Source organism: Bradyrhizobium sp. 141 (assembly GCF_023074055.1).
In the GTDB taxonomy this organism is placed as follows: Bacteria; Pseudomonadota; Alphaproteobacteria; order Rhizobiales; family Xanthobacteraceae; genus Bradyrhizobium.
This window is the reverse complement of sequence record NZ_JADPKR010000020.1, coordinates 1-57671: the sequence shown is the minus strand read 5'-3', so window position 1 is coordinate 57671 and position 57671 is coordinate 1. Positions and strand designations below refer to the sequence as shown.

The following is a 57671-nucleotide window of genomic DNA, read 5'->3' as shown; positions in this document are numbered from 1 at the left end:
TCCCGGCGCATGCGGTCCATCGACATCACCACCACGGCGGTGTCGTCGAGATCGGGGTAATGCGCGTTGTTGTACTGGAAGGCCCAGCCGCCCGGACGCACGTCAGGCCGTTTCACCGCCCAGTCGCCCTTCACCTCGAGCTCTTGCCGCGGGATCAGCCAGTCGAGGCCCTGCTTGGCCGCCGGCACCGCCTTGTCACCGCCGGCTTCCAGCAGTGCATGCGCGGTCAGCGTCGTGTCCCACACCGGCGAGACGCAGGGCTGGCAATAGGCCTCGTCGCCTTTGATGACGAGCAGCTTGTCGATGCCGAGGCGGGTGATCGCACGCGGCGGGAAGTTCTCGTCCTTGCCGAGCGCGTCGTACATCATGACGATGTTGGCCATCGGCGGATAGATCGCGCCCATGCCGTCCTCGCCGTTGAGCCGCTCCTCGGTGAAGGCGAGCGCCGCATCGATCGCGCGCTTGCGCAGGCTCTTGGGAAACAGCGGCTCGACCACGCGCAAAATACCGTCGAGCGCGCGGAACAGCACGAACCAGGCCATGCTCTGGTGCGGCGCCTTGGCGGTCATGCCGATCGAGCGCGGATCCTGCAGGAACAGCTCGTCGATACCGACCCCTTTCGGATTCTTCGCGCGCGGCTTCAGCGCTGCGAGCACCATCAACGGCACCATGGTGGTGCGCGCCCAATAGGAGATCTTGTTGAGGTGGAACGGCGACCAGAACGGCAGCAGCACGATCTCGATCGGCAGCACCGGCACCGCGCGCCAGGTCACGACGCCGTACATCGCAAGCAGGAAGCGCGTGAAGACGTTGCTGTTGATGGCGCCGCCGCGCGCATGGATGGCCTCGCGCGCACGCACCATGTGCGGGGCGTCGACGGAGTCGCCGATCATCTTCAACGCGAAGTAGGCCTTCACGCTCGCGCTCATGTCGAACTCGCCGTCATGCACCAGCGGCCAGCCGCCATGGGCGCCCTGGATGCGGCGAAGATAATTGGCGATCTTGGCTTCGAGCACGGCATCGACCGGCTCGGCGAGATAATGGCGCAGCAGGACGTATTCGGCCGGGATCGTGCAGTCGGCCTCGAGCTCGAAGACCCAATGGCCGTCGGATTGCTGGAGGCCAAGGACGCCCTGCGTCGCCGACGCAATGCTCGATTCCAAGGCGCTTGATTCCAAGGCCTCGCGGCTGGTCGCGTTCACGGAATCCATCTCGCTCGATTGCTCCGATAGTCGATTGAAATTGGCCGGGGATGTTTGCCCGTCAGGGCCGCTTGGCGGCGAGAACCAGATCGGCAGCGCGATCACCGGACCGGACCGATCCCTCGATGGTTGCAGGCAATCCCGTAGCAGTCCAATCACCGGCAAGAAACAGGTTTTTCAGCGCAGTGACCGGCCCCGGGCGCAGGGCGTTCTGGGCCGGCGTCGCCGCAAATGTGGCACGGCGCTCACGCACGATCTGCCACGGAGGCAACTCGCCGGAGACGCCGCCGGCCTTGCAGATGTCGTTCCAGATCGTCTGCGCGAGTTCCTCGCGCGGCATGTCGACCAGACGGTCGCCGTTGCTGATGGTGACGGAAAGCCGGTTCGGGAACGCAAACAGCCACTCCACGACGCCGCCGATCACGCCGAGGATCGGCGCCGAGCCTGGCGGCGGTGTGATGCGGAAATGCGCATTCACGATGGCGCGGAACTCCGTCGGCGTCTTCAGCCCCGGCAGCAGGCCCGCTGCAGCGCGCGGCGGCACCGCCATCACGACGACATCGCCCTCACTGAGCTGGATCACATCCTCGCCGCCGAAATTCAGCGCACTGGCCTTGCCGTCACTGGTCGCAAACGAACGCAGCTCATGGCCGAGCTGAACGGTGTGGCCGCGATCAGCCAGGAATTTCACGGCCGGCTCGATCAGCACGGCGCTGAGGCCGTCGCGCGCGATCAGGGGACGGCAGGCTTGTCCGCCGGCGAGCAGCGTCTCGCGCACGATCGCACCGGCAAGCCCGGCCGAGCCCTCGGGCGGATCGACGTTGAGCGCGGCGAGCAGCAGCGGCTGCACCAGGCGCTGATAGAGCACGCCTTCACAAGGAATGGACTTGCCGACCAATGTCTCTTCCGAGGCCCAGATCAGCGGCGCCAGCTTCAGATAATCGGTGAGCCCGGTGTCGGGCACGCGGCGGCTCTCGTCGAGCACCCAGGTCGGCAGCCGGCCGGTGCCGAGATCGATCTGCCAGCGCTGCCCGGTCTTGATGTCGACGAAGGGAAACTGTGCGCTTTCAGGGCCGACGAGACCGGCCTCGGCGCCGATCGCGCGCGCATAGGCACGCGCATGACTGTTGCCCGACAGCAGCAGATGATTGCCGTTGTCGATGGTGAGATTGGTGGCGCCGTCGAAATAGGAACGGCAGCGGCCACCGGCCTGCTGCGTCGCCTCGTGCACGGCGACCTTGAAGCCGGCATTGACGAGCCGCACGGCGGCGGAGAGGCCGGAAATTCCAGCGCCGATGATGTGAGCTGTGTTTTGCATCAGATGAAAGCGTAGCGGAGCAGGATCAGGATACGTGTGACCTTTGACACACGCACCGGCTGGCGCGGCGCATTGAAACCGCGCGCAATCAGGAGATCCAGAATGGAATGATAGTATTTCGACATGATCCGCGGCGCGCGCACCGCGCGGCGCTTGTTGCGGTTCATGATCTCGTCCGACTTCTCGAAATGCATCTTCGCACGCTGCGTCAGCGGCAGGCAGACCTTTGGCAGCGCGCGCTCGGCGATCACGCGATCCGGATCGTTGGAGGTGATGCCGGCATGCAGCAGCGCCTCGCGCGGCAGATAGAGGCGGCCGAGGCCGGCGTCCTCGTCGATGTCGCGCAGGATGTTGGTGAGCTGAAGCGCGCGGCCCAAATGATAGGCGAGCTGGATCCCGTCCTCTTCCGGCAGGCCAAATACTCGCACCGACAGCCGTCCCACAGCGCTGGCGACGCGATCGCAGTAGAGATCCAGCGTCGCCATGTCGGGCGCGCGGATGTCCTGCGGCACGTCCATCTCCATGCCGTCGACGATCGCCAGGAAATCCTCGCGCTTGAGGCCGAAGGTCTTCACCGAGGCAACGTAGTCCTTCAGCCGCGGCGGCGGATGCCCCTGATAGAGTGCGTCGATGTCGTTGCGCCATTCCTGAAGCGCGGCGAGGCGCTCCTCGCGCGGGCCGTCGGAATCCGCGATGTCGTCGACCTGGCGGCAGAAGCTGTAGATCTGGAACATCGCTTCGCGCTGGTCATGCGGCAGGATGCGCATCGCGGCATAGAACGAGCTGCCGGATGCGGTCGAGCCATAATTGGCGCCGGGCGAGGTCGCCTCAAGCGTCATGTGCAGTCCCCGGTCTGGAAATGGCCTTGCGTCCGATCGCGCGACGGCCGGCTTCGCCGATCATCCCGGCAAGGCTGAAAGTGAGCAGCTCGAACTTGTTCAGGTGCACGCGCTCGCGCAGGGGATCGCGCACCTTCAAGAGGCGCACGATGCGGTCGGCATAGGCCTGGATCACCGAGACGTCGACGCCGAGGCGGAAATCCCGGATCTCCGCAGCTAGCGACCTGCCCTCGTCGAGCAGGGCTTCGTTGCGGACGGCGAGCGCCTGCAGGCAGGCCAGCATCGCCGGCGGCGACTGTGACAGCCCGAGCTGCTCGACGGAGGCGCCGTGTGCTGCCAGCGCATCGCGCGGCAGATAGACGCGGTTGAGCTCGCGGAAATCCTTGCCGCAATCCTGCAGGTGGTTGTTGATCTGGAGGCCAGCGCAGAGCGCATCCGATGCGGCCCAGGTCGAGGTGCTCTCGCCGTGGACGTCGAGCATGAAACGGCCGACCGGCATCGCCGAATAGCGGCAATAGTGAATGACTTCGTCCCAATTCTCGTAGCGCAGCTTGGTCACGTCCATGCGGAACGCGACTAGCACGTCGAGCGCATGGCGCGGCGCCATGCCGCGTTCGGCCAGCGCGCGGCGCAGAGTCACGGCCTCCGCCTGGGTATCGCCCTTGCCGAGCAGTTCCGCCTCGAACAGGTCGAGCAAGCGTAGCTTCTCGTCGGGCGGGAGCGTCGCGTGGTCGGCGATGTCGTCGGCGGTGCGGACGAAATTGTAGTACGCCAGGATCAGCGCGCGATGACGCGGATGAATGATCCAGGACGCGACGGGAAAATTCTCGTCGCGGTCACCCTTGCCGGATCGCAATTCGCTCGCAGAGGTCATCGAGGGCTGGTTTACAATCGTTTGGATAGGAAGGGCTTCTTCGCTCGCGGGCTCATGCCGGCGATCCGCCGCGGCCCCCATATAGGGGAATACGGCCGCAAAACCAATCCTGTCTCTCGATGGCTGCCCTTCCGCGGATCCGGCCCGAAAAGGCGGCCCTGGGGCCGCCTTTTGTGGGCCAGTGGCCGAGCTTACTGGTTGTGGGTCTTCAGGACCTGGTCGCAGGCCTGCGAGATCTTGGCCCGGTTCTCCTTGAGGCAGGCCAGGATGGTGAAATCGCCCTGGTCGATGACCGGACGGCAGAACTTCTGCACGTCGCGCGTGCAGGCCTTCTGCTCGGCGTCCGTGCCACGCCCTTGCTGGGCGAACGCCGCCGTCGAAACAGATGCCGACAGCAGGGTGAGAGCGACGAGAAGCTTACGCATTGTATTCCTTCATTCTGACGGCAGAATCGCACCGGACCCGGACTGCACAGGGCGGACGACCGGAACGGATTGTTCTGATGGCAAGTCGCCGCGGGAGGTGCGGCCTCAGAGAAGGCACAAGCACTGGCAAATGCGGCCAAATTGGCGCCGCGTCCACCAAATCAGGTCTTCCCTGAGCCCTCATTGGCAAATGTAAGAGATTGATACTACGTCATAATTCAGGGACGCTGCGTTTTACTGCATACCTGTTGCAGAGCTGCATCTCTCCGCCCCGTCTTTCGTGCCAGAAACACGCGGAAACAGGGCAAATCGGCCTACCCGCGTCTGGCGCGAGGCGTCGTGAACCGCCATCTCTGGCGGCTCGGCTTTGAACCTGACACTGGCTCGGAGCACTAAACTTTCGATGTGGCGAGACGTTCTCAAGCGTAAGCGGGCGTCGTTCCAAAACGGGATATTTAAGATGACATTCTTTGGGCGATCTGGACTGGCGATCAAGGCGGCTGGCATTGGGGCGGCGCTGCTCTTTTCGGTTTCGACGAGCCACGCTCAGTCGTCTGGCCCGTTTGCCGGTTTCGACGGCGCGTGGACCGCCACCGGCACGGTGTCGCTGTCCGACGGCTCCACCGAGCGCATTCGCTGCAAGGCCGACTACAAGGTCGCCGGCACCGGTCTCAATCTCAAGCAGGCGCTGCACTGCGCGTCCGACAGCTACAAGTTTGACCTCACCAGCGACGTGACGAGCCAGGGCGAGCGCATCTCCGGCAATTGGAGCGAGACCAACCGCAACATCTTCGGCAATCTGCAAGGCACCGCCGGCGGCGGCCAGATCGAGGTGTTCGTCGAGGCCAACGGCTTCGCCGCCAACCTCTCGCTGCGCACCAACGGCACCAAGCAGACGGTGCAGATCTCTTCCAAGGGCGAGATCCGCGGCGTCAACATCACGTTGACGAAGGGCTGATCCCCTTCCCGCGTCGAGAGGGAATACGGCCCCCGGTTCTCGCGAGCCGGGGGCTTTTTGCTGACAATGGACGATTTTCGCAGGCATCTTCCGACGTGCGCATTCAATCTTAAGTTCATCGTCAGGGTCGACGCGTGAGGGGGAAGGCAATCGCAAGGACCCCAAGCAGTCCGAATGTGGCCGTCAACACCTGTATCAGGCCGATGTCGCCGGCATGGTCGATGGCAGCGCCGGTGAGCGGGCCGCCCAGCATTCCGCCGATGCCGCTGCTGAGCGTGAAGGCCGCGCTGCCCGCCAGGAGCGCCGGACCGCCGAAACGATCGCCGAGCTCGGCGAGCGCAACGGTCGTTACGCCATATGCGCATGCGCCCCAGACGAACAGAAATGCAAAAAGCGCGAACGGTTCGTGGCGGACGGCAACGGCCAGCAAGACGGCGCCGCCTGCGGTCGCGGCTGCACACCCTGAGAGCACGAGCCGTCGCGGAAACCGGTCCGCAAGCCAGCCGATCGGGACCTGCAAGACCACGTTGCCGCCATTGAGCACGGCAAGGCCGATGGCCATCGTTTGCTCAGAATATGCGTTCCTCATCCCGAAGGCCGGAAGAAAAGCCAGCGTGGCTTGATCGAACAAGCCGAAGGCCCCGACCGCGACGAGAAGAACCGGCGCGCGCGGCAGGAAACTCGCGACAGAAGCGCGCTGTTCGACTGCGAAGCCGGGAAGCCGGCGCGCGAAGATTGCCGTGATCAGCGCAGCGGTCAGCAGCGCCGAAATGCCTACTGCGAAAGGTAGCCAACCTGAAGAGCCGGTGAGCGCGAGCGCGAACGGCCCTAGCGAAAAACCCGAGGCCAGGACGGCAGCGTAAATTCCAACGATGCGACCGCGATAGACTGGCGCGGCGATCTCGTTCAGCCACGCCTTGTTGACGATGTAGAAGCCTCCGATGGCGAGACCGAGCACAAACCGCGCCGGAAACCAGACCCACAGCATGGGAAAGATCGCCATCAGGACAAGAGCCGCGGCGGCCGTCAGCGCAAAACCGACGGCGGCCCTGCCGCCGCCGACGCGCTGTGCAAATCGCGGCACGCAGAGCGCCGAGCTCAACAGCCCAATAGGCGTCATCGCGGCATTGGCCCCGATCAGAAGATCGCTGAATAGTTCCTTCTTGAGGACCAACGCGAGCAGCGGTGAAGACAGGCCGGCGGCAACTGCGAAGACGCCGACGGTCGCGGTCACGAGCACGACCTTCTCCCAGTCCACGACAGGTTCACCGGCCCCGGTGATAGGAGCTAAACCGGAGAAGACAGGATCCCGCGGGTCGATGCGATCACCGGCAGGATTTGGCTCAAACTGACGCTCTGGCTTGACGCCCATGCAACCCTCCTCGAGCTGCGGCTATCACCCAACGCGTTTCACAATGCCGTCGCTCGCGCCTGTCCGCTGATCAGCAACATCCCAAACGACGTTCTCGCAGCCCTTGGTTGAACAAGGTCGCGCGGCAAAGGTTCGTCAGCCTTGAAACAAATCGGCAGTCCCAAGCGCGCCTCTTTGCGCTTGAGAGCCCGAAAGACGCTCCATGTGAGAGCGCGATGACGACTAGATCGCCGACTTGTCGGTGCCCTGCAGCTTGGCATGCAGGTTGATCAGCCACATCGCCGTCGGCCGCAGGATGAAGAGGTCTGCGACGAGGGCCATCACCATCGAGAAGGCGCTGAGCCAGCCGAACAGCCGCAGCGACGGCAGGTCGGAGAACACGGTGACGACGAGGCCGCAGGCCAGCACCACCGTGGTCAGAATCAGCGCCGGTCCGACCAGCACGGTCGCCCGCTCCACCGCGAGCGCCGAGCCGACGCCCGGCTTGCTCTCCAGCCTGAGGCGGTTGAGGAAGTGGATGGTGGCACTCAAGCCCAGCCCGAATGAGACGGTGAGCGCGACGACGCTGGCGAATTGCAGGCCCTCGCCCATCGCCCACAGCACCGTTCCTGACATCACGACGGGGAAGATGCCCGGCAGGATGCAGGCGAACATCACCACCCAGGAGCGGAAGGCAAGGCCAATGAAGATCGCGACCAGCGCGAATTCGACGGTGAGCCCGCGGTTCAGCTTCTCGATCATGCTGGCCGAGTTGCGCGCGGCGATCGCGGCAAGACCGGTTACCGCGACCTCATAGCCCGGATGCTTTTTGCGGACGGCATCGAGCTCGGAATCGAGCTTGTCCACGATCGGCAGGAGCTGGCTGGAATCCTTGTCCGGCACGCGGCCGGCCACCACGACCGCGTCCTGCTCGGCGTCGATGAAGCGCCGCACCAGGTGCTCGGGGATGACGCTGACATATTCCTTCAGCGTCGCGACGTCGGCGCTGCCGGCCTTTTCCGCAAGCCAGCGGCGCAGGGTCTCAACCGACCAGACATTGCCGACCCCGGCCGCCTTCTCCACGGTCGCATGCACGTCCGCGATGGTCTGGAGCGTCTCCGGCGAATAGAGCGATTCACCCTTCGGGAACTGGATCAGCACGTTGACCGGATTGGCGCCGGTGAGCTTGGCATCAAGCCGATCGCTGGCGGCGACCGCCTGCCGCTTGTCCGGCACCTGGTCGGCGAGCCGGTAGCGCGGCTCCAGATTGGCGTAGATGACGCCGAGGCCGCCGACGAACAGCACCGCGATCAGGCTGAACAGGCCGGGCCGGCCCACCATGCGCACCGCGATCCAGTAGCAGAAATTGCGCAGCGCCTGGACGCCGGCATCCGCGCTCTGGAATTTGACTGCGAACGTCTTCTCGTTGCGCACGAGCAGCACGCCGAACACCGGTACCAGCGACAGCACCGCGACCAGCGCGATGATGGTGGCGGCGAGGCCCGCCTCGCCGAACTTGCGGATCAGGTCGGAGTTGGAGAACTGGAGCGCGATGAAGGAAATGCCGGCGGTGCCGTGCGTCAGCACGCAGGCCGGTCCCACCACCAGGACGGCGTTCTTGAACGCGGTGAACTTGTCCTGGCCCGCGATCAGCCGATCGCGCGCGGCGAAGGTGAGCTGCATCGAGTCCGAGAAACTGATGACCATGATGAGCGGCGTCATCACGTTCAGGAACATGTTGAGATTGAAATTAGCCCAGCCGAGCGCGCCGAGAGCCAGCAGGATCGCGATCATCGGCGGGAATGCCGCCGCCACCATGAAGGAGATCTTGCGGAAGAAGATGATGGCGATGACGCAGCCGGCGAGGATGCCGAGGATGTTGTAGGTGAGGCCGTCGCGCTCGACCGCGTTGCGGATCTCGAGCTGCATCACGGGCACGCCGGAAAGCTGCACGTTGAGCCCGGTGTCGCTGAGATCCTCCTTCATCAGCGCGCGGATGTCGGCGACGGTCTTGGTCAGCTTGCTGGAGGCGACCACTTCCGGATCGAGCGACAGCACGATCAGCGCCAGCGTGCCGTCTTCCGACAACAGCTTGCCGCGGATGATCTCGTTGTTTTTGACGGTCTCGATGAACTTGTCGTAGTCGGCGCCCTCGGGCAGCTCGGCCGGGAACAGTGCTGCCGGCAGCTTGCCCGGCGCCGGCGCCTGGCGCGCCGAGAACAGCGACACCAGCCCGCGCGTGCCTTCGACCAGTTGCATGTCGGTGACGAAGTCACGCAGCTTCTCGAGATTATTCCGCGCCAGGAGGTTCTTGCCTTCGACCACGACGAGGACGTCGAATTCCTCGGCCGGGAACTTCTTCGTCACCTCTTCATATTGGTGGAATTCGCGGCTGTCGGAGCGGAAGAGCTGCGACAGCGAATCGTCGATCTTGATCCGGTGGATGCCGAACACGGCGCCAACGATCAGGACGAGCAGGACGATGCAGGAGACGATCGGCGCCCGGACTGCGATCAGCCCGAGACGCTCCAGCCCGAAGGCGATCGAGGACGTAGGTCCCTGCTCGACCTTGTCGACATGAACCTCATTCTCGCTGTGCTTTTCGAGCATGCCTTATCCAGTTCCTAAATCGGCTCGGTCTTGAGAGCTTATCGCGCCCCGCGAACGGCTTGAAAACGCCATACCAATGGGAGGCTTGCCCTTTGAAAATGCGCGGAAAATCGCCGCGAGGGGTTTAGCAGGTCAACTGGTCTTTTCGCAAGCAGGCGAAGTGTGGCCAAATCGGTCAAGAAGCGGCGATTTTGGGTCGGGGATGGCGGTTATCCGGGCGAGAATGTGCCAATTCGACGCGGCGCGCGGTCCGCGCTCTCGTCCTTGAGCGCCACGCCGCTGACCTGCCGCGCCAGCCCCTCGCGGACCAGCCAGGCGATCTTGAAGGCGGCCTCGTCATAGCTGAGCCCGGCGTGGTGGATGTTGGACACGCAATTGCGCTCGGCATCGGTGCGGCCGGGCTTCGGCGCGAAAGTCAGATAGGCGCCGAGACTGTCGGGCGCCGACAGGCCCGGTCGCTCGCCGATCAGCGTCGCCACCATGCGCGCGCCGAGCACGGCGCCGACCTCGTCGCCGAGCGCAACGCGCGCGCCTGAGGCGACAACGACATGGCCGATCGCGACGTCATCCCCCTCCGCGAGCAGCGGCAGCAGGCGCCTCACCAGGGCGACCGCATGGGCATGGACCGCGGCTGCGGACAGGCCGTCGCCGATCACGAGCGCGAGTTGGCACGGCGCCGCGGCCGCTTGCGCCAGAGCCTCGACCGAGCCGGGTTCAAGCCGTCGTCCCAGATCCGGCCGCCGTAGATAGTCCCTGCGGTCGACCGCCTGGCTTCTGACCTCGGTGACGGCAAGTCCAAGCGCGCCGAGATCGGCGAGCAGACGCGGCGCATCGAAGGCGGCGTGTACGGCATCGCGGGCGCGGGCATGATCAAGCGTGAAATCGAGCAGCGCCTTGGTCGGCACGCTTGCGCCGTTGCGCCCGAGCGCGACGCGCGCGGGCGTGAACGACCGCAGGTCGATGGTTGGGCGAGCCGGAACGGACTTGTCACTCATTCTGCAGGAACGGCGGCCTCGCGCAGCCGGATCGAGTAGTTCGAAGCGTTCTGCCTGCCACTGGAGGCCGCGCGCGCAAAGGTGATGAGATGGTGCGCGATCAGTGTGCATCCGATCAGGCCTTCGAGATCGCCGCGCTTGATGCGCCCCAGCGCGAACTTCCAGAACACGCGCTTGTAGTCGCCGAGCACACCGACCTTCCAGAAGATGTTGCGCAGCATGACGAGGCCACGCCGGATGTTGGGCCAGCTCCTCATCTCGTCCGGCACCGGCGTCTTGAGGCGGTGCACATAGACGTGGTCGCATTGATACTGGAAGCGCGCGTAGACCTTCTCGGGCTCGTAGGCGACGCCCATGGCGTGCTTCCAGGATGCGACGACGTCGTCATAGGGCAACAGGAAGTCGACGTTGGAATCGCGGCCGTCGTCGTCGACCAGGCGCCCCTCGCGCTCGAGCCTATCCCACAGCGGGGTCTTCGGCAGCGCCTGAAGCAGGTTGATCGTGAGCAGCGGAATCCGGGACTCCTCGACGAAGTCGAGCAGCGCCTCCGACGTATTCGGCTTGTCGGTGTCGAGCCCCATGATGATGCCCGAGACGACCTCCATGCCGTAGGAATTGATGGTGCGCACGCCCTCCAGGATCGGGACCATCATGTTGTGGTCCTTCTGCATTGCCTTCAGCGCGTCGGGATCCGGCGTCTCGATGCCGCAGAAAATGGTGATGAAATAGGCCTCGCGCATCTTCTCGAGAATCTCGGGCCTCTTGGCGATGTTGAGCGTCGCCTCGCAGGCGAGCCGCACCACGTAGCCGGTCCGCTTCTGCCATTCGATCAGGTGCGGCAACAGGTCCATCGCCGCCTTGCGGTTGCCGATGAAATTGTCATCGACGAAATAGACCGTGTCGGTCATGCCGCATTCGCGCAGACGGTCGAGCTCGGCGATGATCTGCTGCGGCGACTTGATGCGCGGGTTGCGGCCGTAGAGGCCGGGGATATCGCAGAACTCGCACTGATAGGGACAGCCGCTGGAATACTGGATGCTGCCAAGGAAATATTTCTTCACGTCGGCAAGTTCGTAGGCCGGGATCGGAAACTCCGTCATCGGCACGCGATCCTTGGTCGTCAGCACCATCTGGCCCTCGGGGCGGGAGGTGTCGCGCGACAGGATCTCGATCAGCTGGTCGGTCGCATCGCCGAGCTCGCCGACATGGAGATAGTCGAATGACGGATAATAGTCGGGACAGGCGCTGACGGAGGGACCGCCGAGCGCGACCGGCAGATCGAACTCATGCGCGCGGCGGCAGATGTCGTTCATTTGCTGGCGCTGGATGTGCATGCCGCTGACGAAAACCGCCTCGGCCCATTCGAACTCCTCCCTGGTCGTATGGCGGAGGTTCTCGTCGACGAATTTGACCTGCCAGTCCTTCGGAAGATAGGCGGAGATCAGCAACAGCCCCTGCGGCGGCATGAAGGCACGGACACCATCGGTCAGGGGATAGGAATGCTCGAACGTACCGAACGACGAGGTGTAGCGCGGAAACACACAGAGGATCCGCCGGGACGTTCCGTTACTTTCAGCTCGCATCAAAGCTCCCCCGCCACGCTCGACCGAATGGTGCGGAAATTGCCAGCCAGACATATAGCGTAACGCTGTCGCCGGAATTTCTCAATATTGTGGCACAAGCATAATTCCGGCAGGCGCCGATGGTTTCCTGAAGGGGAGAGTTTGACGCCTCGTACGGCCTCACGCAATCAGCCGCGAGGCAAAATCGGGCAGCAGGCCTGCATCGCCGGCAAGCCGGAAATCGGCGCCTGTAATGCCGGACCGCGCCAGCCAGTCGTCGAATTCCGGCGCGCGGCGCAAACCGAAGACGTCACGGACATAGAGCGCGTCGTGAAAAGACGTCGACTGGTAGTTCAGCATGACGTCGTCGGCACCGGGGACGCCCATGATGAAGGTGACGCCGGCGGCGGCGAGCAGCGTCAGCAGATTATCCATGTCGTCCTGGTCCGCCTCGGCGTGGTTGGTGTAGCAGATGTCGATCCCGAGCGGCAGGCCGAGCAGCTTGCCGCAGAAATGATCCTCCAGTCCCGCCCGGATGATTTCCTTGCCGTCATAGAGATATTCCGGGCCGATGAAGCCGACCACGCTGTTGACCAATAGCGGGGCAAAGGCGCGGGCGACCGCATAGGCGCGCGCCTCGCAGGTCTGCTGGTCGACACCATGATGGGCGCCAGCCGACAGCGCCGAGCCCTGGCCGGTCTCGAAATACATCACGTTCTGCCCGACGGTGCCGCGCCGCAGTGACAGCCCGGCCTCCTGCGCCTCCTTCAGGAGCGCAAGGTCGATGCCGAAGCTGCGGTTGGCGGCCTCGGTGCCGGCGACCGACTGGAAGACGAGATCGACCGGCACGCCCTGCCCGATCAGCGACAGCGTCGTCGTGACATGGGTCAGCACGCAACCTTGCGTGGGGATCTTCAGCCGCGCGATGATCTCGTCGAGCAGCCGCAGCAATTGCGCGATGACGGCCGGATCGTCGCTCGCGGGATTGATGCCGATGCAGGCATCGCCGGCCCCGAGCAGGATGCCATCCAGGATCGAGGCAGTGATGCCCCTGGCATCGTCGAACGGGTGGTTGGGCTGCAGCCGCGTGCTCATCCGGCCCTTCAGGCCGATGGTGTTGCGGAAGGCGGTGGTGACCTCGCATTTGCGCGCCGCCAGGATCAGGTCCTGGTTGCGCATCAGTTTTGAGACCGCAGCCGCCATCTCCGGGGTAATGCCGGGCCCGAGCGTCTTCAGGACCTCCGACGTGGCGGCATCCGACAGCAGCCAGTCGCGGAAGCCGCCGACCGTCAGGGATGCCACCGGCGCGAACGCTCTTGCGTCATGGCTGTCGATGACGAGGCGAGTGACCTCGTCGGCCTCATAGGGGATGACGGCCTCCTGCAGGAATTGGGCGAGCGGAACGTCGGCGAGCGCCATTCGCGCCGCGATCATCTGCTCGGCAGTGTCGACGGCGATCCCGGCCAGCCGGTCGCCGGAGCGCGGCGGCGTCGCCTTGGCAAGGAGATCGCGCAGGTCCGGGAACGTGTAGCTCGTGGCATCGATGGTGTGGCGGTAGACCAAGGGCCTCTCCGGGGTTCCTCGGCGAACGGCCGAGTCCAGCGCGATCCCAAGACTATACCTTTAGATCAAGACGCTGAAATATCTTACCTTTCATTCGACTTAGGGCGAAGGCGCAAACACTGCCCGTTAACGCCGCATCCATCTTCGTTCTGCATAGTTTTGCATCAAATCCAAACGACCGTGCTCACCGGCCGCTCCAGGCCATCTCGGGCCCCTTGAAAGCCATGACATCAGACCGATCTGGGAATGCCGCCGGCCTCGCCGGCCGCTTCACGCTTGCCACCAAGCTTTATGCAATCTTCGCGCTGTTCGCCCTGCTCACGGCGGCGATCGCGGGGCTGTCCGACTACAACAGCCGCCGCAGCGCCGACCTGGCCAGCGCGATCGAGACGGCGAATGCCGCCGCGCTGAATGTCGAGCGGGTCAATTCGCTGGTCTATGCGGTTGTGATGGAGTCGCGCGGCGTCTACATGTCGACCGAGCCCGCCGTCGTGAAGAAATACGGCGAGGGCCTGCTCAAGTTCAACGCGCAGATCCTCGACGTCGTGAAGCGCTGGGAGACCATCGTCAAAGCCGACGATGCCGAGCAGTTTGCGACCTTCAAGAAGCGCATCGAGCAGTTCGTCGAATTCCGCAAGGAGCTGGTGCGCCGCGGCGTCGAGATCAATGCGGCCGCGGGCCGCGAATGGGGCGACAACGACGCCAACCGCGCCGTGCGCTCGGCGCTGAACAAGGATCTCGAGGCGCTGTCCAAGGTCTATGCCGAGCGCGCCAGGCAGATCGCGCAGCAGACCGAGACCAATCGCGAATTGTCCTTCGTGCTCACCTGCCTCGGGGGCGTGGCTCTGGCCCTGGTCGTGATCGGGATCGTCATCATCGCCCGCTCGGTCGCCCGGCCGCTTGCCGCGATCACCGCCACCATCAAGCAGGTCGCCGACGGGACCGAGGGCGTCGTGGTACCGCACTCTGACCGCGCCGACGAGATCGGCGCGCTCGCCCGCGCGATCCAGGTCTTCCAGGCGGCCATGGGCCGCAACCGCAACCTCGCCTCGCAGGTTTCGCAGGACGCCGCCGCACGCGAGGAGCGCGCCCGTCACATCGAACGATCCGTCGAGGCGTTTGGCGAGGCGATCGGCGCGATCATGCGCGGCCTCAGCGACAACGCCTCCGTCATGCGCGAGACCGCGCAGACCATCACCCGCGTCACCGCGGACGCCAGCAGCCGCGCCGGCACGGCGGCGAACGCCACCGAGCAGGCCTCGCATAACGTCACGGCGGTGGCGGGCGCGGCCGAGGAGCTTTCGGCGTCCGTGGTCGAGATCGGCCGCCAGGTGCGCCAGAGCGCCGGCGCGGTCGAGCAGACCGGCCAGCGCACCGAGAAGTCGATCTCCGAGATCGAAAGCCTTGCCGCGGCCACCCAGCGCATCGACGGCGTGCTCAGCCTGATCCAGGCGATCGCCGAGCAGACCAACCTGCTGGCGCTCAACGCCACCATCGAGGCCGCGCGTGCCGGCGATGCCGGCCGCGGCTTTGCCGTCGTCGCCCATGAAGTGAAGGCGCTGGCGGGACAGACCGCGAAGGCGACCGCCGATATCAGCGAGAACGTCGCGATGATCCAGGCCTCGACCCGCAACGCGGTCGACGCCGTCCGCGAGATCGGCGGCGCGGTGCGCGAGATCAACGAGGTCACCTCGGCGATCGCCGGCGCCGTCAGTCAGCAGGACCAGGCCACGCGCGAGATCTCGTCCAACGCGCAATCGGCGGCGCAGGGCAACGAGACCCTGGTCGCCAACATCACCTCGCTCCGCGACGCCATCGGGGAGACCGATACGGCAGCAGCCTCCGTGCTGACGGCAGCGAGCAGCCTGACGGAGACGGCGGACACCCTGTCGCGCGAGGTGGAGAAGTTCTTCCAGAACCTGCGGTCCGGGTCGGTGGACGACCGTATCGCCAAGGCGGGATGACGAAGCCCACCGTTCACGACGGCGGCGGCGGACATGCCAAAAGAAAAACTGAAAAACAACCCCATGCACAGTAGCCGGGGTTAGCGAGATCAATGACTTGGCCGACGGCGCGAAGAGACGCGGGACTTCGCGGCAGAATTCGGCTGCGTTTAAGGTGATCGTCGATGCGCTGCGGCATCACGACGCGCGGAGAAGCGCGGCTAAAGCATGATCCGGAAAAGTGCGCAGCGGTTTTCCGAAAAGATCATGCTCAAACAACAACCTAAAGCGCGATGGCGATTTATCCTAATCGCATCGCGCTTTAGGGCCGACGTGTTTCCTCGATCCGGGAACGCTGTCCTCCTTCGGCATAGCGTTCAGCCAACCGGCCCAGTGGTCCAATCGTCGCCGGACAGCGGCTTGACCGTGACGTCAGGAATGACTCCAAGTTCCATGCTCGGATCGAAGTGGCGCATCGTCCGCTCATTGAGGTCAATGATGCGACCGGGCCTGAGCGGCCCCACGTCGTTGATCTTGACGATGACCTTCTTACCGACGGCCTCGACGAGAGCATATTTCGGTCTCGCTCCAAATTGGATTCCACCAAATTTCTGACGCAAGCTCGTCTTGATGGCAGCCGTCCAAACCGAGGGATCATAACGCTCGCCGGAGGCTGTGCTCGGGCCGCCCTCCTCCTTGCCGGGCTTGAACGGATTATACGTGGATGCTGCGCCAACGATCGCATCCCCAGAGGCGGCATCGACGACGGCGCTTGAATGAACCCTACCTGTTTCGCTTCGAGCGACGGTCACAGAAACGACAAGCGTAATCAGGGCGCCGCAAATCGCGGCGCTCCAGCGGAACACCATTACATCTCCTTTGATTTTCTCGATCGTCCGGTTCACGACGCCGCAACATGGGCAAGCGAACGCGAAAGCGTTTCCGAACTTGCGCCAATCTTGTGCGGATTCCAGCCGACCCTGGCTGCGGAACCGGTGTGGGAACCAGAGCAGTCCCCACACAGTGTTTTAGTTGTCGCCGTCTAAGACAAGGATTGCGTCAGCAGCATGACACCCAGAGCGGGTCTCGGCTCCGGAGTCTTACGTGCTCGGCGGTATAAGCGCATTGCGCAACGCGAGACTGCAGGACATGTTGCATATCGCTGTTCGGCAACAAGGAGGCTTCTCCCCCTACCCCATCACCCCACCCCGCCTGATCAGCTCCTTGCCCACCGCCGCCAGATGCACCTGGTCCGGTCCGTCGCCGATGCGGATGAAGCGGGCGTAGACATAGGCGCGGGCGAGGAAAGTGTCCTGGGAGACGCCGGCGGCGCCGTGGATCTGGATGGCGCGGTCGATGACGCGCGCGGCCATGCTGGGGACCACGATCTTGGCGGCGGCGATCAGGTCGCGCGCCGCCTTGTTGCCTTCGCGGTCCATCTTGTCGGCGGCTTGCAGCGTGAGCAGACGCGCCTGCGCGATCTCGCAGAAGGAATGTGCGATATCCTCGCGCACCGAGCCCTGCTCGGCGAGCGGCTTGCCGAAGGCCGTGCGGGAGACAGCGCGCTGACACATCAATTCAAGTGCGCGCTGGGCGCAGCCGATCAGCCGCATGCAATGATGGATGCGGCCGGGGCCTAGCCGCCCCTGCGCGATCTCGAAGCCGCGGCCCTCGCCAAGCAAGATGTTCTCCGCGGGCACGCGGACGTTCTCGTAGACGATCTCGGGATGGCCGACCGGAGCGTCGTCGTAGCCGTAGGTGAGCATGTCGCGGACAATGCGGACGCCGGGCGCGTTCTTGGGGACCAGGATCATGGATTGCTGGCGATGGCGATCGGGATCGTCGGGCGCAGTCTTGCCCATCACGATCAGAATCTCGCAATCCTCGTTCATCGCGCCTGAGGTGAACCATTTGCGGCCATTGATGACGTAGTCGCCGCCATCGCGTTTGATCTCGCACTGGATGTTGGTGGCGTCGCTGGAGGCGACCTGCGGCTCCGTCATCGAGAAGCCGGAGCGGATGCGCCCTTCCAGCAGCGGCTTCAGCCAACGCTCCTGCTGCGCCTTGGTGCCGTAATTGGCCAGCACCTCCATGTTGCCGACATCGGGCGCCGAGCAATTGAAGACCTCGGGCGCCCAGAGAATGCGGCCCATAATCTCCTTCACGGGCGCATATTCGAGATTGGTCAGACCCGGTCCGTGCTCGCCTGACAAAAACAGGTTCCAGAGCCCCTGCTCCCGCGCCAGCCGCTTCAAGTCCTGCAACACGGGCGGCGTCCTGTAGCGCGCGGCTTCCGGCTTCACCTGCTCGTAATAGATATCCTCGACCGGCTCGACATGTGTCCGCATGAACTGGCGGACGCGCTCCTGCAGCTCCAGCGAACGGGCGGAGTGTCGAAAGTCCATGGTGGTCTCCTGTTCGCTTCGTCGAGAATCAGTGTCGTAGGGTGGGCAAAGCGAAGCGTGCCCACGCTTTTTTTTCCACCGAGAGAGGTGGTGGGCACGGCGCAAGGGCGCCTTTGCCCACCCTACGACTGCCGACTCGCGGAGAGAGCCTCTCGGTTGCCCCTCACGTCCCCTTCAGCAATTCGCTCGCTACCACCCAGTCGTTGCCGTCGAACTGGAGCATATAGCCGTCCTTGATCGGGCGGAAATCCTGCGGCGTGGTGTTGAGCGTGATGCCGGGCATCAGCAGCGACAGCGGCACGTTCTTCAGGTTCGCCGCCTGCGCCATGATGTTCTCGCGCGTGAGATTGTCCTTGCACTGCCTCAGCAGCACCACCAGCGCCTCGGCGACCGTGTAGCCGTAGAGGCCGGCGACGTTGTTGATGTCGGCGTTGGGCAGGCGCTTCTTCATCAAGTCGATATAGGCCGTCATCGCCGGATCGTCCTTCGGCGCCTCGACGAACGGCTTGAGCGCGCCGAGCGACAGCACGCCCTTGCCGGCCTCGAGGCCCGCTGGCACCATCACGGTTGCCTTGTTGGCGCAGCCAGAGGCGAGGAAGCGCGTCGGCTGCCAACCGACCTCGTGGGCCTTGCGGATCGCCTGCGCGCAGGCGCGCGGTGTCACCGAATAGATCATGAAGACGTCGGCCTTGGTGTTCGCCAGCGTCAGCACCTGGGAATCGACGGTGGGATCAGCGACCTCGAAGCTCGAGGCCATCGCGATCGCCTTGTCGGCATCCGGACCGAGCGCCTCCTTGACGCCGCGCAAGTATTCCTTGCCGGCGTCGTCGTTCTGATAGAGCAGCGCGAACCGCGCGTTCGGATTCTTGGCGCGGGCATAGGCGACGTCGATTGCGGCCTCGCTGGTGTAGTTCGGCGCCCAGGGCAGCGCCATCGACCAGGGCATGTTGGCGGGATCGTTCCACTTGGAGGCCGAGCTGATCAGGAAAAGCTGCGGCACCTTGTTGCTGTTGAGATATTTCGCGATCGCCGAGCTCGGCGCCGTGCCCATGGTCGCGAAGATGAAGGCAACGCCGTCGCCTTCGACGAGACGCCGGGCGGCTTCCATGGTCTTCGGCGGCGAGAACGCGTCGTCCAGCGAGATCAGATTGAGCTTGCGGCCATTGATCCCGCCTTTGTCGTTGACCTCGTCGAAATAGGCCGCGATCACCCGGCCCGTGATGCTGAGCGGCGAGGCCGGCCCGCTATAGGGCATGGTGTTGCCGATCTTGATCTCGGTGTCGCTGACGCCGGGACCGTAGGATTTTTGCGCGGCGGCAGGCGTCGACAGGCAGGCGGCAGCCAGTGCTGCGGCCAGGACCAAAGCGGCTTTCATGGTTTCTCCCCGATGATCGTCGCCGCGAGCTGGTCAGGCGGCGTGCTGCTTTTTGTCAGCGCGTCAGATCAGCCGAGTTCCGCAAGATGGTCTTGCGTCGAGTTGCTGGTTGCCCGGCGCGCTAACGCCGCTTTAGGCTGAGGCCAAGGCTGACCCAGCCGGCGCCGGCCATGATCAGGTCGATGCCGAGGAACAGGCCGAGGATGTAGACGCTGTTCACCGGCCAGCGCGCCAGGATTAGCAGCCCGAGCAGCAGCGTGACGACCGCCGACAGCGCCACCCAGACCCACGGGCTTTCGCGCTTCATGTTGAAAGCGAGAAACAGCCTGACTGCGCCGGAGGCCAGCAGCGACGCGCCGAGGAACAGCGTCAGCAGAACCGCGGCAAATAGCGGGTTTGCGAAGGTGAGGAAGCCGGCGATGATGTAGAGCACGCCGAGCAATGCCCAGATCAAGAATTTCCCCCAGCTCTTCATCTGGAATGCGCCGATCACCTCGGTCACGCCGGCAACGATCATCATCGCGCCGACCACGATCACGCTCGCCACTGTTGCCATCACCATGCTGCCGAGCGCGACGAAACCGGCAATGAGGTAAACGACGCCGAGCGCAACGATCCAGCCCCATTTGGCATGTAGCGCCGAGATACCCGAGCCGAGACTGGAATGATGAGGCGCATCTGAAGCACTTGTCATGAGCCACTCCTGCATGCGAAGCCCGCGGGCACACGCCAGGATAGCACGCACCGGGCCGGGACAACAGCCAGCAGAGCAGCCCTCACCTGCTGCACCCTTGACGCAAATCAAGGTCGCGCAGCTTCAGCCGCGCGACCGCTCCATCTCCAATTCGGCCCTGAGATTGTCGAGATCGCGATAAATTGAAGCGACCGCAAGCACGCGACCCTCCTTGCGGTACTTCAGAAGGCAGTCTTTTCCGGAGATACTGCCGTCGATCGCGATGTCGTCGAAGTGCTCGGCGTGGCCGACATAGTTGATCGGCACGTCGTAGTGCTGACTCCAGAAGAACGGCACCGCATCGAAGCGCTCGCGCCTGCCGAGCATGTTACGCGCCGCGGCCTGACCCTGCCGCTCCGCCACCACCCAATGCTCGACGCGAATGGTTTGCCGGGAATGCGGATCGGGCCAGCGGGCAATGTCGCCGGCCGCGAAGATACCGGCCACGCTGGTCTCCAGATATTCGCTCACGCTGACGCCACGATCGGCCGCCAGCCCCGCCCGCTCGGCGAGCGCGAGGCGCGGCTTGACGCCGATGCCGACGACGACCAGGTCAGCTTCGATGACGGCGCCGCTCTTCAGCGTCGCGCGCGTGCCGTCGAGGTTTTCCACCGTATCCTTCAAGTGGAAGATAACACCGTTCTCCTCATGCAGGGACCGGACGAAATCGCCCATCTCACCGCCGAGCACTTTCTGCATCGGCCGCTCTTCCGGCGCGACCACGTGCACCTCGATTTTGCGCGCGCGCAAGGAAGCCGCAACTTCGAGGCCGATGAAGCTGGCGCCGATCACCAGCGCGCGCCTGGCACTCCCCGCGGCCTTGATGATGGCGCGGCTGTCGGCGACGGAGCGCAAGGTGTGAACATGCGGCTGGTCCGCGCCCGGAATCTGCAGTTTGACTGGCTCGGCGCCGGTCGCGAGCAGCAGCCGATCGAATGGGAGCTTGTCGCCATTGCCGAGCGTGACACTGCGCGTCTTCGCATCGATGGCGGAGACGTCGGTGTTGAGCCTGAGATCGATGCCTGCGTTCTGGTAATAGTCCTCATCGCGCAGCGGCAACCAGTCCTCCGGCGCGTTGCCCGCGAGATAATCCTTGGAGAGGTTTGGCCGGTCGACCGGCATCGCGCCGTCATTGCTGAGCATGGTAATGGCGCCGGCAAAGCCCTCGCGCCGGAGCGTCTCGGCGGCGGAGAAGCCAGCGGCGCCGCCGCCGACGATGACGAATTTGTCCGGCGTCGGCGCGCTGCGATGTGCGGCCGGCGGCGTCAGTGCCTCGCGCTTGCGCCGAACGATGATGTTGTCCCGATCGCGCGTCACCTCCCATACCGCCAGCGCGTTCAATGCCGGCGGGCGGGTGGCTTCGCCCGTACGCAAGGAGAAGCAGGCATGATGCCAGGGACAGCGGATGGTGTCGCCCACCACCAGTCCCTCGGCGAGCGGGCCGTGATAATGGCTGCAGGAGGGCTCGATCGCAAAAATTTCGCTGCCGGCCTGCACCAGCAGGACGCCTTCCTCCCCGACGTGACCGAGCAATTTGCCGTCCTTGAACGCGGTCAGCGATACGCCTTTGGTCAAGTCCGGTCCGTTCGGCCTGTTGTTCTCGGTCATGGCGCCGTCTCCTCGAGCTAGCGCGGGTCAATCGTCCGAATTGGCGAGCCCCAATAATTCCTGGCGCGTCAGCGCGTTGTCGCGGAACACACCCAGCATGCGGCTGGTGACGAGATCGGTCCCGGGCTTGTGCGCACCGCGCGTGGTCATGCAGTGATGCGTCGCCTTGATGATGACGCCGACGCCCTCGGGCTTAAGCACGTCGTTGATGGTATTGGCGATCTGCGCGGTCATTTTCTCCTGGATCTGGAGCCGTTTGGCGTAGACGTCGACCACGCGCGCAAGCTTGCTGATGCCGACGACGCGACCTTGCGGAATATAGGCGACCCAGGCGCGGCCGACGATCGGCGCCATGTGGTGCTCGCAATGGCTCTCGAAGCGAACGCCGCGCAGGACGATCATCTCGTCATAGCCTTCGATCTCCTCAAAGGTCTTTTGCAGGATTTCGGTCGGATCCTGCGCGTAGCCGGAAAAATACTCCTCGAAGGCACGTGCGACCCGGTCCGGCGTATCGCGCAGACCGTCGCGCGCGGGATCATCGCCCGCCCAGCGGATCATAGTCCGGATCGCCTGCTCGACCTCCGCCTTGTCAGGCCGTTCAGTCGGCACCTGTGCCACCGCGACACGTTCGAGCTTGCGCACTTGTGACTTCATCAAGATCCTCCCCTGCAACGAGCCCGCAGACAGAAGCGGCCCCACAGCTTGGACGGCTGCAATCGTAAAAGGTTCCCGGGATCAGGAAAAATCGGAAGGACGACAGGCAAGTCAGCCGCGAGACGAGAAACGGGCTTTATGAGGCCGCTTTCCGGACGTCGATCACGGCCTGCGCCCATTCGGCCGGCCGCTCCTGCGGCAAGTTATGACCGGCACCGGCGAAAACGCGGCGCTCGAACGCGCCCTCGAACTTGCGTGCGTGATGAGCGGTGCCGGGATTGACGCCGTCGCTGTCGCCGTCGATCGCGATGGTCGGGACGCGGATCGGCGGCCGCGCGGCGAGCCTTGCCTCGATCGCGACGTAAGCAGGATCGCCCGCGACCAGCGCGTAACGGTGGCGGTAGGAATGGATTACGACATCGACGAAATCAGGATTGTCGAAGGACACCGCGCTGCGCTCGAACGTTGTGTCGTCGAACACCCATGTCGGCGACCACATCGACCAGAGCTGGCGGGTGAAGCCGCGCCGGTTGCGCTCCAGCGCACGGCGGCCACGCTCGTTGTGGAAGAGATATTGATACCAGAGCGCGGCCTCCTCCGGCGGCGAGGCCGGCTCCATGGCGCGGGCGATGTTCTGGATGTTGTAGGAATTACCGGAAACGAGCCCGATTACGCGCTCCGGATAAAGCGCCGATACCACGCAAGCGGCGCGTCCGCCCCAGTCATAGCCGCCGACGACCGCGCGCGTGATGGCCAGCGCGTCCATGAAGGCCAGCAGATCAGCGCCGAGCGCCGCCTGCTCGCCGGAGCGCGGCGTCCCGGGAAAGCGAAACTGCGTCGGCCCATACCCGCGCAGCCAGGGCACCAGCACCCGCGCGCCGGCTTGTGCAATGATCGGCGCGGTTTCGGCATAGGCGTTCACGTCGTAGGGAAAACCGTGGCCCATGATGCAGGGCCAGCCATCCGGCGCGCCGTATTCGCGATAGGCGATGTCGAGGATATCCGTGGCGATCGTTTTTTGTTGCATGGTTGCTCACGGAATTGCGAAGCCGTAGCCCGGATGGAGCGAAAAGCGTAATCCGGGATTTGCGGATGCAGGGGTCCCGGATTGCGCTTCGCTCCATCCGGGCTACGAGAGCCTACCTACTTCTGCGGGCCGGACAGCGAGATGTCGCGCTCGGCGCGGAACACGTTGCTGTAAAGGTTGGCGATCCATTGCCGGCCGATCTCGGTCTTGTTGAGATAACCGATCTCGGTCTGGATGTGGGGTGCGACGCTGTTCCAGTAGAATTGTGGATAGCGGTTCACGATGTCGGCCGGCGAATCGTAGCCGAGCTGGCGATTCATGCCGACCTCTTCGAACTCGTAATACAGCGCGTTGGCCTTGCGCAGATAGTTGGGATCGCCGAGCTGGCCGATGAAGTCGGCCGCGCGCAGGATCGAGGCTTCGTCGTCATATTCCTGCCCCTGGCGGGCCGGAAAGCGCGTGCCCTCGATGGCGCGGGCAACGCGCTCGGGATCGACTCCGGGAATATGCCGCAGCCGCCGCGTCACATAAAGCTTCGAGCGATCGACGTGATACATCATCAGGCTCGCGTCCGATGCACCGCGCGGCAACGAGATCTTGGTGTCGGCCGCATCGATAACAAAGCCGTCGGAATCGTCCTCCTCGAACAGCCCGCGCACATAGCCGATGTCGTGGGCGAGGCAGGCAATCAGGACATGGACGTAGTCCTCAGCCGACAGGTGGGTATGAAGACTCCGGCCGCCGAGGATGGCCTGAGCTGCCAGCGTCACCAGCATCGTATGCTCGATATTGTGATAGAGCGCATCGCTGTTGCCGATGCATTCCATCGCGGTGCGGGTCGCGCTCTCGATGATGTTGGCAGAAGTCTCATCGTACCGGCGACGCATGAACTTACCGAGGAAGCCCTCGAGGGATTCAGCCGCCAGTCTCGGTAAGGTTATCATGGATGCAGCCCCGTCCGCCGCTGGTGTCCCACGCTCTCTCCCGACGTCTCTCTCATTCTCGACGCAAGCCAGCATAGCCCATCTTGGGCCGGCTGACCAAACCCTTGGCAACGCGATTAGGGAAATATGTTACCGTTGTGCTATGCGACATCGCGGTTGCGGCAGCGGCCCGATACACCCTCGCGGCCGGCGACGGGAGCCCGCTTCTATCCCACCAGCAGCACGTCGACGGCGACGCCAAGCTTCTGCTTGGGTGAACCGACGATGATGCCGTCGACGGGCGAGACGTCGGAAAAATCGCGCCCGACCGCAAGCACGATATGGTCGTTGCCAATCAGCAGGTCGTTGGTCGGGTCAAAATCGACCCAGCCAAGCTCAGCCCCGCACCACAGCGACACCCAGGCATGGGTGGCATCGGCGCCTTGCAGGCGCGCCTGGCCCGGCGGCGGAATGGTGCGCAGATATCCGCTGACATAGGCCGCTGGCAGACCGAGCCCGCGCAGCCCTGCGATCATCACATGGGCAAAATCCTGGCAGACGCCGTGACGCTTGTCGAAAACCTCGCCAAGCGGCGTCGAGATCACCGTCGCCTTGGGATCGTAGCGAAACTCGGTGCGAATGCGACGCATGAGATCGACCGCGCCCTCGAGGACGCCCGCACCGGGCGCAAAGCTCAAAGCCGCGTAGGCGCTGACGGGACGCAGCACCGGCACCAGCGGGCTGGCAAAGACATAACCGACCGGCGAGGCCGGCCCGAGGCTCGTCGCCTCGAAGGCGATATCGCGAACGCTCTCCCAGGACGGGCTTGAGGCATCGCGCGCCGGCGGCCGGCGCGACACCGACACGCGCGAGCGCGAGTCGATCCGCAGATTGCGATGCGCGGCCTCGATCACCACGCTCTCGGTGAGCGCGCCGAAGAAATCGCGGCGGACGTTGCGCTCGGCCGGGCGCGGACGGATCTCGACATGGTGCGAGATCAGCTCCTGGCCGCCGCCGCTTCTGGGCTCCAGCCGCAAGGTGCAGCGGGCGAAGCTGACCGGATTCTCGTATTCGTAGGTGGTGACGTGACGGATGTCGTAGATCACGCCAGCCCCGTCAGCTTTTCCGGCCGGCTGGCATTGGGGCCATGCGGGAAGTAGTGCTGCCCGATCGCCTCGGCGAGGCTGAGCAGATCCTGCTCCAGCGCGAACAGCGTCTTGACCTCGAGCCTCTCGGCCTCTGCCGTCGCAAGCATCGCCTGCATCGCCACCGCAAGCCGTTGCGGCTTCTCGATCAGGCCGTGCTCCTTCAGGCTCGGCAGCGCGGCAATGTGCTCGTTCAACGTCGTCACCTGGAACGCCACCGAACGCGGATTGTAGCCGTCGAGCACGGCGAGGTCGCGTACCGGAGCCAGGATCGGCGCCAGCAGATAACGCGAGCGGTAGGTGATCTGGCAATCGACCAGCGTCAGCAGGATGTCGAGATCCTCGTCGCCGGCCTCATCATAGGCGAACTGGCGTGTGAAGCGCGTGGTGTTGATGGCGCGCTCGGTGCGACGGCCGATGTCGAGGAAGCGCCAGCCGGCAGCGCGGTTCATGTTCTCCTGCGCGAGGCCGGCGAAGCTCGCAAGCTCCTGCAAGGTCAGCTCGGCCGCGCTCAGCACGCTGTCATCGCCCTCGACCTCATAAGCGAGGCGCTCCGCCATTTCGGTGATGACCTGCCAGGCATCGGGCGACAGCCGCTCGCGCAAGGAGGTCGCGGTGCGCTGCGCCGCGCGGACCAGCGACAGCGCCGAGCCGAAACGCGCCTCGCTCTGCAAGGCTTCGGCCACGATGCGCCCCGCGGCCTTGCGCGAGGTTTGCGAGATCGCGCCCCAGGCCACCAGCAGGCGCTGGATCCGTTCGGCCGATTGCAGCGAGGCCGCGGTGCCCTTGTTGGGCCCGCTCGGCGAGCCCAAAGCGCGCACCAGCCGCAGCGTCGCCTCGGCGCGTTCGAGATAGCGGCCGAGCCAGAACAGATTGTCGGCGGCGCGGCTCGGCAGCACACCGGCGATACGGCGGATACGCACCTTGTCGGTTGCAGGCAGCAGCGTCGCGGCGGTCGCGACCTGCTTGTCGGAGACCACCCAGACGTCGGCGGCACGGGCGCCGTCGCCCATCGACACCGCGCGGGCATCCGGCTGATCGGCGATGCGGCAGAAGCCGCCGGGCATGATGGCCCAGCCGTCAGGCGTCGCCGCGGCGAACACGCGCAGCACGAAGGGGCGCGGCGTGATCTGGCCCTGCTCCCACACCGGCATGGTCGAAAGCCGCACCACCTCCTGGCCGACATAGTCCATGCCGCGTGTGGTGATGGCGTCGACCAGGCGTTGGCGGTCGCTCGCATCCAGCTCGCTCGCGAGCACCGGGCCGTTGCTGTCGAAGCCGGGCACGCCGCGCCGGTAGGCGCCTTCGATCGCGACCTCATCGAGCCGCGACAGCACCTCCTCGCGCGCGGCGCGCTGGCCGCACCACCAGGTCGCGATGTGCGGCATCTTCAGCTCTTCGCCGAGCAGGCGGCGGCTGAGTGCCGGCAGGAAGCCGAGCAGCGCCCGCGCCTCCAGGACGCCGGAACCCGGCATGTTGGCGATGACGACGCCGTCCTTGCGCAGCACGTCGATCAGGCCGGGGACGCCGAGATGCGAGGAGGCATCGAGCTCGAGCGGATCGAGTGAATTGGAATCGACGCGGCGCAAGAGCACGTCGAGCCGCTTCAGCCCGGCGACGGTGCGGATGTGGATACGGTTGTCGCTGACCGCGAGATCGTCGCCCTCGACCAGGAGGAAGCCGAGATAGCGGGCCAGCGTCGCGTGCTCGAAATAGGTCTCGCTGAAGCTGCCCGGCGTCAGCACGCCGATCCTGGGCTCGTCGCGGTCGGCGCGCGCGCGAAGTGAGTCGCGAAAGGCCTCGAAGAACGGCGCGACGCGCGGCACGTTCATCGACTTGTAGAGGTCGGACAAGGCGCGCGAGAGCACCAAGCGGTTCTCCAGCGCATAGCCCGCGCCCGACGGCGCCTGGGTGCGGTCGCCCAGCACCCACCAGCGGCCGTCAGGCCCGCGGCCGACATCGGCGGCATAGAGAGAGAGATAGCGCCCACCCGGCGGCGGCACGCCGCAGACGGGGCGGAGATATTCGGGGCTGCCGGCGATCGCAGCCGCTGGCAGCGCGCCTTCCGCGACCAGCCGGCCCTCGCCATAGATGTCGCGCAGCACGCGCTCGAGCAGCTCGGCGCGCTGGGTGATGCCGGCGCAAAGCTGCTGCCAGTCGGCCTCGTCGATCAAGAGCGGCAGATGGCTGATCGACCAGGGCCGGTCGGCGCTGTCGCCGGGGGCGCGATAGGTGACGCCGGCCTCGCGGAGGTGGCGGTCGGCCATGCCGAATCGCCGCTCGATCTCGTCGGGCGCGAGTGCGCCGAAGGCATCGAAGAAGCGGCTCCAGACCGCGCGCGGCGCGCCGTCGGGACCCAGGAACTCGTCGGGGATATCGGGCAGACGGCTGTAGTCGCGGACCCATTGCGCGAAGCGGCGCTGGCCTTCACGCTGATCTTGCGCCCTGCCCGCCTTGTCGTCCTCTTCCGCTGCGCCCTCGGCCATGCGCCTCTCCCTGCCCCACCATCATACTCATTGCAGGAGCGGGGTCCGCAAGTCGAGGGTCAGCGGGAACTCATTTGTGCGTTCCTCGGGCGGTGGCTGGACCGGTCCCGGCGTATGGCCGTGGTCCTGGAAGCGCGCCAGCCGCCGCGCCTCGGCCTCGTAGGTGTTGACCGGCTTGGTGTCATAGCTGCGCCCACCGGGATGGGCGACGTGATAGACGCAGCCGCCGAGCGAGCGGCCGTTCCAGCTGTCGATCAGGTCGAAGGTCAGGGGCGCGTGGACGGGAATGGTCGGGTGCAGGCCGGAGGCCGGCTGCCAGGCCTTGAAGCGGACGCCGGCCACGGCCTCGGCCGAGCGACCGGTCGACGTCATCGGCAGGGGGCGGCCGTTGCAGGTGACGATATGGCGGCCCTCGACGAAGCCTTCGGTCTTGACCTGGAGCCGCTCGACGGAGCTGTCGACATAGCGCACGGTGCCGCCGGCCGAGCCCTCCTCGCCCAGCACGTGCCAGGGCTCCAGCGCCTGGCGCAGCTCCAGCGTCACGCCGCCATGATGGACCCGGCCGAAGGCGGGAAAGCGGAATTCGAGCTGGGCCAGATACCATTCCGGCTCGAAGGGGTAGCCGAACTGCTTCAGCTCGGAGAGCACGTCCAGAAAATCGTCCCAGATGAAATGCGGCAGCATGTAACGGTCATGCAGCGCCGTGCCCCAGCGCACGAACTTGCCGGTTTGCGGCTCGCGCCACATCTTGGCGATCAGCGCGCGGATCAAAAGCTGCTGCGCCAGCGACATGCGCGGATCGGGCGGCATTTCGAGCGCGCGGAATTCAACGAGACCGAGCCGCCCCGTGGGCCCTTCCGGCGAATAGAGCTTGTCGATGCAGATCTCGGCGCGATGGGTGTTGCCGGTGATATCGACGAGCAGATGCCGGAACAGCCGGTCGACCAGCCATAGCGGTGTCTGGTAGCCCGGCGGCGGCACATGCGAGAGCGCGATCTCGAGCTCGTAGATGCTGTCGTGGCGGGCTTCGTCGATGCGCGGCGCCTGGCTGGTCGGGCCGATGAACAGGCCGGAGAAGAAATAGGACAGCGACGGATGCCGCTGCCAATACAGCACGAGACTCCTGAGCAGATCCGGCCGGCGCAAAAACGGCGAGTCCTGTGGGCTCGAACCGCCGACCACGACGTGGTTGCCGCCGCCGGTGCCGGTGTGGCGGCCGTCGACCAGGAAGCGGTTGGCGCCGAGGCGAACTTTGCCGGCGTCCTCATAGAGGCCGGAGGTGATGTCGACCGCCTCGCGCCAGCTCTTGGCCGGCTGGATATTGATCTCGATGACACCAGGATCGGGCGTCACCTTGATGACTTCGATGCGTGGATCGAACGGCGGCGGATAGCCCTCGACATGAACGTGAATCTGCATCTCCTCGGCGGTGGCTTCGAGCGCGGCGACCAGCTCGAGATAATCCTCGATGCGCTCGACCGGGGGCATGAAGGCGCAGAGCACGCCGTTGCGGACTTCGACCGACATCGCGGTGCGGACGGGGACGGACGTGTTGAGATGCTCGGGCTCGACCCGCGGTGGCGCTTCCGGACGCGCCGGCAACGTGAACACCGGTAGCTTGCCCCGCGCCTCCATCGGGTCCTGCTCGACGATGTAGGGATATTGGTTGGGCGGGACATAGCCAAGCGAGCCGATCGGCAAGCGCAAGCCCAGTGGTGAATCGCCCGGCATCAGGAATAGATGATTGCGCCGGAGTTGCCAGCGCTCGCTGCGCCAGCGCGGGGGCGCGTTCCACCGTTGCACCGGCAGCACGAAGCCGCGCGGCGTGTTGAGGCCTTCGTCGAACACGCGCGCCATGCGCGCGCGCGCTTCCGGATCGGACAATTTGGAGTCGGAGGGATCGACGTTGACGGGAAGCTCCGCTTCCTTCTGGAGCCAGTACGCGGTGTCCTCAAAGGCCGGCATGATGTAGCCGGGATCCAGCCCGAGCCGCAACGCCGCGCCCTCTACGAACGCCTGGGCGTCCTTGACCTCGGCGCGCCGCGGATTCTCGATCTTCGCGATCAGATCGGCATTCTTCCAGATCGGCACGCCGTCCTTGCGCCAGTACAGGCCAAATGCCCAGCGCGGCAGGCTTTCGCCGGGATACCATTTGCCCTCGCCATAATGCAGCAGCCCGCCCGGCGCGAAGCGCGTGTGCAGGCGGCGGATCAGATCATCGCCAAGGGCGCGCTTGGTCGGACCGACGGCTTCCGTATTCCATTCCGCCGCTTCGAGATCGTCGACCGAGACGAAAGTCGGCTCGCCGCCCATGGTGAGTCGCACGTCCTGCGCGGCGAGATCGCCATCGACCTGCTCGCCGAGATCATTGAGCCGCGCCCAGGATTCGTCCGAGAAAGGCTTTGTGATGCGCGGCGCCTCGCGGATGCGGCGGACGCTCATGTCGAAGGCGAACTCGACCTCGGCAAAACCGGCGCCGCCCGAAATCGGCGCGGCCGAGCGATAATGCGGCGTGGCGGCGACCGGGATATGCCCCTCGCCCGCGAGCATGCCGGAGGTCGCATCGAAACCGATCCACCCCGCACCCGGCAGATAGACCTCGGCCCAGGCGTGCAGGTCGGTGAAGTCGTTCTCGACTTCCGGCGGCCCCTCGATCGGATCGATGTCGGGACGGATCTGGATGAGATAGCCGGAGACGAAACGGGCGGCGAGACCGAGATGGCGGAAGGTCTGGATCAAAAGCCAGGCGGAGTCGCGGCACGATCCGGCACCGGAGGAGAGCGTCTCCTCCGGCGTCTGCACGCCGGGCTCCATCCGGATGATGTAACGGACGTGCTTCTGAAGCTCGCGATTGAGATCGACCAGGAAGTTGACGGTGTTCGGGGCCTCAGGCGGGATGGTATCGAGAAATTTCGCGAACAGGCGATCGGGCTTGATGGTCTCGAGATACGGCGCGAGCTCGGTCTTCAAATCCTTAGAATACTCGAACGGAAAGCTGTCGGCATAGGGCTCGACGAAGAAGTCGAACGGGTTGACCACCGTCATCTGCGCCGTGAAGTCGACCTCGATCTTCAATTCGGTCGTCTTCTCCGGGAAGACGTAGCGGGCGAGCCAGTTGCCTTGCGGATCCTGCTGCCAGTTCACGAAATGGTTGGATGGCGTGACCTTGAGCGAATAGCTCAGGACCGGCGTGCGCGTATGCGGCGCCGGCCGCAGCCGGATGGTCTGCGGTCCCAGGTCGATCGGACGGTCGTATTTGTAGTGCGTGACGTGATGCAATGCGACGTAGATCGACACGGGGTGCGGTGCTCCAGCAGCTTTTTTGAGCAGAACACCTGATGTGGGTGCGATCAAGCACTAACAACGGGCAGAGGGTGCCTACGACACGGGCGAGTGGCGAATAGCGAGTAGCCGTATCGTAGGGTGGGCAAAGCGAAGCGTGCCCACCGCTTCCGTTGCGGTGTGGATCGATCGTGGGCACGGCGCAAGTGCGCCTTTGCCCACCCCACGATTCCGAGCAAGCGGATAAAGCCCCCTTGCCCGCCGTTATCGGGCCGTGAGCCAAGTCCCTACGCCGCCGACGTCAACCGCTGCAGAAACTGCGTCACCTCGCGCCTGAGCGTTTCGACCTCGCCGTGGACGCGCTCGGAGGCGCTGTTGACGCGGCTCGCGACGCGGCCGGTGTCGGCGGCGGCTTCGCTGACGCCTGACACGTTCGAGGAGACCTGCGAGGTGCCGGCCGAGGCTTCCTGGACGCTGCGGGCGATCTCGCGTGTCGCGGATCCCTGCTGTTCGATCGAGGCCGCAATCGCGGCGGTGATCCCGTTGATCTCTCCGATGGTCTGCGCGATCGCCTCGACGGCCGCGACCGAGTTGGTCGTCGATTGCTGCATCTCGCCGACCTTGGCGCTGATCTCTTCAGTGGCCTTCGCGGTCTGGTTGGCGAGGCTCTTGACCTCGGAGGCCACCACCGCGAAGCCGCGGCCGGCCTCGCCGGCCCGCGCCGCCTCGATCGTGGCGTTGAGCGCCAGCAGGTTGGTCTGCTCGGCGATCTCGCTGATCAGCTTGACGACGTCGCCGATCCGCATCGCGGCATCCGCGAGGTTGCGAATCTCGCTGCCGGCGCGATTGGCTTCGTCGACGGCGCGCCCGGTGCTCGTGGTCGAGCCCGCCACCTGGCGGCTGATCTCCGCGATCGAGGATGCGAGCTGCTCCGCAGCGCTCGCCACCGTCGCAACATTGCTCGAGGCCTGATCGGACGCGCTGCGCATGCCGGACGTCTGGCGGTTCGTGATCTCCGCCGCCGCCGCCATCTGGCCGGCGTCGGATTCCAGATCAGTCGCGGCGCTCATGAGGCTGCCTGCAACCTCGTCGAGATGCGTGCCGAACTGGTTTGCGAGGCCGGCGATCTCGACCACACGGCGGCCGAGGCTGCCGGTGCCGGCATTGATCACGCTGGCAGAGCGGCGGAACGAGCCGGGCAATCCGCGCACGAGGATCTTGCGGAAATACTTGCCGCGGCTGGCATAGTCCATCGACGCCGAAGCCTCGCGGACGAAGGCGTCGGCGATGTCGAGCATGTCGTTGACCGACTTCTGGATGGCGCCGATCCGCCCGGCCTGCCGCTCGCTCAGGATCCGCGCTTCGAGATCGCCGCGCGCGGCCTTGCGGCACACATCGGCAACCTCATCGACGGCCACTGCCGTGCGGTGCTGGCACCAGAGGGCGTAGCCGAGCAGCGCGATCGCCGCGCCGAGCGGCGCTGCGCCCACGATTCCGGTCCAGCCGAGCAGCGAGACGGCGAACGCGACGGAGGCGAGAAGACACGCGAGCGCGGTCGCTCCCTGCGCCTTAGAGAGAGAGCACAAATTCATCGTAAGCAACACCGTTTTGCTTGAGCAGAGCGACCATCACGTCGAAGCTCGCACGCATGCCGTCCTTGGCATTGGCGTGGCGCGCCTCTTCCGCGCAGAGCGCTTGATAGATCGGCTTGATGCGCTCGACCGGGGCCGGATCGGGCCTGCGTCGGTTGGAGTGATAGCCGATGATGTTGCCGCGATCGTCCAGAGTCGGGGTGACATGGGCGAACACCCAATAATGGCTGCCGTCCCCGGCGAGATTGACGACGTAGGCGAAGATTTCCTGCTTGGCCTGGAGCGTATCCCACAGCAGCTTGAAGACGCAGCGTGGCATGTCCGGATGGCGGATCCGGCTGTGGGGCGCGCCCATCAGCTCCTTCCAGGGGTATTTCGCCATGCGGAGAAAGACGTCGTTGGCGTAGGTGATGCGGCCTTTGAGATCGGTCTTCGATACGATGAGCTCCTCCTCACCGAGGAGATTTTCCACCCCAGTAGGACGTATCGCTTGCATCGTTTGATCCCTAAACAAAGGCCGGCCCCACCACGCTGTGGAGCCGCATCACACCCTGTCTACGGCAACAGTGTTAATCAGGTGTAAGTCCGGGAACTTCTCGACGAGATGCACGCCTCCGTATCATTACTTAGCAAACGATCGTTGCATTTCGCGCAACTGCATATCGCGTATTGGCTTTAGACAATTCAATTGCGACTTGCGTCGCGATTGCGTCCGCGCCCAGCGCGACTACATCGTCGCGCCCAGCACCCATGGCGCGAACTCGGCGCCGCCGAAATCGAAGCTCTCGCTCTTGGTCGGCTGACCCGAGGCGGTCTTGAGGATGAGATCGAAGATGCGTTGGCCGCATTGCTCGACGCTTTCCTCTCCTTCGAGGATGGTGCCGCAATTGACGTCCATGTCCTCTTCCATGCGCTTGTACATCGGCGTGTTGGTGGCGAGCTTGATCGAGGGCGCCGGCTTGCAGCCGAACACGCTGCCGCGGCCCGTGGTGAAGCAGACGAGATTGGCGCCGCCCGCCACTTGGCCCGTCGCCGCGACCGGGTCGTAACCGGGCGTGTCCATGAAGACAAAACCCTTCTTGGTGATGGGCTCGGCGTAACGCAGCACCTCGACGAGGTTGGTGGTGCCGGCCTTCGCCATCGCGCCGAGCGACTTCTCCAGAATGGTGGTGAGACCGCCGGCCTTGTTGCCGGGGCTCGGATTGGCATTCATCTCGGCGCCTTCGCGCGTCGTGTACTCGTCCCACCAGCGCATGAGATCGACGAGCTTCTCGCCGACCTCACGGCTGACGGCGCGGCGCGTCAGCAGATGTTCGGCGCCGTAGGTCTCCGGCGTCTCCGACAGGATCACGGTGCCGCCGTGGCGCACGATGAGATCGCTGGCAGCACCGAGCGCGGGATTGGCGGATACGCCGGAATAGCCGTCCGAGCCACCGCATTGCAGGGCTACAGTCAGCTCGCTCGCCGGCACCGTCTCGCGCTTCACCTTGTTGGCGTCGGCCAGCGCCTCGCGCACGAAGGCGATCCCTGCTTCGACCGTCTTGCGGGTGCCGCCGACCTCCTGGATGTCCATCGCTCGCAGGCGGCCGGCGAGCTTCTGCTCTTCCATCAGCCCGCCGATCTGGTTCACCTCACAGCCGAGGCCAAGCACGATGACGTGGGAGAAATTGACATGCCGCGCATAGCCGCCGAGCGTGCGGCGGAGCAGCGCCAGCGGCTCGTTCTGCGTCATGCCGCAGCCGGTCTTGTGGGTCAGCGCGACCACGCCGTCGACATTGGGAAAGTCGGCCAGCGGATTGTCGCCGGTGAAGGGATTCTTCTTGAAGACGTCGGCGACGAGGCTCGCGACATGCGCGCTGCAATTCACCGAGGTCAGGATGCCGATATAGTTACGCGTGGCGACGCGGCCGTCCGGGCGGCGGATGCCCTCGAAGGTCGCCGGCAGGTCGAAATTCGGCGTCGGCTTGACGTCGGCGCAATAGGCATAGTCTTTCGCAAAGTCACCCATGCCGCAATTTTGCACATGCACGTGCTGGCCCGGCGCGATCGGCACCGTGGCAAAGCCGATGATCTGGCCGTAGCGCTTGACCGGCTCGCCCACCGCGATCGGCTTGATCGCAACCTTGTGGCCGGAGGGAATGCGCTCGACCGTGGTCACACCATCGGCGACCACCGTCCCCGGCGGCAGGCTGGCGCGCGCGATCAGCACGCCATCATCGGGATGCAGGCGGATGACGGGGCTGATGGTCATGGGAGTCTCCTTGGGTCTCGAAACTATCGTGCCCCGGACGCTGCGCAGCGCGGTAGCGGTGCGCTGCAGATCCGGGGCCCAGTTGTTGCGTCATGTGCATCGCTGGCTTCTGGGTCCCGGCTCTGCGGAGCGGCACCGCGTGCCGCGCCGCGTCCGGGACACAGAGAAAGCTTACGCCTTGCCGCCCGAATCCTTGCGGGTCGCATTGACCTGCATCTTGGCGTAGGTGGTCATCAGGCCGACCTCGTTCGAGAGCGTCACTAGCTTGAAGCCCATGTTGATGGCGCGCGCTGCGCCTTCGGCGCCGCTGCAATGGATGCCCGGGTTGAGGCCGCGCTTGCCGCACTCCTTGATGATCTTCTCGTAGATCGCGAGGATCTCGGGCTCGCTGCGGTCGAGCTTGGGTTCGAGGCCGTAGGAGAAGCCGAGGTCGGAGGGGCCGATATAGACGCCGTCGATGCCCTCGACGTCGAGGATCGCTTCCATGTTCTCGACCGCGGTCTTGGTCTCCATCATCGGCAACAGGATGGTGTCGGCATTCGCGGTCTTCTGATACGAGCCCGCGGTGCCGTACATTCCGGCGCGGATCGGGCCGTTGGAACGCACGCCCTGCGGCGGATATTTGGAATAGGAGACCAGGTTCCTGGCTTCCTGCGGCGTGTTGACCATCGGGCAGATCACGCCATAGGCGCCGCCGTCGAGCACCTTGCCGATGATGCCGGGCTCGTTCCAGGGCACGCGGACCATCGGCGTGATCGGGTGCTTGTCCATGGCTTGGAAGCACTGGACCATCGACAGATAGTCCTGCACGCCGTGCTGCATGTCGACGGTGACGCTGTCGAAGCCGCATTGCGCGATCATCTCGGCCGAGAAGCCGGAGGGAATCGCGAGCCACGCGTTGACCACGGCCTTGCCCGACTTCCAGATTTCCTTGACCTTGTTCGCCACGTTGCCTTCCTTCTTTGTTGTTTGGACCGTGTTATTTGGACCATCGTCACCATGACGAGCGCCGCGACAGCACAATCCCGCTGTTACCGCGAACCGGGCCGCCGCGCTACGCTCGCAATGGCGCAAGACCTATGCGGTCGCCCTCTGGATGCTGATCTCGCTGACGCCGACCTCGCGGGCCGTGTTCACTATCGCCGCCCAGGTGTCATCCGGCAAGGGGATGCCGTTCTGGGTGCGCTCAGCGCGGGTTTTCCGCTCGGGATCGCCGGGAATCAGCACCTGATCGACCACCAACGTGGCAGCAGTTTGAGCGAAAAACCCCGCTTATGTCCATGGCTCGCGGCACCCGGACGCGCATATCAGCTTTCACTCCTCGGCACTTGCCTCCTCGGCTCCGCCGAGTTCTGCGAGACTCTGTTCGAGTGCGCCGAGCATGTCCTGCAATTCGGCGAGCTTGCGTGCGCCAAAGCGCCGCGTGATCTCGGCATAGATCGCCTCCGAATTCGGCGCCACCGAGGCCATCAGCTTCACCCCCTCTTTCGAGATCGAGACCATGCTGCGGCGCTGATCCGCTTTGGCGGTCTTGCGCTCGATCAGATTGCGCGCCTCCAGATCGCGCAGGATGCGGGACAGGCTTGGTCCGAGCAGGAACGCCGTGCGCGCGAGTTCCGTGACCTCGACCGCATCGATCGCCGCCAGCGCGCGCAGGATGCGCCATTGCTGCTCGGTCAAGCCGTGCTCGCGCAGCGAGGGACGGAACTGCCGCATCACCGCCTCGCGTGCCCGCAGCAGCGACATCGGCAGCGAGCGCGAGAAATCGCGCATCGGCACCTGGCGCGCGGCGGGCGCGCTTCCGTTCGCTGGATCAGCCGGTCTCTTCACGATGATGCCCTTTCAAACCGCAAAACGTTTGCAGTGCAGCAAGCCCAAATTGTGTTTGACGCATTCACTTAACATGTTAAGTATCTCCCGCTACCCTAATTTGTAAGATCACAAATGGCGCTTTCCAACGACGATATCCAAGCTTGCGCGAAGCGTCTGCACCAGGCGGAGAAGACCCGCACGCAGATCCGGCAGCTGTCGCAGGACTTCCCCGAGATCACCATCGCCGATGCCTACGCGATTCAGAAGGCCTGGATCGACGTCAAGATCGCGGGGGGGCGCATCGTCAAAGGTCACAAGATCGGCCTGACCTCGAAGGCGATGCAGAGCGCGCTTGATATCAACGAGCCGGATTCCGGTGTGCTGCTCGACGACATGTTCTTTGCCGATGGCGGTATCATTCCGACCGAGCGCTTCATCGCGACGCGCGTCGAGGCCGAGCTCGCCTTCGTCATGAGCAAGCGCCTTTCGGGACCCGACTGCACGCTATTCGACGTGCTCAACGCCACCGACTTCGTCGTGCCGGCGCTTGAGATCCTGGACACGCGGATCGAGCGCGTTGATCCCAGCACCAAGGCGACGCGCAAGATTTTCGACACCATCGCCGACAATGCGGCCAATGCCGGCATCGTGCTCGGCGGACGGCCGATCCGCCCGCTGGATGCTGATCTGCGCTGGATCGGCGCGCTATGTTACAAGAACGGCCAATTGGAGGAGACGGGGCTCGCCGCCGGCGTGCTCAATCATCCCGCAACCGCCGTTGCCTGGCTTGCCAACAAGATCGCGCCGCTTGGGCTCGCGCTGGAGCCTGGCCAGGTCGTGCTTGCCGGTTCTTTCATCCGTCCGATCGAGACCCGCAAGGGCGACACAATCCAGGCCGATTATGGCGCCTACGGCTCGGTCAGCTGCTACTTCGCTTAGGCGAATAAAAATACAGGGAGTGAAACCGCGATGCCGCATTTCACGATCGAATATTCGGCCAATCTCGATGGCCAGCTCGACATGAAGCTGGTGTGCGAAGTCGTGCGCAAGGCGGCGATCGAGACCGGCATCTTCCCGCTCGGCGGCATCCGCGTGCGCGCCATCCGCTGCCAGCATTTTGCGATTGCGGACGCACGGCAGGACTACGGCTTTCTCGACATGGTGCTGCGCATCGGCGAGGGCCGCGATCTCAAGACGCGCCAGAAGGCCGGCGAACATGTCTTCCAGGCGCTGTCCCGACATCTCGATCCCGTCTTCGCCGCCGGCAAATTCGCTTTGTCGTTCGACATGCAGATCAACGACAAGGACACCAGCTGGAAGCGCAACAACATTCACGACGCCCTGAAAGCGGAAGCTGCCCATGGATAAGCCCAGCCCGAAAGCCGATGTGTTCCAGGCCAACCGCGACCGCGTCGCGCCACTGCTGAAGAAGCTGCGTGCAGACGGCATCGGTCACATGATCGACGGCAAGACCGTTCCCTCGACCTCCGGCGAGACGTTCGAGACGAAGTCGCCGGTCGATGGCACGACGCTCGCGAGCGTCGCGCGTGGCACCGCCGAGGACATCGACCGCGCCGCCACGGCCGCTGCGCTCGCCTTCAAGTCCTGGCGCGACATGGGCCCGGCGATGCGGAAGAAGCTGCTGCATCGCGTGGCCGACGCCATCGAGGACAATGCCGAGGACATCGCGGTGCTCGAATGCATCGACACCGGGCAGGCCTATCGCTTCATGGCCAAGGCCGCGATCCGCGCCGCTGAGAATTTCCGCTTCTTTGCCGACAAATGCGCGGAGGCACGCGACGGCCTCAATACGCCGAGCGACGAGCACTGGAATATCTCGACGCGCGTGCCGATCGGCCCCGTCGGCGTGATCACGCCGTGGAACACGCCGTTCATGCTCTCGACCTGGAAGATCGCTCCGGCGCTGGCCGCCGGCTGCACCGTCGTACACAAGCCGGCCGAATGGTCGCCTGTCACCGCTGACATGTTGTCGAAGCTGGCCAAGCAGGCTGGCATTCCCGACGGCGTGCTCAACACCGTCCACGGTTTTGGCGAAGAGGCCGGCAAAGCGCTGACCGAGCATCCCGCCATCAAGGCGATCGGCTTCGTCGGCGAGAGCGCGACGGGATCGGCGATCATGGTGCAAGGCGCGCCGACCTTGAAGCGCGTGCATTTCGAGCTCGGTGGCAAGAACCCGGTGATCGTGTTCGACGACGCCGATCTCGACCGCGCGCTCGATGCCGTCGTGTTCATGATCTACTCGCTCAACGGCGAACGCTGCACGTCATCGAGCCGCCTGCTGGTTCAGGCCAGCATTGCGGACAAGTTCACCGAGAAGCTGTCCGCGCGCGTGCAGGCGCTGAAGGTCGGCCATCCTCTCGATCCCGCCACCGAGATCGGACCGCTGATTCACGAGCGGCATCTGGCGAAAGTCTGCTCCTATTTCGACGTCGCGCGCCAGGACGGCGCGACGATCGCGGTCGGCGGCAAGGCCCATGACGGCCCGGGTGGCGGACATTATGTCGAGCCCACCCTGGTCACCGGCGCGCACGGCAAGATGCGGATTGCCCAGGAGGAGGTGTTCGGCCCCTTCCTCACGGTGCTGCCGTTCAAGGACGAGGCCGATGCGATCGAGATCGCCAACGACATCCGCTATGGCCTGACCGGCTATGTCTGGACCAACGACATCGGCCGCGCGTTGCGGGTCGCCGATGCGCTGGAGGCCGGCATGATCTGGCTGAACTCGGAAAACGTCCGCCATCTGCCGACCCCGTTCGGCGGCATGAAAGCCTCGGGCATCGGCCGCGACGGCGGCGATTATTCGTTCGACTTCTACATGGAAACCAAGCACGTCTCGCTGGCGCGGGGCACGCACAAGATTCAGAAATTGGGAGTTTAACGGCAGTGTCATTCCGGGGCGGCTCGAAGAGCCGAGCCCGGAATCCATCGAGCAGCAGAGTTGGTGATGAATGGATTCCGGGTTCGCGCTTCGCACGCCCCGGAATGACGAAGCCGAGAGAAGGGGAAACGCAAATGCCCGTACCGCAACACATCTTCGAGCCGCCGTTCAACATCATCCGTTCCAGCCACGTCGTGCTCGACGTGACCGATGTGAAGCTGAGCCGCGAGTTTTACGAGACCACCGTCGGCCTGCATGTCGAGGACGCCGACGACAACGTCGTGTACTTACGCGCTGCTGAAGAGCATCAGCATCACTCGCTGGTACTGCGCAAGGCGGCCGTTCCGGCTTGTGCCCGGCTGGGCTTCAAGGTCGGCAATGACGGCGATCTCGACAAGGCCGCCGCGTTCCTGTCCGAGAACGGTCTTAGCTACGCCTTCGTCGATCAGCCGTTCCAGGGCCGCACCCTGCAATTCACCGACCCCTTCGGCTTCCAGATCGAGCTCTATGCATCGATGGAGCGTCGGCCGCATCTGCTCCGCCGTTACGACCTCTACCGGGGTTGCCATCCGCAGCGGCTCGATCATTTCAACGTCTTCGCCGCCGAGGTGCAGGACACCGTCGAGTTCTACGCACGGCTCGGCTTCCGCCTCACTGAATACGCCGAGGAGGATGGTCCGAACGGGCGCATCGCCGCCGCCTGGATGCATCGCAAGGGCAACGTCCACGACTTCGCGATCACCAATGGCAAGGGCCCCCGCCTGCACCACTTCGCCTATTGGACGCCGACCGCGATGAACATCATCCATCTCTGCGACGTCATGGCCTCTCAGGGTTTTGTGAAGAACATCGAGCGCGGTCCGGGGCGCCACGGCATCTCGAATGCGTTCTTCCTCTATGTCCGCGATCCCGATGGACACCGGCTCGAGCTCTACACCAGCGATTATTTCACCGGGGATCACGACCACGAACCGCTGCGCTGGTCGCTGCGCGATCCGCGCCGCCAGACGCTGTGGGGCGCGCCAGCCCCGCGCTCCTGGTTCGAGCAGGGCTCGCCATTTAGCGGTCAAGCCGTGCGTGAGCCGAAGTTTGTGGCTGACGTGCTGGTGGCGGATTAAGCGATGAAGCTCCCTCGCCTCGCCACCTATTCCGTCAAGGGTGCAACCAGGTATGGCGCCGTCGTCGACGGCGGCATCGTCGATCTCTCCGCGCGCCATGCCAACGACTATCCGACGCTGCGCGAGGTGATCGCGGCCGGCAAGCTCACGAGCCTTGCCGAGGAAGCGACCAGCCGCGCGCCGGATCACGCGCTGGGCGATATCATCTGGCTGCCGCCGGTGCCGGCACCGGAGAAGATCATCTGCATCGGCGTCAACTATCCCGACCGCAACGCCGAGTACAAGGACGGCCAGGACGCACCGAAATATCCGAGCATGTTCATGCGCTCGCCGCGCTCCTTCGTCGGCCACGACACGCCGCTGGTGCGCCCGAGTGCCTCGGCGCAGCTCGACTATGAGGGCGAGATCGTGCTGGTGATCGGCAAGCAAGGCCGGCATATCCCGGAGAGCGCAGCGCTCGATCACATCGCCGCGCTCACGCTGTGCAACGAAGGCTCGGTGCGCGACTGGCTACGCCACGCCAAGTTCAACGTGACGCAAGGCAAGAACTTTGATTCCAGCGGCAGCCTTGGGCCGTGGCTGGTGCCCTACACGACGGAATCGCAGATCGCGGACGTCAGGCTCACCACACATGTCAACGGCGAGCTCAGGCAGGACGATCGCACCAGCCGGCTGATGTTCTCCTTCCGCTACCTCATCAACTATATCTCCACCTTCGCAACCCTCGTCCCCGGCGATATCATCGTCACGGGCACACCGACCGGCGCCGGTGCCCGGTTCGATCCGCCGCGTTATCTGAAGCCGGGCGACGTCGTCGAGGTCGAGGCCGAGGGCATCGGACGCCTGCGCAACGGTGTCGTCGACGAAGCCTGACCAACAATCGAAGTGGAATAGCCAGATGACCACCCTCACCGGCGGCGAAGCGATCGTAAGCGGCCTTGTCGCCCATGGCGTCGATACCGTGTTCGGCCTGCCCGGCGCGCAGGTCTACGGCCTGTTCGACGCCTTCCACCGGGCCCAGCTCAAGGTGATCGGGGCGCGGCACGAACAGGCCTGCGGCTACATGGCGTTCGGCTATGCGCGCTCCAGCGGCAGGCCGGGTGTGTTCAGCGTGGTGCCCGGCCCCGGCGTGCTCAACGCCAGCGCGGCGCTGCTCACCGCCTTCGGCTGCAACGAGCCGGTGCTGTGCGTCACCGGCCAGGTGCCGACGCAGTTTCTGGGCAAGGGCCGCGGCCATCTGCACGAGATGCCGGACCAGCTTGCGACGCTCCGCACCTACGTGAAATGGGCTGATAGAATCGAATATCCCGGCAATGCGCCGACAGTCGTCGCGCGCGCCTTCCAGGAGATGACGTCCGGCCGCCGCGGCCCCGCTTCGGTCGAAATGCCCTGGGATATCTTTACCCAGCGCGCGGACACCGTTGCCGCGCAGGTGCTGGAGCCGCTGCCCGCGCCGCAGCCCGACCCCGATATGATCAGGCAGGCGGCCGCGCTGATCAAGACCAGCAAGGCACCGATGATCTTCGTCGGCAGCGGCGCGATCGAAGCGCGCGAGGAGATTCTCGAGCTTGCCGAGATGATCGATGCGCCCGTGGTCGCCTTCCGCAGCGGCCGCGGCATCGTCTCCAACGCGCACGAGCTCGGTCTGACCATGGCCGCAGCCTACAAGCTTTGGCCGACAACCGATTTGATGATCGCAATCGGCACCCGCGCGGAATTACCGGCTTCGGGCTTCCGCTGGCCCTATCAACCGAAGGGGCTGAAATCCATTCGGATCGACATCGATCCGGCCGAGATGCGCCGGCTCGCCTCCGATGCCGCCATCGTTGCGGACGCGAAAGCCGGCACAGCCGATCTCGTCGCGGCGGTGAAGAAGGCCGGCTATGCCAGAAGCAGCGGCCGGCGCGGAGACATCCGCGAGGCGAGTGCGATGGCGCAGGCGGAAATCCAGCGCATCCAGCCGCAGATGGCCTATCTCAACATTTTGCGCGAGGTGCTGCCGGCGAACGCGATCGTTACCGATGAATTGTCGCAATTCGGCTTCGCCTCCTGGTACGGCTTTCCGATCTACCAGCCGCGCACCTTCATCACCTCGGGCTACCAGGGCACGCTCGGCTCGGGCTTCCCGACCGCGCTCGGAGCCAAGGTCGCCAATCCCGACAAGCCCGTGGTGGCGATCACCGGCGACGGCGGCTTCATGTTCGGCGTGCAGGAGCTTGCCACCGCCGTGCAGTTCAACATCGGCGTGGTGACCCTGGTGTTCAACAACAACGCCTATGGCAATGTCCGCCGCGACCAGCGCGAACGGTTCGACGGCCGCGTGGTGGCGTCCGACCTCGTCAATCCGGATTTCGTCAAGCTCGCGGAGTCATTTGGCGTTGCGGCCGCGCGCGTCACCGCGCCCGATCAGTTCAAGGCGGCGATGGAGAAGGCGCTGGCCCACGGCGGGCCGTATCTGATTTCGGTGGAAGTGACGCGCGATTCGGAAGTGAGCCCCTGGGCGTTCATCCACCCGCCGAAGCCGTAATTAATCACCGTTCCGGGACTCTTCCCTTCTCCCCTTGTGGGAGAAGGTGGATCGCTGGCGCGAAGCGGCAGCGAGACGGATGAGGGGTCTGTCTCCGCGGATAGAAACCCCTCATCCGCCTTCCCTTCGGGAAGGCACCTTCTCCCACAAGGGGAGAAGGAAGATCACCGCGTCCGGCGGAACGTCAGGTTGATCCGCTTCCGCCCGAGCAGCGGATGCTCGCCGTCGGCGAGCGGCGCCACGCCGTGATAGGCGAGCCTGCTGGCTCCGCCCCAGACCGCGACATCGCCATGCACCAGCCGGAAACGCCGCGGCTTGTCGCTGCGCGCGAGGCCGCCAAACAGGAAGGTCGCGGGCAGGCCGAGCGAGACCGAGACGATCGGCGCGGAATAATCCAGCTCGTCCTTGTCCTGATGCAGCGACAGCCGCGTGCCGGGCTCGTAGCGATTGACGAGGCACGCATCGGGCCCGAAGCCTGCGAAGCCGCCCTGCTCCGCCGCGCGGCGGGCGAGATCGCGCAGCACCGGCGGCATTTCGTGCCATGGCGCACCGGTTCGCGGATCGATGGGATCGTAGCGATAGCCGGTGTGATCGGTGATCCAGCCGCGCTCGCCGCAATTGGTCATCGCCACCGACATCAGGTGGCCGCCCGGCGTGGTCATCCGCCGGAACGGCGACTGCGCCACGATCGCACGCACCGCGGCGATCAGCTCGCTCTCGATCGGCTTGACGAATCCGCGCAGCAGCACCGCGCCGTCGGCGATCTCCTCGCGCGACGGCTGCGCCTCGGCGACGTTGTCGAACAGGTCAGCCGTCAACGCCTGCGCTCATTTGGCATCATGAAAGATCACACCCAGCGTGTGGCGCTGGCCGGTCCTGATCCGGCTGACGCCATGGCGCATGTTAACGCGATAGGTGCCGCGTGTCCCCTGTACCGGGCAGTGGTGCACAGCGAAGGCGACAGCGTCGCCTTGCGCCAGCGGCACCACCTCGGCGCGCGACTGCATGCGCGGGCGCTGCTCGGTCAGCACGAACTCGCCGCCGGTGAAATCGCGGCCCGGCTCGGACAGCAGGATCGCGACCTGGAGCGGGAAGACGTGCTCGCCATAGAGGTCCTGATGCAGGCAATTGTAGTCGCCGGCTTCATACTGCAACAACAGCGGCGTCGGCCGCGCCTGCCCCGCCTCGTGGCAGCGCTTGAGGAAGGCGGCGTGAGCGGTGGGATAGCGGATGTCGATGCCCATCGCCTCGTTCCAGCGGTTGGCCACAGCTTGCAGTTGCGCATAGAGCGCCGGGCGGAGCTGCGCGATCAGATCGGGCAGCGGATAGGCGAAATATTTGTATTCGCCGCGGCCGAAGCCGTGGCGGCCCATGACGATGCGGCTGCGGAAGTGCGCATCGTCCGGGTAGAGCGCGGCGACCGCGTGGCATTGGTCGGGCGTCAGCAGGCCCTCCAGGACGGCGCAGCCCTGGGTGTCGAGCTCGGCGGTGATTTGGGGCCAGTCGAGGGCGTCGACGTGAGCGGCGAGGTCGGCGGTTGGGCGGACTGATTTTCGTGCGGTCATTGTCATGGCAATCACCTTCGCAGCCTCGCGTTCACCCGGCCACCCGATTTCCGATGACTATCTCCCCGTCATTGCGAGCGCAGCGAAGCAATCCAGAGTGCCACCGCGGAACGAGCCTGGATTGCTTCGTCGCAAGGGCTCCCCGCAATGACGTGGAAAGATCAACCCGCACCGGCAGAGAGATCTCGTAGGGTGGCCAAAGGCGCGAAGCGACGTGCCCACGTTCTGCCGATTGCGTAGAGAGATCGTGGGCACGGCGCAAGGGCGCCTTTGCCCACCCTACGGGACCGTCGCTTTTGGGCCAGCTATCCCGCCACCGCTCCTGGTGGGAGGCGGCTAGCCTCTCACCGGAAGCGTCGCCACATTGTACCCGTGCTTGATCGTCCGCTTCAGCACGGGATCTTCCAGCTCTAAGTCGAAACGATCCGCGGGGCGGATGCCGCCTTTGGCGGCGAAGGTGCCGCCGAACATGGCGCAGCCGTCGGGCAGCTTCCCGCCCGGAAAGCCGCGTGCAATGAGGTCAGCGACCGGCAGCATCGCGTCCAGCGTACCCTCCTGGTAGAGCACGCGCTCGCCCTTGATCGTGGCGTAGGAGCGCAAAATCATCTTGTCCCAATGGCCGATGACGTCTTCGAGCTCCCAAAGCGTGGACGCGATCGGCTTGTCGCACATCTGCTTGGACACCGTGACGTTGTAGGCCTCGACCTTGCGGTCGGTATGGTCGGAGCCGCAGCCGACGAAGGTGCGGCCCTGCCAGCCGATCAGCACGAACTCGACCTCGCCGCTGGAATCGCCGCCGGTGCATTCGATGCGGTCTTCCTGCGTCAGCCGCCGCGCCGAGGCGCGGTAGTAGATCGGCGTCGAGGCCGGCCGGGCGATGCCCATGGCCTCAAGCTCGTCGATGTGCTTGTCGCGCGCGATCGCGTCGCGGCCGGTCCAGCCGGCGATGACCATCTGGTCGATCGCCAGCGTCAGCGGCGTGGTGGTGTCCTGGGCGTCAACGGTGAAAGTCAGGTCAAACACGAATTACGGCCTCCATGCCGGCAGCAAGCTCGAAAATACGGCGATCGGAGCCGCCCGCGCCCGCCAGCATCAGACCGACGGGAACCTCGCCCGCGCGATGCGCAGGCAGCGAGATGGCGCAGCCGTCGATCATGTTGATCAGGGTGCAGTTGCGCAGCGCGCGCAGATTTTCCTTGGTGAACGCCTTGTCGTCCGCGAGATCTGCAATCTTCGGCGGCGTGTTGGCGGTGGTCGGCAGCACCAGCGCGTCATAGGGCGCGATGCGCGCATTGACGCGGGCGATCAGCGAGCGGCGCTCGTTGAGGAGATCAATGTAGTCGGCCGCGCTCTGCGCCTCGCCGCGCATGATGCGGACGAAGACGCGGGGGTCGTAGACGTCGCCCTTGGACGTAATGAGATAGCGATGCCAGGCGTAGCTTTCGGACGCCGCAAAACCACCCTTGGCATTCATCGGGCCGATGTCGTGGAATTCCGCCATCTCGATGCGCTCGATGATCGCACCGTGATCGGCGAGCGCCTTCAAAGCGCGCTCGAACGTCGCCGCCACGGCCGCGTCGAGATCGTCGAGCGCAATCGTGGTCGGCACCGCCAGTCGCATGCCTTTCACCGGACGAGGCTTCAGCGCGACAATCGGCTCGTTCGCGAGCACCGCATCGAGTATGGCACAGCAACTGACCGATCGTGCCAGCGGTCCGATGCTGTCGAGCGAGAACGACAGCGGCACGGAGCCGTCGAGCGGCACGCGCCGCTGCGTCGGCTTGTAGCCGACGATGCCGTTGAAGGCCGCCGGAATCCGGCAGGAGCCGCCGGTGTCGGTGCCGAGCGCGCCATGCGCCATGCCGTCGAGCACGGAGACCGCGGCGCCCGAGGACGAGCCGCCGGGCACATGGCCATCGGCGCGGTTCCAGGCGCCCTTCGGCGTGCCGTAATGCGGATTGATGCCGATGCCGGAATAGGCAAACTCGGTCATGTTGGTGCGGCCGATCACGACAAAGCCGGCGTGGCGCAGCCGCGCGACCGCCGCCGCATCGTGCTCCGCCGGATCGGAATCGTCGAGTGCGCGGGAGCCGGCGCGCGTCGTCTGCCCCTTGATATCGAAGAGATCCTTGATCGAGACCGGAATACCGGCATAGCGCGACGGCGCCGCCTTGGCCTTGCGTAGGCCGTCCATCGCGTCGGCGGCCGCGAGTGCGGCTTGCTTGTCGACATGGATGAAGGCGCGCTGGCCCTCCCCAGTGGGATCGGCGATCCTGGCGAGGCACGCCTCGACCAGCTTGCGGGAGGTGGTGCGGCCGCTTTCGAGGTCCTCGGCGAGCTTCGCCAGTGTCGGAAATTCGGGCATGTCTGTCTCACGGAATATTTGCGCGCAATCTATAGCGCCGCCTCAGTTCGACACAAGCATTGTGCGCATGATGGCATGCATGCGCATTGCTGGACCGTTGACGCGCCATGGTCGATTGTCGCATCAAGATCGCAACAGTCGGGCCCCGAAGCCTGGACCTTGGGAGGACTTGCTGACATGGCCGAACCGCAGCGCGCGCGACCGAAACCGACGCCGGAGACCCAGCATTTCTGGGACGGCACGAAGGCGGGCGAATTGCGCCTGCAGCGCTGCGACGCCTGCACGCATGTCTATTTCCCGCCGCGCCCGTTCTGCCCGTCCTGTGCCTCGCGCAAGGTTTCGGTGTTCAAGGCGAGCGGCAAGGGCTTCCTCTACAGCTACGTGATCAACCATCGTCCCGCCGCGCCCGGCTTCACGCCACCCTATGCGATCGCGGTGGTCGAGCTGGCCGAGGGGCCGCGGATGATGAGCAACATCATCGACTGCCCGCAGACGCCGGAAGCGCTCGAGCTCGACATGAAGCTGGAGGTCGCGTTCCAGGCGCTCGACGACAAGATCACCCTCCCCGTCTTCCGTCCGGCGAAGGGGTAAGCCATGCGCAGCAACCACGTTGCCGTCGTCGGCGCGGCCGAGACCACCGAGCTCGGAATCATCCCCAACGCCTCGCAGCTCCAGCTTCACGCCGATGCCGCGCTCAACGCCATTGCGGACGCCGGGCTGAAACTCTCCGACATCGACGGTTTTGCCACCGCGGTCGAAACGCCGCAGCAGGTCTGCCACTATCTCGGCATCAAGCCGACCTGGGTGGACGGCACCTCGGTCGGCGGCTGCTCGTTCATGCTGCACGTTCGCCATGCGGCCGCCGCGATCGAGGCCGGCCTGTGCAAGACCGTGCTGATCACGCATGCCGAGAGCGGCAAGTCGATGATCGGCAAGCTGCCGCGCTCGACACCGGCCGATAGTCTCAACGGCCAGTTCGAGGCGCCCTATGGCGTCTACGGTCCGCCCAGCATGTTTCCGATCCCCGTGCTGCGCTTCATGAAGACCTACGGCATCACGCACGAGCAGCTGGCCTCGGTCGCCGTGGTGCAGCGGGAATGGGCGGCGAAGAATCCGCGGGCGATGATGAAGGACCCGATCACGGTCGCCGACGTCCTCAACTCGCGCATGATCGCCTATCCGTTTCGCCTGTTGCAGTGCTGCCTCGTCACCGACGGCGGCGGCGCGCTGATCTTGACCTCGGCCGACCGCGCCAAGGATTTTCCGCGCAAGCCCGTCTACATCATGGGCACCGGCGAGAGCGTGGAGACGCCGATGGTCAGCCAGATGGAGACGTTCAACTCCTCGCGCGCGTTCAAGACCGCTGGCCCGCTGGCATTCAAGGAGGCCGGCATCGCGCATGGGGATGTCGACCATCTCATGATCTACGACGCGTTTGCGCATCTGCCGCTGTTCGGTCTCGGCGACCTCGGCTTCATGCCGTATGAGGAGACCGGGAAGTTCATCGCGGACGGCAACACGCGGCCCGGGGCCAAGCTGCCGCTCAACACCAATGGTGGCGGATTGAGCTACATGCATTCGGGCATGTATGGCATGTACGCGCTCCAGGAGAGCGTGCGCCAGATGCGCGGGATCGCGCCGGCGCAAGTGCCTAACGCGAAGATTTCGGTATGCCACGGCGTCGGCGGCATGTTCGCCGCCAGTGGCACGATCGTGTTTACGAACGAGAGGTAATCCACATGAGCAAATCACTGCAAGACAAGGTCATCATCGTCACCGGCGCAGGCCGCGGCATCGGGCGCGAAATCGCACTGCTCTGTGCGGCGGAAGGCGCCAAGGTCGTCGTCAACGATCCCGGCGGGGCCTCCGACGGCGCCGGCTCGAACGCGGCGCCCGCCGAGGAGGTGGTCGAGGAGATCAAGAAGCGTGGCGGCACTGCGGTCGCCAATTTCGAGTCGGTCGCCGATGCCATCCCCGCCAGCAAGATCGTGAAGACCGCGACCGATCATTTCGGCCGGCTCGACGGTGTCGTGAACAACGCCGGCATCTTGCGCGACATGATCTTCCACAAGATGAGCGTGGAGGCGTTCGAGGCCGTCATCAAGGTGCATCTGATGGGCTCGTTCTACGTCAGCCACGCCGCCGCGCGCATCTTCCGCGAGCAGGAGAGCGGCTCCTTCGTGCACTTCACCTCGACCTCCGGCCTGATCGGCAATTTCGGACAAGCCAATTACGCCGCGGCCAAGCTCGGCATCGTCGGGCTCTCCAAATCGATCGCGCTCGACATGGGGCGCTTCAACGTCCGCTCCAACTGCGTCTCCCCGTTCGCCTGGACCCGCATGATCGGCACCATCCCGACCGAGACCGAGGCCGAGAAGGCGCGCGTCGAGAAGATCAAGCAGATGGGACCTGAGAAGATCGCCCCGCTCTGCGGCTATCTGATCTCCGATTCCGCCAAGGACGTCACCGGCCAGATTTTTGGCGTGCGCATGAACGAGATCTTCCTGTTCAGCCAAAACCGTCCGATCCGCTCGGTGCAGCGGGCCGAAGGCTGGACGCCGCAGTCGATCGCGGAACACGGCATGCCGGCGCTGAAGGGCTCGTTCTACAAGCTCGACCGCTCGGCCGACATCTTCACCTGGGATCCCGTGTAAGGATCCCGTCCAGCCGCATTTCCGGCATCCCTGCCCTGCGATCTCTGGTTGTATCGGCCAGAGATCGCTCCGCTTTCCGCCCGAATGCGGGCGAATGGTGCCCTCCCAACGAAACTTTGGGAGGAAACCATGACAAGAATACTGACCAACTCCGACGACACCACTGCAAGCGAGCGTGGCGGTCTCGGCCGCCGTATGCTCCTCAAGGGCGCGGCAACCGTCGCGGCATCGGCCCTGCTCGCCTCGCGAGCCGACACCCGCGACTTCGGTGCCAATGCCGAGCCGCAGCGCTATCCCGACCCCGACATCATCGCCATCGACCCCAAGCGCTTTAAGGCCAAGGTCGGCAACACCGCGATCAAGCGGCTCTACACCGGCTGCCTGTGGGCGGAAGGACCGGCGTGGAATGCGCAGGGGCAATATCTCGTCTGGAGCGACATCCCGGCCAACCGGCAGCTTCGTTATCTCGACGATGACGGCCACATCTCCGAGCAGTTCCACAAGCCGTCGAATGAGGCCAACGGCAATTCGTTCGACACCGAGGGACGCCAGCTCAGCGCCGAGCGCACGCGCCTTGTCCGCTACGAGCATGACGGCTCGATCACGACTCTGGCCGAGCAGGCCAATGGCAAGCCGCTGAACGGCCCGAACGACATGGTGATGCACCCCAACGACAAGGCGATCTGGTTCACCGATCCCGGCTATGGCGCGATCAGCATCTATGAGGGCAAGCTCGCCAATACCGGTTCGCTGCAGCCGCACCAGAAGGAAGCGGTCTATCGCCTCGACACTCAGTCCGGACAGGTCACGAAAGTCGCGGACGAGCCATTCAAGCCCAACGGCATCGCCTTCAGCCACGACTACAAGAAGCTCTATGTCTGCGACACCGGCATCACGCATTATCCGCAGGCCGAGAACGTGGTGTGGTCCTACGACATCGACGGTGCCAAGCTGTCCAATCCGAAGAAGCTGATCGACATGAAGCTCGAGGGCAAGTCGGGCTTCCCCGATGGCCTCCGCGTCGACACCGAGGGCAACATCTGGGTCGGCGCCGGCTGGGTCGGACCCGGCTATGACGGCGTGCAGGTATTCGCGCCGAACGACGGCGCCCGCATCGGGCAGATCCTGTTGCCTGAGACCTGCGCCAATGTCTGCTTCGGCGGCAAGAAGCGCAACCGCCTGTTCATGACCGCGAGCCAGTCGCTCTATGCGGTCTATGTGGAGACGCAAGGCGCGCATTTCTGTTGATGCGTACACAGCCCTCTCCACGTCATGCCCGGGCTTGCCCCGGGCATCCACGCCTGACCGCAATTGCAGAAGGCGTGGATGGCCGGGGCAAGCCCGGCCATGACGAAGGAGAGAGTACCGTTACCCCGTATTCCGCAACCCCGCCGAGATGCCGTTGATCGTCAGCTGAATCCCGCGCAGCACCTGCTCGTCCGGGTTCTGGGCGCGGTGCTCCTTCAAGAGCTCGACCTGCACATGGTTGAGCGGATCGAGATAGGGGAAGCGGTGACGGACCGATCGCTCCAGCAGCGGATTGCCCTGCAGCAGCCGGTCCTGGCCCATGATGTCGAGCAGCGTCTCGATGCAGGAATGCCATTCGCGGCGGATGCGGCCGAAGATCTTTTCGCGCAGGGCTTCGTCCGGCACGAGCTCGGCATAGCGCGAGGCGATCGCGATCGAGCTTTTCGCCAGCACCATGTCCATGTTCGACAGCAGCATGCGGAAGAACGGCCATTCCTGGTAGAGCTCTTTCAGGAACGGCATGCCCTTGTCGGGATGATCCGCGATCCACTGCTCGACCGCGCTACCGAAGCCGTACCAGCCCGGCAGCATTAATCGGCATTGCGCCCAGGAGAACACCCAGGGAATCGCGCGCAAATCCTCGATCGCGCGGGTCTTCTTGCGCGAGGCCGGGCGGCTGCCGATGTTGAGCGTTGCGATCTCGTTGATCACGGTCGATGACCAGAAATAATCGACGAAGCCGTCGGTCTCGTAGACGAGGCCGCGATAGGCCTTGAAGGCGAGGTTCGACAATTCGTCCATCGCGGTCAGATATTCGCGGCGCGGCGCGCTCTGGCGCGGATTGAGCAGGCTCGCCTCCAGCGTCGCGGCCGCGAGGATCTCCAGATTGTTGCGGCCGACCTCGGCGTTGGAATATTTCGACGAGATGATTTCGCCTTGCTCGGTGATCCGGATCTGACCGTTCACCGCGCCGCCGGGCTGGGCGATGATGGCGTCATAGCTCGGGCCGCCGCCGCGGCCGACCGAGCCGCCGCGGCCGTGAAAAAGACGCAGCCGCACGCCGTGACGCTCGAACACCTCGACGAGGCCGATCTCGGCCTTGTAGAGCTCCCAGCCCGAGGTGACGAAACCGCCATCCTTGTTGCTGTCGGAATAGCCGAGCATGACCTCCTGCACGCTGCCGCGGCTGTCGACGAGGCGGCGGTAATCGTGCAGCGACAGCATGCGGTCCATGATGCCGGAGGAGGCCTGCAAATCCTCGATGGTCTCGAACAGCGGCACGATGTTGATGGCGCTGCGCCCGGAGGGATGGACGAGGCCGACCTCCTTCAAGAGCACCGCGACCTCGAGCATGTCGGACATGCCCTTGCACATCGAGATGATGCATTGGGGAATGGCGTCCGAGCCGAACTTCGCATGCGCTTCCGCGGCGGCATGGAACACGTTGAGCTCGCCCATGGTCTCGTCGCTGTATTTGACGAAGGGCGAGACTAGTGCGCGCGTCGAGCGCAATTCGTTGGTGAGCAGCGAAATGCGGGCATCCTCGCCGAGCGCGAGATAGGACATGCCGGGGTTGGCGGCATCCATCAACTCGGCGATGGTGCGTTCGTGCACCGCCGAGTTTTGGCGGATGTCGAGCCGCGCCAGATGGAAGCCGAAGCAGTCGACCGCGCGGCGGAGCAGCCGCAGCCGGCCGCGGGCGATGACGCGGGCGTTGTTGGAGATCAGCGAGCGGTGCAGCACGTCGAGATCGGCCTGCAGCTCCCTGACGCTCTCGTAGGGCTTGCCTTTGCCGACCGGCCGGCGCGTGATCTCGACCTCGAGCTTTTCGGCCGTCGCGGTCAGGCGCGCATAGATGCCTGACACGGCCAGACGATAGGGCTCGCCGCTCCGGTGCGGTGATGTATCCGGCGAGCGCTCCGCCAGGTTACGCAGCTCCTCGGAGACGTCGGCGAGATGCGCCGCGATCGACAATTCCGAGCCGAGCACGTGCAGCTCGTTGAGATAGAACTGCATCACCCGGCTCGACTGCAGCCGCAGCGTGCCGCGCATGACGTCGGCGGTGACGAAGGGATTGCCGTCGCGGTCGCCGCCGATCCAGCTGCCCATGCGCAGGAACGAGGCGAGCTCGCCGGCGGCCTGCTCGCCACCCTCCTCCAGCCGGTCTTCCAGTGCGTTGACCAGGCGCGGCACCTCGCGCAGGAAGGTGTAGTCGTAGAACGACAGGCCGTTGGCGACTTCGTCGAGCACCGTGAGCTTGGTCCGGCGGAGCAGATTGGTCTGCCACAGCGTCAGCACCTCGCGGCGAAGCTGCTCGTCGCTGGCCTCAGCCTCCTCCGGCGTGAGCGCGACGCGCTCGCGCCGATCCAGCAGCGCGGCGACCTCCATCTCGCGGTCCATCGTGCTCTTGCGGCGGACTTCGGTCGGGTGCGCGGTCAGCACGGGACTGACGAGAGCATCCTTGAAGAACTTCCGCAATTCCGCCGCGCTCACGCCCGCACCCTTGGCATTCGCCAGCGTGCCCGCGAGCACTCCTGCCCCGCCGCTCCTCGAGGCGCTACGTGCGCGCATCTGACGGATGTTGTTGTGGTCCTCAGCGATGTTGGCAAGGTGCGAGAAATAGCTGAAGGCGCGCACGATCCGCAGGGTATCCGGGATCGGCATGCCGTCCAGGATCTGCTCGAGCTCGCGGCGGGCGAGCCGGTCCTCGTCGCGGTGGAATCGGATCGAGGTCTGGCGGATGCGCTCGACGAGGTCGAACACGTCAGCGCCCTCCTGGTCGCGCACGGTGTCGCCGAGGATGCGGCCGAGCAGGCGGATGTCGTCCCGCAGCCGCGCCTCCGCTTCCGTGGCCTGGACGTCCTCAGGGCGGTTGGCGCGGTGCTCAGCGGCGTCGGATGGAATGGTCTGGAGGGACATGGCTCGCTCCTCTTCAAGAGCACCCTTGGGCCCCGGTCCGAAGGAGTGTGCGATATTTTTCTACCGCAGCGCAAGATGAACTTGGGAGCGCCGCACACTGCCGCCGCTCGTGTCCCGGACGCGCTGCAACGCCTCAAGCGTTGCGGCGCAGAGCCGGGACCCAGGAGCCACACGCACGCTGCCGCAGTCTGGGCCCCGGCTCTGCAGCGCACCACGTCGCGAACGCGGCGCGCTGCGCTGCGTCCGGGGCACGCGCTCTCTCGCTTGTCTTTGCAAACATGCCTTCGCGGTCTCGCGGCGTGCTCCGCCCGAGCTTTGCTGTCCGTTCGCCCTCTCTCCAAACAAAGGGCGCAGGGAAGGCCGGGCGCCGGCTGGCACCCAGGGTCCGCACGCGGAAGACGCACGCGGGGTGACCACAGGTGACGCCGGGACATCCCGGCCTTCCCTGCGCAATGGTTTTACGGCTTATGGCGTGCTCTCCCCGGGGAGCGATGCACTATTGCCCCCGTCGCCTTGCGGATGATCGATGCGCGCGCCCGGTCGGGCCGCTTCATCACCGCAAGCCTTGACGCACAGACCCCGGGCGTCAGGACCACACGCTTTTGCCGTCCGCGGACGTCCCCTCCCAAACCTTCGGAAGCTCGCGCGTGCTCGCCCCCAAAGCCGAAAGAAAACGCTGTGACCGCGCCGTGTCGTGCCGCGGATCGCGATGGCTCACGAGCCTCGCCCGCCCTGCCATCCCGTCACGCGCCGGCGCTACCGCGTCCATCGCATCCCGGCCTACGTATCGTGACGATCGCGAAACGTCCCTCTGACGGGCCGGAATGCCTTGCGGTTTACCCGAAACAACCAATTCGGTCAATCAGAATATTTTCGAAACCCGTGATTGACCTGCCTATGGCGTATGTTGCCCCTCGGGCAACGCGAAACCTTGTGCGGGCAGCGCCGACTGAGGGCGGCTGATTGCAACGCAGAGCGCGTAGGATCGGTTGAGCCCTTGCGAAATCCATCATACCGCGTCGTCGACGGACGGTTGATGGGTTTCGCTGCGCTCTACCCATCCTAGGAGCTCAATCAGTTCGCCGTCTCAATGCGCTTGGTACAGCCAGAATTTGCAATCTTGGTACTGGTTTCATGACCAGGCGCAACGCATCTACCTGCCAGTACCACGACCGAAGCGATCCCGATCGACAGTCTCGGTGGGAGCCCCGGTCAATGCAGACAGCGCAGATCGCAGACACTTCCACACTGTCAGGCATTTTGTGGATAGCCGGCGCGTTCACGCTACCTGCAACAGTTGCACCAAGAGACAATAACCGAGGAGATAATCCCATGAAGGCGATCGTTGTAACGGAACGGGCCGCGGGAACGGCGGGGATGAAACTGGTGGACCGGCCCGAGCCGCAGGCATCGATAAACGACGTCGTTGTTCGGGTTCATGCGTCGGGATTTGTTCCGACCGAGCTGACGTGGCCCTCGACCTGGACCGATCGCATCGAGCGTGACCGAACACCGTCGATCCCTGGGCACGAGTTGGCTGGAGTGGTCACCGCTCTCGGATATGGCACTACGGGGTTGTCGGTAGGACAGCGGGTGTTTGGCCTCGCGGACTGGTATCGCGACGGCACGCTCGCCGAATATGTGGCGATCGAGGCACGCAACCTGGCGCCGCTCCCGGGTGACGTCGACTTCACGGAGGGCGCGAGCTTGCCGGTCTCGGGCCTAACCGCATGGCAAGGGCTGTTCCAGCACGGTCGTCTTCAGGCGGGGCAGAGCGTCCTTGCACACGGCGCGGCCGGCGCCGTCGGTTCCATGGTGACGCAACTCGCGCGAGGGGCCGGCGCCCACGTCATCGGCTCCGGACGCGCCGCCGACCGTCAGACAGTGCTCGGCTTCGGCGCGAAGGAGTTCGTCGACCTCGACAACGACGCCCTGGAAGACATCGGCAAAGTCGACCTGGTGTTCGATGTCATCGGCGGCGACATCCAGAAGCGGTCCGCAGAACTGATTCGGGCCGGAGGAACACTGGTCACCATCGTCGGGCCCGCAGAGGCGCGCCCCTCCGACGGCCTGGCGGTCGACTTTGTCGTCGAGGCCGATCGTGCCCAATTGAGTGAGATCGTCCAGCGGGTGCGGGACGGACGACTGCGGACGAACATCGGCAACGTCTCGATCTTCGACGATGCGGTCGCCGCCTTAAACCCGACCGGGCGACGCAAGGGGAATACAATCATTCGCGTTCGTCCCTGAGGGACCATGCCCATTGATGTACGCAGCGCGTAGGATGGGTTGAGCCCTTGCGAAACCCATCTGCTTCGTTATCGGCGGACGGGCTGATGGGTTTCGCTGGCGCTCTACCCATCCTACGAGCTGTCAGGCTCGAACAGGCTGCCCGATTCCAAGAAGGTTGCCTTCGCTGTCGCGGAACCATGCGCCTCTCTCACCGACGCCCTTGCTTGTGTAATTCCCGGCTATCTCGGCGATCCCGTTCACGGTCTTCAGCCCGGGCAGGTCGTATTCCTCGAACTTGACTCCGCGCGCGCGAAGCTCCCGCACCGTTGCCTCGATGTCCTCGACTTCCCAGCCCATCTGCGTGTGCGTGCCGGATTGCGTGCCGGCCGAGATGAATATTGCAAACTCGCCGCTTGCACAGACGTAGCGCAGTCCGCCGTCGCGCTGTTCGACCGGGTCGAGCCCGAGTTTCTCGGAATAGAACGCCCGCGCCCGGTCCAGATCCTTGGCTGGAAGACGGGTGGCCACCTTCGCTTTCCCTAGCATCCTTCGCTCCTTTTTAAGTCGATAGGAGTTGAGGGCATCGTGTCCTTCAGCCAACCTCGGGCCAAAAGCGGCGCTCGCGCGGTCCGCCCGCGCCTCAAGCCGGCACGATCACCTTGCCGATCGGCCAGAGCGCGATGCCGGCGAGCTTCAGATGCGCCCAGGCAAAGGGAATGCCGATGATGGTCACGGCAAGCACCACCGCCGTCACGAGATGGCCGAGTGCCAGCCACCAGCCGGCCAGCACGAACCAGATGATGTTGCCGATCACCCCGAGCGGACCGGTGCCGATATCGCTCATCCCGGTGACATCGTAGCGGCTGACCGCCCGCGAGCCGAACGGCAGCAGCGTGTAAACGGCGATGTTGAACGCCGCCCGCGCCCAGGGCAGGCCGATGATGGTGACGGCCATGATGATCGCAGCAATCAGCCAGCCGAACGCCATCCAGGCGCCGCCGATGAAGATCCAGAGGATGTTGAGAAGAATGGAGACGGGGGCCATGGGATGATCCGCGAGGTCAATGGTCCCGCTTATATAGGATCGAAATCTGTCTCTGCTAAGACGGCGACGTAGATGGGGTAACGGGCCGGCCGCCCGCTCGCTACGGCGCGATTTGGAAGCGCGCTCGCGAGCGGCCTGTTGGTTGGAAGGCGGTCGTCCCTCAAAC

Annotated in this window: 46 protein-coding genes and 1 pseudogene (1 of these 47 running past the window's edge); 13 read left to right on the top strand and 34 right to left on the bottom strand. The window is 64.9% G+C overall.

All coding sequences use genetic code 11. The annotated features are described in order from the left end of the window. The 5 genes from shc to IVA81_RS07000 all read right to left on the bottom strand — a co-directional run. A protein-coding gene (gene shc / locus IVA81_RS07020) for a squalene--hopene cyclase (RefSeq protein ID WP_247314113.1) crosses the window boundary here: on the bottom strand, positions 1–1211 show its 5' portion. The gene continues 757 nt to the left of window position 1, outside the view; only the first 1211 of its 1968 coding nucleotides appear in the window; it begins with the start codon at positions 1209–1211; its stop codon lies beyond the left edge, outside the window. Between the two features lie 52 nt (positions 1212–1263). Further along, on the bottom strand, positions 1264–2520 hold the full coding sequence (gene hpnE, locus IVA81_RS07015; protein ID WP_247314111.1) for a hydroxysqualene dehydroxylase HpnE: 1257 nt from the start codon (positions 2518–2520) through the stop codon (positions 1264–1266). Beyond that, positions 2520–3359 (bottom strand): presqualene diphosphate synthase HpnD, encoded by an 840-nt coding sequence (gene hpnD, locus IVA81_RS07010; protein WP_247314108.1) that lies wholly within the window; start codon positions 3357–3359, stop codon positions 2520–2522. The genes hpnE and hpnD overlap by 1 nt, the downstream gene beginning before the upstream one ends. After that, positions 3349–4233, bottom strand: coding sequence for a squalene synthase HpnC (hpnC, locus tag IVA81_RS07005; protein WP_247314106.1), 885 nt, complete (start codon positions 4231–4233; stop codon positions 3349–3351). The genes hpnD and hpnC overlap by 11 nt, the downstream gene beginning before the upstream one ends. Before the next feature lie 191 nt (positions 4234–4424). Beyond that, a complete protein-coding gene (locus IVA81_RS07000) occupies positions 4425–4658 on the bottom strand; it encodes a hypothetical protein (protein ID WP_018315694.1) in 234 nt (77 codons plus the stop codon). A 460-nt stretch (positions 4659–5118) separates the two neighbouring features. On the opposite strand from IVA81_RS07000, the gene IVA81_RS06995 reads away from it, so the two are divergent. Continuing rightward, positions 5119–5616, top strand: a complete 498-nt coding sequence (locus IVA81_RS06995; protein WP_247314104.1) for a hypothetical protein — start codon at positions 5119–5121, stop codon at positions 5614–5616. Positions 5617–5737: 121 nt separating this feature from the next. Here the strand turns inward: IVA81_RS06995 and IVA81_RS06990 are convergent, their stop codons facing one another. The 5 genes from IVA81_RS06990 to IVA81_RS06970 form a co-directional block, all read right to left on the bottom strand. Then, positions 5738–6988: an MFS transporter gene (locus tag IVA81_RS06990; RefSeq protein ID WP_247314102.1), complete on the bottom strand. Its 1251-nt coding sequence runs from the start codon at positions 6986–6988 to the stop codon at positions 5738–5740. Positions 6989–7210: 222 nt separating this feature from the next. After that, positions 7211–9577 carry an MMPL family transporter gene (locus tag IVA81_RS06985; protein ID WP_247314100.1) on the bottom strand — a complete coding sequence of 789 codons (2367 nt, stop codon included), beginning with the start codon at positions 9575–9577 and terminating at the stop codon, positions 7211–7213. Positions 9578–9786: 209 nt separating this feature from the next. Next, complete coding sequence (gene eutC, locus IVA81_RS06980; RefSeq protein WP_247314098.1) at positions 9787–10572, bottom strand: ethanolamine ammonia-lyase subunit EutC; 786 nt, start codon at positions 10570–10572, stop codon at positions 9787–9789. Next, positions 10569–12155 carry a B12-binding domain-containing radical SAM protein gene (locus IVA81_RS06975; protein WP_247314096.1) on the bottom strand — a complete coding sequence of 529 codons (1587 nt, stop codon included), beginning with the start codon at positions 12153–12155 and terminating at the stop codon, positions 10569–10571. The genes eutC and IVA81_RS06975 overlap by 4 nt, the downstream gene beginning before the upstream one ends. Before the next feature lie 159 nt (positions 12156–12314). After that, a complete protein-coding gene (locus IVA81_RS06970; protein WP_247314094.1) occupies positions 12315–13697 on the bottom strand; it encodes an ethanolamine ammonia-lyase subunit EutB in 1383 nt (460 codons plus the stop codon). Between the two features lie 224 nt (positions 13698–13921). On the opposite strand from IVA81_RS06970, the gene IVA81_RS06965 reads away from it, so the two are divergent. Beyond that, complete coding sequence (locus tag IVA81_RS06965) at positions 13922–15661, top strand: methyl-accepting chemotaxis protein (RefSeq protein WP_247314092.1); 1740 nt, start codon at positions 13922–13924, stop codon at positions 15659–15661. A 356-nt stretch (positions 15662–16017) separates the two neighbouring features. Here the strand turns inward: IVA81_RS06965 and IVA81_RS06960 are convergent, their stop codons facing one another. The 17 genes and pseudogenes from IVA81_RS06960 to hpaR form a co-directional block, all read right to left on the bottom strand. Continuing rightward, positions 16018–16509, bottom strand: a complete 492-nt coding sequence (locus tag IVA81_RS06960) for a septal ring lytic transglycosylase RlpA family protein (protein ID WP_249812610.1) — start codon at positions 16507–16509, stop codon at positions 16018–16020. 321 nt (positions 16510–16830) lie between these two features. Continuing rightward, positions 16831–18045: an acyl-CoA dehydrogenase family protein gene (locus tag IVA81_RS06955; protein WP_247314087.1), complete on the bottom strand. Its 1215-nt coding sequence runs from the start codon at positions 18043–18045 to the stop codon at positions 16831–16833. A gap of 163 nt (positions 18046–18208) precedes the next feature. Next, entirely contained in the window at positions 18209–19420 is a 1212-nt protein-coding gene (locus tag IVA81_RS06950; RefSeq protein WP_247314085.1) for an ABC transporter substrate-binding protein, read from the bottom strand. A gap of 121 nt (positions 19421–19541) precedes the next feature. Beyond that, positions 19542–20114: an HdeD family acid-resistance protein gene (locus IVA81_RS06945; RefSeq protein ID WP_247314084.1), complete on the bottom strand. Its 573-nt coding sequence runs from the start codon at positions 20112–20114 to the stop codon at positions 19542–19544. A 123-nt stretch (positions 20115–20237) separates the two neighbouring features. Further along, the gene (locus IVA81_RS06940; protein WP_247314082.1) at positions 20238–21761 is read right to left on the bottom strand and encodes an FAD-dependent oxidoreductase; all 1524 of its coding nucleotides are present in this window, start codon (positions 21759–21761) and stop codon (positions 20238–20240) included. A 27-nt stretch (positions 21762–21788) separates the two neighbouring features. Continuing rightward, positions 21789–22415, bottom strand: coding sequence for a GTP cyclohydrolase I FolE (gene folE / locus IVA81_RS06935; RefSeq protein ID WP_247314080.1), 627 nt, complete (start codon positions 22413–22415; stop codon positions 21789–21791). A gap of 136 nt (positions 22416–22551) precedes the next feature. Beyond that, positions 22552–23442: an alpha/beta hydrolase gene (locus tag IVA81_RS06930; protein ID WP_247314079.1), complete on the bottom strand. Its 891-nt coding sequence runs from the start codon at positions 23440–23442 to the stop codon at positions 22552–22554. 116 nt (positions 23443–23558) lie between these two features. Further along, entirely contained in the window at positions 23559–24386 is an 828-nt protein-coding gene (locus IVA81_RS06925) for an HD domain-containing protein (protein ID WP_247314077.1), read from the bottom strand. A 206-nt stretch (positions 24387–24592) separates the two neighbouring features. Next, the gene (locus tag IVA81_RS06920; RefSeq protein WP_247314075.1) at positions 24593–25471 is read right to left on the bottom strand and encodes a transglutaminase family protein; all 879 of its coding nucleotides are present in this window, start codon (positions 25469–25471) and stop codon (positions 24593–24595) included. After that, on the bottom strand, positions 25468–27996 hold the full coding sequence (locus IVA81_RS06915) for a circularly permuted type 2 ATP-grasp protein (protein WP_247314073.1): 2529 nt from the start codon (positions 27994–27996) through the stop codon (positions 25468–25470). Before IVA81_RS06915 ends, IVA81_RS06920 begins: the two co-directional genes overlap by 4 nt. A 27-nt stretch (positions 27997–28023) precedes the next feature. Then, complete coding sequence (locus tag IVA81_RS06910; protein ID WP_247314071.1) at positions 28024–31293, bottom strand: transglutaminase family protein; 3270 nt, start codon at positions 31291–31293, stop codon at positions 28024–28026. 272 nt (positions 31294–31565) lie between these two features. Next, positions 31566–32870: a methyl-accepting chemotaxis protein gene (locus IVA81_RS06905; protein WP_247314069.1), complete on the bottom strand. Its 1305-nt coding sequence runs from the start codon at positions 32868–32870 to the stop codon at positions 31566–31568. Next, a complete protein-coding gene (locus IVA81_RS06900) occupies positions 32848–33366 on the bottom strand; it encodes a PAS domain-containing protein (protein ID WP_247314067.1) in 519 nt (172 codons plus the stop codon). Before IVA81_RS06900 ends, IVA81_RS06905 begins: the two co-directional genes overlap by 23 nt. A 231-nt stretch (positions 33367–33597) precedes the next feature. Continuing rightward, complete coding sequence (locus IVA81_RS06895) at positions 33598–35121, bottom strand: altronate dehydratase family protein (RefSeq protein ID WP_247314065.1); 1524 nt, start codon at positions 35119–35121, stop codon at positions 33598–33600. A gap of 171 nt (positions 35122–35292) precedes the next feature. Then, positions 35293–36069 (bottom strand): aldolase/citrate lyase family protein, encoded by a 777-nt coding sequence (locus IVA81_RS06890; RefSeq protein ID WP_247314064.1) that lies wholly within the window; start codon positions 36067–36069, stop codon positions 35293–35295. A 129-nt stretch (positions 36070–36198) separates the two neighbouring features. Further along, a pseudogene (locus IVA81_RS06885) lies at positions 36199–36357 on the bottom strand (malate dehydrogenase); the annotation flags it as partial. Positions 36358–36435: 78 nt separating this feature from the next. After that, complete coding sequence (hpaR, locus tag IVA81_RS06880; protein WP_247314167.1) at positions 36436–36954, bottom strand: homoprotocatechuate degradation operon regulator HpaR; 519 nt, start codon at positions 36952–36954, stop codon at positions 36436–36438. 111 nt (positions 36955–37065) lie between these two features. Here hpaR and hpaH point away from each other — a divergent pair, with 111 nt between their 5' ends. The 6 genes from hpaH to IVA81_RS06850 all read left to right on the top strand — a co-directional run bounded on the left by hpaH (position 37066) and on the right by IVA81_RS06850 (position 43477). Then, positions 37066–37872 carry a 2-oxo-hept-4-ene-1,7-dioate hydratase gene (gene hpaH, locus IVA81_RS06875; RefSeq protein WP_247314062.1) on the top strand — a complete coding sequence of 269 codons (807 nt, stop codon included), beginning with the start codon at positions 37066–37068 and terminating at the stop codon, positions 37870–37872. A 30-nt stretch (positions 37873–37902) separates the two neighbouring features. Beyond that, complete coding sequence (locus IVA81_RS06870) at positions 37903–38301, top strand: 5-carboxymethyl-2-hydroxymuconate Delta-isomerase (protein WP_247314060.1); 399 nt, start codon at positions 37903–37905, stop codon at positions 38299–38301. Further along, on the top strand, positions 38294–39832 hold the full coding sequence (gene hpaE, locus IVA81_RS06865; RefSeq protein WP_247314057.1) for a 5-carboxymethyl-2-hydroxymuconate semialdehyde dehydrogenase: 1539 nt from the start codon (positions 38294–38296) through the stop codon (positions 39830–39832). Before IVA81_RS06870 ends, hpaE begins: the two co-directional genes overlap by 8 nt. 134 nt (positions 39833–39966) lie before the next feature. Beyond that, a complete protein-coding gene (hpaD, locus tag IVA81_RS06860) occupies positions 39967–40950 on the top strand; it encodes a 3,4-dihydroxyphenylacetate 2,3-dioxygenase (RefSeq protein ID WP_247314055.1) in 984 nt (327 codons plus the stop codon). 3 nt (positions 40951–40953) lie between these two features. Continuing rightward, positions 40954–41823, top strand: a complete 870-nt coding sequence (locus tag IVA81_RS06855; RefSeq protein WP_247314053.1) for a fumarylacetoacetate hydrolase family protein — start codon at positions 40954–40956, stop codon at positions 41821–41823. A 25-nt stretch (positions 41824–41848) separates the two neighbouring features. Beyond that, on the top strand, positions 41849–43477 hold the full coding sequence (locus tag IVA81_RS06850) for a thiamine pyrophosphate-dependent enzyme (protein ID WP_247314051.1): 1629 nt from the start codon (positions 41849–41851) through the stop codon (positions 43475–43477). A gap of 164 nt (positions 43478–43641) precedes the next feature. On the opposite strand, the gene alkB is transcribed toward IVA81_RS06850, so the two are convergent. The 4 genes from alkB to IVA81_RS06830 form a co-directional block, all read right to left on the bottom strand. Continuing rightward, the gene (gene alkB / locus IVA81_RS06845) at positions 43642–44295 is read right to left on the bottom strand and encodes a DNA oxidative demethylase AlkB (protein WP_247314050.1); all 654 of its coding nucleotides are present in this window, start codon (positions 44293–44295) and stop codon (positions 43642–43644) included. Between the two features lie 9 nt (positions 44296–44304). Beyond that, the gene (locus IVA81_RS06840; protein ID WP_247314048.1) at positions 44305–45048 is read right to left on the bottom strand and encodes a 2OG-Fe(II) oxygenase; all 744 of its coding nucleotides are present in this window, start codon (positions 45046–45048) and stop codon (positions 44305–44307) included. Between the two features lie 330 nt (positions 45049–45378). Continuing rightward, positions 45379–46065: a DUF2848 domain-containing protein gene (locus tag IVA81_RS06835; RefSeq protein WP_247314047.1), complete on the bottom strand. Its 687-nt coding sequence runs from the start codon at positions 46063–46065 to the stop codon at positions 45379–45381. After that, positions 46058–47407 carry an amidase gene (locus IVA81_RS06830; RefSeq protein ID WP_247314045.1) on the bottom strand — a complete coding sequence of 450 codons (1350 nt, stop codon included), beginning with the start codon at positions 47405–47407 and terminating at the stop codon, positions 46058–46060. Before IVA81_RS06830 ends, IVA81_RS06835 begins: the two co-directional genes overlap by 8 nt. Positions 47408–47584: 177 nt before the next feature. Between IVA81_RS06830 and IVA81_RS06825 the strand changes: the two genes are divergently transcribed. From IVA81_RS06825 to IVA81_RS06810, 4 genes are all read left to right on the top strand, one after another. After that, positions 47585–47998, top strand: coding sequence for a Zn-ribbon domain-containing OB-fold protein (locus IVA81_RS06825; RefSeq protein ID WP_247314043.1), 414 nt, complete (start codon positions 47585–47587; stop codon positions 47996–47998). Positions 47999–48001: 3 nt separating this feature from the next. Next, positions 48002–49141: a thiolase gene (locus IVA81_RS06820; protein ID WP_247314041.1), complete on the top strand. Its 1140-nt coding sequence runs from the start codon at positions 48002–48004 to the stop codon at positions 49139–49141. A 5-nt stretch (positions 49142–49146) separates the two neighbouring features. Continuing rightward, positions 49147–50061, top strand: a complete 915-nt coding sequence (locus IVA81_RS06815; RefSeq protein ID WP_247314039.1) for an SDR family oxidoreductase — start codon at positions 49147–49149, stop codon at positions 50059–50061. Between the two features lie 129 nt (positions 50062–50190). After that, entirely contained in the window at positions 50191–51309 is a 1119-nt protein-coding gene (locus IVA81_RS06810) for an SMP-30/gluconolactonase/LRE family protein (RefSeq protein ID WP_247314037.1), read from the top strand. A 120-nt stretch (positions 51310–51429) separates the two neighbouring features. On the opposite strand, the gene ppc is transcribed toward IVA81_RS06810, so the two are convergent. Next, the gene (ppc, locus tag IVA81_RS06805) at positions 51430–54228 is read right to left on the bottom strand and encodes a phosphoenolpyruvate carboxylase (protein ID WP_247314035.1); all 2799 of its coding nucleotides are present in this window, start codon (positions 54226–54228) and stop codon (positions 51430–51432) included. Positions 54229–55560: 1332 nt separating this feature from the next. On the opposite strand from ppc, the gene IVA81_RS06800 reads away from it, so the two are divergent. Further along, positions 55561–56478, top strand: coding sequence for an NADP-dependent oxidoreductase (locus IVA81_RS06800; RefSeq protein WP_247314034.1), 918 nt, complete (start codon positions 55561–55563; stop codon positions 56476–56478). Between the two features lie 123 nt (positions 56479–56601). Here IVA81_RS06800 and IVA81_RS06795 read toward each other — a convergent pair whose 3' ends face one another. Together IVA81_RS06795 and IVA81_RS06790 are read right to left on the bottom strand one after the other, a co-directional pair. Further along, a complete protein-coding gene (locus IVA81_RS06795) occupies positions 56602–57006 on the bottom strand; it encodes a VOC family protein (RefSeq protein WP_247314032.1) in 405 nt (134 codons plus the stop codon). A gap of 94 nt (positions 57007–57100) precedes the next feature. Beyond that, a complete protein-coding gene (locus tag IVA81_RS06790; RefSeq protein ID WP_247314030.1) occupies positions 57101–57505 on the bottom strand; it encodes a YccF domain-containing protein in 405 nt (134 codons plus the stop codon). Positions 57506–57671: the final 166 nt, after the last annotated feature.

Excerpts from the sequence above, each read along its gene's own strand:
- IVA81_RS06790 (WP_247314030.1), bottom strand. The coding sequence starts at position 57,505 with ATGGCCCCCGTCTCCATTCTTCTCAACATCCTCTGGATCTTCATCGGC.
- hpaH (WP_247314062.1), top strand. The coding sequence starts at position 37,066 with ATGGCGCTTTCCAACGACGATATCCAAGCTTGCGCGAAGCGTCTGCAC.
- IVA81_RS06930 (WP_247314079.1), bottom strand. The coding sequence starts at position 23,442 with ATGCAACAAAAAACGATCGCCACGGATATCCTCGACATCGCCTATCGC.
- IVA81_RS06810 (WP_247314037.1), top strand. The coding sequence starts at position 50,191 with ATGACAAGAATACTGACCAACTCCGACGACACCACTGCAAGCGAGCGT.
- IVA81_RS06900 (WP_247314067.1), bottom strand. The coding sequence starts at position 33,366 with ATGCAAGCGATACGTCCTACTGGGGTGGAAAATCTCCTCGGTGAGGAG.
- IVA81_RS06940 (WP_247314082.1), bottom strand. The coding sequence starts at position 21,761 with ATGACCGAGAACAACAGGCCGAACGGACCGGACTTGACCAAAGGCGTA.
- hpnC (WP_247314106.1), bottom strand. The coding sequence starts at position 4,233 with ATGACCTCTGCGAGCGAATTGCGATCCGGCAAGGGTGACCGCGACGAG.
- IVA81_RS06950 (WP_247314085.1), bottom strand. The coding sequence starts at position 19,420 with ATGAAAGCCGCTTTGGTCCTGGCCGCAGCACTGGCTGCCGCCTGCCTG.
- hpaE (WP_247314057.1), top strand. The coding sequence starts at position 38,294 with ATGGATAAGCCCAGCCCGAAAGCCGATGTGTTCCAGGCCAACCGCGAC.
- IVA81_RS06960 (WP_249812610.1), bottom strand. The coding sequence starts at position 16,509 with ATGGTGTTCCGCTGGAGCGCCGCGATTTGCGGCGCCCTGATTACGCTT.
- IVA81_RS06925 (WP_247314077.1), bottom strand. The coding sequence starts at position 24,386 with ATGATAACCTTACCGAGACTGGCGGCTGAATCCCTCGAGGGCTTCCTC.
- IVA81_RS06840 (WP_247314048.1), bottom strand. The coding sequence starts at position 45,048 with ATGACAATGACCGCACGAAAATCAGTCCGCCCAACCGCCGACCTCGCC.
- eutC (WP_247314098.1), bottom strand. The coding sequence starts at position 10,572 with ATGAGTGACAAGTCCGTTCCGGCTCGCCCAACCATCGACCTGCGGTCG.
- IVA81_RS06830 (WP_247314045.1), bottom strand. The coding sequence starts at position 47,407 with ATGCCCGAATTTCCGACACTGGCGAAGCTCGCCGAGGACCTCGAAAGC.
- IVA81_RS07000 (WP_018315694.1), bottom strand. The coding sequence starts at position 4,658 with ATGCGTAAGCTTCTCGTCGCTCTCACCCTGCTGTCGGCATCTGTTTCG.
- IVA81_RS06905 (WP_247314069.1), bottom strand. The coding sequence starts at position 32,870 with ATGAATTTGTGCTCTCTCTCTAAGGCGCAGGGAGCGACCGCGCTCGCG.
- folE (WP_247314080.1), bottom strand. The coding sequence starts at position 22,415 with ATGAAGTCACAAGTGCGCAAGCTCGAACGTGTCGCGGTGGCACAGGTG.
- IVA81_RS06965 (WP_247314092.1), top strand. The coding sequence starts at position 13,922 with ATGACATCAGACCGATCTGGGAATGCCGCCGGCCTCGCCGGCCGCTTC.
- IVA81_RS06800 (WP_247314034.1), top strand. The coding sequence starts at position 55,561 with ATGAAGGCGATCGTTGTAACGGAACGGGCCGCGGGAACGGCGGGGATG.
- IVA81_RS06955 (WP_247314087.1), bottom strand. The coding sequence starts at position 18,045 with ATGGACTTTCGACACTCCGCCCGTTCGCTGGAGCTGCAGGAGCGCGTC.
- IVA81_RS06985 (WP_247314100.1), bottom strand. The coding sequence starts at position 9,577 with ATGCTCGAAAAGCACAGCGAGAATGAGGTTCATGTCGACAAGGTCGAG.
- IVA81_RS06795 (WP_247314032.1), bottom strand. The coding sequence starts at position 57,006 with ATGCTAGGGAAAGCGAAGGTGGCCACCCGTCTTCCAGCCAAGGATCTG.
- IVA81_RS06990 (WP_247314102.1), bottom strand. The coding sequence starts at position 6,988 with ATGGGCGTCAAGCCAGAGCGTCAGTTTGAGCCAAATCCTGCCGGTGAT.
- hpaD (WP_247314055.1), top strand. The coding sequence starts at position 39,967 with ATGCCCGTACCGCAACACATCTTCGAGCCGCCGTTCAACATCATCCGT.
- ppc (WP_247314035.1), bottom strand. The coding sequence starts at position 54,228 with ATGTCCCTCCAGACCATTCCATCCGACGCCGCTGAGCACCGCGCCAAC.
- IVA81_RS06895 (WP_247314065.1), bottom strand. The coding sequence starts at position 35,121 with ATGACCATCAGCCCCGTCATCCGCCTGCATCCCGATGATGGCGTGCTG.
- hpnD (WP_247314108.1), bottom strand. The coding sequence starts at position 3,359 with ATGACGCTTGAGGCGACCTCGCCCGGCGCCAATTATGGCTCGACCGCA.
- IVA81_RS06850 (WP_247314051.1), top strand. The coding sequence starts at position 41,849 with ATGACCACCCTCACCGGCGGCGAAGCGATCGTAAGCGGCCTTGTCGCC.
- hpnE (WP_247314111.1), bottom strand. The coding sequence starts at position 2,520 with ATGCAAAACACAGCTCACATCATCGGCGCTGGAATTTCCGGCCTCTCC.
- IVA81_RS06995 (WP_247314104.1), top strand. The coding sequence starts at position 5,119 with ATGACATTCTTTGGGCGATCTGGACTGGCGATCAAGGCGGCTGGCATT.
- IVA81_RS06975 (WP_247314096.1), bottom strand. The coding sequence starts at position 12,155 with ATGCGAGCTGAAAGTAACGGAACGTCCCGGCGGATCCTCTGTGTGTTT.
- IVA81_RS06820 (WP_247314041.1), top strand. The coding sequence starts at position 48,002 with ATGCGCAGCAACCACGTTGCCGTCGTCGGCGCGGCCGAGACCACCGAG.
- IVA81_RS06945 (WP_247314084.1), bottom strand. The coding sequence starts at position 20,114 with ATGACAAGTGCTTCAGATGCGCCTCATCATTCCAGTCTCGGCTCGGGT.
- IVA81_RS06915 (WP_247314073.1), bottom strand. The coding sequence starts at position 27,996 with ATGGCCGAGGGCGCAGCGGAAGAGGACGACAAGGCGGGCAGGGCGCAA.
- IVA81_RS06855 (WP_247314053.1), top strand. The coding sequence starts at position 40,954 with ATGAAGCTCCCTCGCCTCGCCACCTATTCCGTCAAGGGTGCAACCAGG.
- IVA81_RS06825 (WP_247314043.1), top strand. The coding sequence starts at position 47,585 with ATGGCCGAACCGCAGCGCGCGCGACCGAAACCGACGCCGGAGACCCAG.
- IVA81_RS06815 (WP_247314039.1), top strand. The coding sequence starts at position 49,147 with ATGAGCAAATCACTGCAAGACAAGGTCATCATCGTCACCGGCGCAGGC.
- IVA81_RS06870 (WP_247314060.1), top strand. The coding sequence starts at position 37,903 with ATGCCGCATTTCACGATCGAATATTCGGCCAATCTCGATGGCCAGCTC.